The 57,671-nt window shown below is 71.6% G+C and carries 41 protein-coding genes and 4 pseudogenes (2 of these 45 running past the window's edge); 28 read left to right on the top strand and 17 right to left on the bottom strand.

Annotation, left to right across the window (positions count from 1 at the left end):
• Nucleotides 1-95, bottom strand: partial view of a DUF3500 domain-containing protein gene (locus AQJ64_RS37540; protein ID WP_244902713.1) — the 5' end (the start) only. The gene continues 1,147 nt to the left of window position 1, outside the view; 95 of the gene's 1,242 nt are visible here — the first part of the coding sequence; it begins with the start codon at nt 93-95; the stop codon falls past the left edge of the window.
• A 395-nt stretch (nt 96-490) separates the two neighbouring features.
• Here AQJ64_RS37540 and AQJ64_RS37535 point away from each other — a divergent pair, with 395 nt between their 5' ends.
• Nucleotides 491-688 (top strand): hypothetical protein, encoded by a 198-nt coding sequence (locus tag AQJ64_RS37535; protein ID WP_157880992.1) that lies wholly within the window; start codon nt 491-493, stop codon nt 686-688.
• A gap of 24 nt (nt 689-712) precedes the next feature.
• Here the strand turns inward: AQJ64_RS37535 and AQJ64_RS37530 are convergent, their stop codons facing one another.
• The 4 genes and pseudogenes from AQJ64_RS37530 to AQJ64_RS37520 form a co-directional block, all read right to left on the bottom strand.
• Entirely contained in the window at nt 713-2,722 is a 2,010-nt protein-coding gene (locus AQJ64_RS37530) for an RICIN domain-containing protein (protein WP_055635391.1), read from the bottom strand.
• A 17-nt stretch (nt 2,723-2,739) separates the two neighbouring features.
• A pseudogene (locus tag AQJ64_RS37525) lies at nt 2,740-3,144 on the bottom strand (AbfB domain-containing protein); the annotation flags it as partial.
• A 206-nt stretch (nt 3,145-3,350) separates the two neighbouring features.
• A pseudogene (locus AQJ64_RS46990) lies at nt 3,351-3,715 on the bottom strand (jacalin family lectin); the annotation flags it as partial.
• 411 nt (nt 3,716-4,126) lie between these two features.
• Entirely contained in the window at nt 4,127-4,768 is a 642-nt protein-coding gene (locus AQJ64_RS37520; protein ID WP_055635383.1) for a helix-turn-helix domain-containing protein, read from the bottom strand.
• A gap of 194 nt (nt 4,769-4,962) precedes the next feature.
• Between AQJ64_RS37520 and AQJ64_RS37515 the strand changes: the two genes are divergently transcribed.
• The 12 genes from AQJ64_RS37515 to AQJ64_RS37460 all read left to right on the top strand — a co-directional run bounded on the left by AQJ64_RS37515 (nt 4,963) and on the right by AQJ64_RS37460 (nt 16,533).
• The gene (locus tag AQJ64_RS37515; RefSeq protein WP_055635384.1) at nt 4,963-5,484 is read left to right on the top strand and encodes a flavin reductase family protein; all 522 of its coding nucleotides are present in this window, start codon (nt 4,963-4,965) and stop codon (nt 5,482-5,484) included.
• The gene (locus tag AQJ64_RS37510; RefSeq protein ID WP_055635385.1) at nt 5,481-6,365 is read left to right on the top strand and encodes an MBL fold metallo-hydrolase; all 885 of its coding nucleotides are present in this window, start codon (nt 5,481-5,483) and stop codon (nt 6,363-6,365) included. Before AQJ64_RS37515 ends, AQJ64_RS37510 begins: the two co-directional genes overlap by 4 nt.
• A gap of 1 nt (nt 6,366) precedes the next feature.
• A complete protein-coding gene (locus tag AQJ64_RS37505) occupies nt 6,367-7,587 on the top strand; it encodes an amidohydrolase family protein (protein ID WP_055635386.1) in 1,221 nt (406 codons plus the stop codon).
• 110 nt (nt 7,588-7,697) lie between these two features.
• On the top strand, nt 7,698-8,456 hold the full coding sequence (locus AQJ64_RS37500; protein WP_240512711.1) for an ABC transporter ATP-binding protein: 759 nt from the start codon (nt 7,698-7,700) through the stop codon (nt 8,454-8,456).
• Nucleotides 8,453-9,334 (top strand): ABC transporter permease, encoded by an 882-nt coding sequence (locus AQJ64_RS37495; protein WP_240512712.1) that lies wholly within the window; start codon nt 8,453-8,455, stop codon nt 9,332-9,334. Before AQJ64_RS37500 ends, AQJ64_RS37495 begins: the two co-directional genes overlap by 4 nt.
• Nucleotides 9,335-9,382: 48 nt before the next feature.
• Nucleotides 9,383-10,564: a substrate-binding domain-containing protein gene (locus AQJ64_RS37490; protein ID WP_055635387.1), complete on the top strand. Its 1,182-nt coding sequence runs from the start codon at nt 9,383-9,385 to the stop codon at nt 10,562-10,564.
• Nucleotides 10,564-11,940 (top strand): FAD-binding oxidoreductase, encoded by a 1,377-nt coding sequence (locus AQJ64_RS37485; RefSeq protein ID WP_206189757.1) that lies wholly within the window; start codon nt 10,564-10,566, stop codon nt 11,938-11,940. The genes AQJ64_RS37490 and AQJ64_RS37485 overlap by 1 nt, the downstream gene beginning before the upstream one ends.
• Entirely contained in the window at nt 11,937-12,722 is a 786-nt protein-coding gene (locus AQJ64_RS37480) for a creatininase family protein (protein WP_055635388.1), read from the top strand. The genes AQJ64_RS37485 and AQJ64_RS37480 overlap by 4 nt, the downstream gene beginning before the upstream one ends.
• 11 nt (nt 12,723-12,733) lie before the next feature.
• Nucleotides 12,734-13,165, top strand: a complete 432-nt coding sequence (locus tag AQJ64_RS37475; RefSeq protein WP_059203361.1) for a cupin domain-containing protein — start codon at nt 12,734-12,736, stop codon at nt 13,163-13,165.
• Between the two features lie 2 nt (nt 13,166-13,167).
• Nucleotides 13,168-14,712 carry an amidase gene (locus tag AQJ64_RS37470; protein ID WP_063808099.1) on the top strand — a complete coding sequence of 515 codons (1,545 nt, stop codon included), beginning with the start codon at nt 13,168-13,170 and terminating at the stop codon, nt 14,710-14,712.
• Complete coding sequence (locus tag AQJ64_RS37465; protein ID WP_055634208.1) at nt 14,705-15,469, top strand: cysteine hydrolase family protein; 765 nt, start codon at nt 14,705-14,707, stop codon at nt 15,467-15,469. Before AQJ64_RS37470 ends, AQJ64_RS37465 begins: the two co-directional genes overlap by 8 nt.
• The gene (locus AQJ64_RS37460) at nt 15,466-16,533 is read left to right on the top strand and encodes an acetamidase/formamidase family protein (protein WP_055634209.1); all 1,068 of its coding nucleotides are present in this window, start codon (nt 15,466-15,468) and stop codon (nt 16,531-16,533) included. Before AQJ64_RS37465 ends, AQJ64_RS37460 begins: the two co-directional genes overlap by 4 nt.
• A gap of 129 nt (nt 16,534-16,662) precedes the next feature.
• On the opposite strand, the pseudogene AQJ64_RS52120 reads toward AQJ64_RS37460, so the two are convergent.
• The 11 genes and pseudogenes from AQJ64_RS52120 to AQJ64_RS37405 form a co-directional block, all read right to left on the bottom strand.
• Nucleotides 16,663-16,870: pseudogene (locus AQJ64_RS52120) on the bottom strand (IS982 family transposase); the annotation flags it as partial.
• Nucleotides 16,871-17,061: 191 nt separating this feature from the next.
• Nucleotides 17,062-18,285 carry a cytochrome P450 family protein gene (locus tag AQJ64_RS37450; protein WP_055634211.1) on the bottom strand — a complete coding sequence of 408 codons (1,224 nt, stop codon included), beginning with the start codon at nt 18,283-18,285 and terminating at the stop codon, nt 17,062-17,064.
• A 100-nt stretch (nt 18,286-18,385) separates the two neighbouring features.
• On the bottom strand, nt 18,386-19,216 hold the full coding sequence (locus AQJ64_RS37445; RefSeq protein ID WP_055634212.1) for an LLM class F420-dependent oxidoreductase: 831 nt from the start codon (nt 19,214-19,216) through the stop codon (nt 18,386-18,388).
• A gap of 16 nt (nt 19,217-19,232) precedes the next feature.
• Entirely contained in the window at nt 19,233-20,771 is a 1,539-nt protein-coding gene (locus AQJ64_RS37440) for a class I adenylate-forming enzyme family protein (RefSeq protein WP_055634213.1), read from the bottom strand.
• Nucleotides 20,772-20,853: 82 nt separating this feature from the next.
• A complete protein-coding gene (locus AQJ64_RS37435; RefSeq protein ID WP_206189703.1) occupies nt 20,854-28,317 on the bottom strand; it encodes a type I polyketide synthase in 7,464 nt (2,487 codons plus the stop codon).
• A 41-nt stretch (nt 28,318-28,358) separates the two neighbouring features.
• Nucleotides 28,359-36,500, bottom strand: a complete 8,142-nt coding sequence (locus tag AQJ64_RS37430) for a type I polyketide synthase (RefSeq protein ID WP_059203359.1) — start codon at nt 36,498-36,500, stop codon at nt 28,359-28,361.
• A gap of 12 nt (nt 36,501-36,512) precedes the next feature.
• Entirely contained in the window at nt 36,513-38,009 is a 1,497-nt protein-coding gene (locus tag AQJ64_RS37425) for a class I adenylate-forming enzyme family protein (protein WP_055634612.1), read from the bottom strand.
• Nucleotides 38,006-38,554, bottom strand: a complete 549-nt coding sequence (locus tag AQJ64_RS37420; protein WP_055634613.1) for a hypothetical protein — start codon at nt 38,552-38,554, stop codon at nt 38,006-38,008. Before AQJ64_RS37420 ends, AQJ64_RS37425 begins: the two co-directional genes overlap by 4 nt.
• Nucleotides 38,551-39,693 (bottom strand): beta-ketoacyl synthase N-terminal-like domain-containing protein, encoded by a 1,143-nt coding sequence (locus AQJ64_RS37415; protein ID WP_099053980.1) that lies wholly within the window; start codon nt 39,691-39,693, stop codon nt 38,551-38,553. Before AQJ64_RS37415 ends, AQJ64_RS37420 begins: the two co-directional genes overlap by 4 nt.
• Nucleotides 39,690-40,184, bottom strand: a complete 495-nt coding sequence (locus AQJ64_RS37410) for a 3-hydroxyacyl-ACP dehydratase FabZ family protein (RefSeq protein WP_055634615.1) — start codon at nt 40,182-40,184, stop codon at nt 39,690-39,692. Before AQJ64_RS37410 ends, AQJ64_RS37415 begins: the two co-directional genes overlap by 4 nt.
• Entirely contained in the window at nt 40,181-40,453 is a 273-nt protein-coding gene (locus AQJ64_RS37405) for an acyl carrier protein (protein WP_059203358.1), read from the bottom strand. The genes AQJ64_RS37410 and AQJ64_RS37405 overlap by 4 nt, the downstream gene beginning before the upstream one ends.
• A gap of 997 nt (nt 40,454-41,450) precedes the next feature.
• Between AQJ64_RS37405 and AQJ64_RS37400 the strand changes: the two genes are divergently transcribed.
• From AQJ64_RS37400 to AQJ64_RS46970, 14 genes and pseudogenes are all read left to right on the top strand, one after another.
• Nucleotides 41,451-42,311: a LuxR C-terminal-related transcriptional regulator gene (locus AQJ64_RS37400; protein ID WP_055634616.1), complete on the top strand. Its 861-nt coding sequence runs from the start codon at nt 41,451-41,453 to the stop codon at nt 42,309-42,311.
• A 105-nt stretch (nt 42,312-42,416) separates the two neighbouring features.
• Nucleotides 42,417-44,309, top strand: a complete 1,893-nt coding sequence (locus AQJ64_RS37395) for a ThiF family adenylyltransferase (protein WP_055634617.1) — start codon at nt 42,417-42,419, stop codon at nt 44,307-44,309.
• Nucleotides 44,310-44,727: 418 nt separating this feature from the next.
• Nucleotides 44,728-45,207, top strand: coding sequence for an SRPBCC family protein (locus AQJ64_RS37390; RefSeq protein ID WP_055634618.1), 480 nt, complete (start codon nt 44,728-44,730; stop codon nt 45,205-45,207).
• A 55-nt stretch (nt 45,208-45,262) separates the two neighbouring features.
• Nucleotides 45,263-46,522, top strand: a complete 1,260-nt coding sequence (locus AQJ64_RS37385; RefSeq protein ID WP_055634619.1) for an aspartate aminotransferase family protein — start codon at nt 45,263-45,265, stop codon at nt 46,520-46,522.
• 43 nt (nt 46,523-46,565) lie between these two features.
• Nucleotides 46,566-47,612, top strand: a complete 1,047-nt coding sequence (locus AQJ64_RS37380; protein WP_055634620.1) for an SDR family oxidoreductase — start codon at nt 46,566-46,568, stop codon at nt 47,610-47,612.
• 24 nt (nt 47,613-47,636) lie between these two features.
• Nucleotides 47,637-48,092, top strand: a complete 456-nt coding sequence (locus AQJ64_RS37375) for a hypothetical protein (protein WP_055634621.1) — start codon at nt 47,637-47,639, stop codon at nt 48,090-48,092.
• Nucleotides 48,089-49,066 (top strand): bifunctional lysylphosphatidylglycerol flippase/synthetase MprF, encoded by a 978-nt coding sequence (locus AQJ64_RS37370; RefSeq protein ID WP_055634622.1) that lies wholly within the window; start codon nt 48,089-48,091, stop codon nt 49,064-49,066. The genes AQJ64_RS37375 and AQJ64_RS37370 overlap by 4 nt, the downstream gene beginning before the upstream one ends.
• Before the next feature lie 24 nt (nt 49,067-49,090).
• The gene (locus AQJ64_RS37365; RefSeq protein WP_055634623.1) at nt 49,091-50,041 is read left to right on the top strand and encodes a ferritin family protein; all 951 of its coding nucleotides are present in this window, start codon (nt 49,091-49,093) and stop codon (nt 50,039-50,041) included.
• 32 nt (nt 50,042-50,073) lie between these two features.
• Nucleotides 50,074-50,952 (top strand): alpha/beta hydrolase family protein, encoded by an 879-nt coding sequence (locus AQJ64_RS37360; RefSeq protein WP_055634624.1) that lies wholly within the window; start codon nt 50,074-50,076, stop codon nt 50,950-50,952.
• A complete protein-coding gene (locus AQJ64_RS37355; RefSeq protein WP_055634625.1) occupies nt 50,939-52,069 on the top strand; it encodes an acyl-CoA dehydrogenase family protein in 1,131 nt (376 codons plus the stop codon). Before AQJ64_RS37360 ends, AQJ64_RS37355 begins: the two co-directional genes overlap by 14 nt.
• Before the next feature lie 54 nt (nt 52,070-52,123).
• A complete protein-coding gene (locus AQJ64_RS37350; protein ID WP_055634626.1) occupies nt 52,124-52,603 on the top strand; it encodes a type II toxin-antitoxin system RatA family toxin in 480 nt (159 codons plus the stop codon).
• Nucleotides 52,600-54,213: an MFS transporter gene (locus tag AQJ64_RS37345; RefSeq protein ID WP_055634627.1), complete on the top strand. Its 1,614-nt coding sequence runs from the start codon at nt 52,600-52,602 to the stop codon at nt 54,211-54,213. The genes AQJ64_RS37350 and AQJ64_RS37345 overlap by 4 nt, the downstream gene beginning before the upstream one ends.
• Before the next feature lie 143 nt (nt 54,214-54,356).
• The gene (locus AQJ64_RS37340) at nt 54,357-54,884 is read left to right on the top strand and encodes a flavin reductase family protein (RefSeq protein ID WP_055634628.1); all 528 of its coding nucleotides are present in this window, start codon (nt 54,357-54,359) and stop codon (nt 54,882-54,884) included.
• Nucleotides 54,885-55,420: 536 nt separating this feature from the next.
• Nucleotides 55,421-55,630: pseudogene (locus tag AQJ64_RS46970) on the top strand (IS701 family transposase); the annotation flags it as partial.
• Nucleotides 55,631-55,979: 349 nt separating this feature from the next.
• Here the strand turns inward: AQJ64_RS46970 and AQJ64_RS37335 are convergent.
• Nucleotides 55,980-56,600 carry a hypothetical protein gene (locus AQJ64_RS37335; RefSeq protein WP_157880955.1) on the bottom strand — a complete coding sequence of 207 codons (621 nt, stop codon included), beginning with the start codon at nt 56,598-56,600 and terminating at the stop codon, nt 55,980-55,982.
• Nucleotides 56,601-56,984: 384 nt separating this feature from the next.
• On the opposite strand from AQJ64_RS37335, the gene AQJ64_RS37330 reads away from it, so the two are divergent.
• On the top strand, nt 56,985-57,671 hold the 5' portion of the coding sequence (locus AQJ64_RS37330) for a class I SAM-dependent methyltransferase (protein ID WP_055634630.1). It continues 105 nt past the right edge of the window; the window shows 687 of its 792 coding nt (coding positions 1-687); the start codon lies at nt 56,985-56,987; the stop codon falls past the right edge of the window.

The following is a 57,671-nucleotide window of genomic DNA, read 5'->3' as shown; positions in this document are numbered from 1 at the left end:
TGCACACCCGCAGCCGACGTCCGCGCGTCGCCGGTGGTCGTCGCGGCGTTGGCCGCCACGAATCCGCCCCCGACGAGGACCACACCGGCGGCCACGCCGGCTATGCCTCGCCAAGTCCGTCGGTTACGGGCCCGACTTGTTCTCTGCTTGCTCACGAACACTCCCTGAAGACAAGGGTGGGGGACGGTGCGCCGGACCTGAGGGCGGCGGCGTCCAGAACACGCGCGCGCTGGATGAGAGAACTATCAGCAAAATTGTTGACACCTCAACGCGCGAGCCTCCCCGCCTGTCCCAATTGGGCGGCGGGCACCCCGTATACGGGAAATATGCTGTGCCCGTTGACAGGTTGCTCTCATCGCGGCTTCAGCCGCCGAAACGGGCGCGCGTCACGCGAAGGCCGCCGTCCCACCATGTTCTGCACCGTCGGCAGTACTCCGCGTTCCGCCTGCTGAACAGCGCCCGACGCGTGATCGCCTCGACGACGTCCGGAGTGAGGCCTTCGGCGAACGCCGGCGAGGAGACCGCACAGCCCGCCCTGCGCGCCGTCGGCGACCTCACCCTCACCGGCCGCGTCGAGATCACCCGGCGCACCATCGACGAATACGCCGAGGTCCACGCCGACGGCGTCCTCGTTCTCACCACGCCACAGCGCCCGTCGTCGGGCCGGCCGTCGAACCGGTCCCGGTGACGGGCACGGAGGGGGCAGGACGGATCAGTCGAATGCCCACTGCTGGTTGGTCTGGCCGTTGCAGGTCCACAGGATCAGCTTGGTGCCGTTGGCGGTCGCCGATTCCTCGGCGTCGAGGCACAGTCCCGACAGGTCGTTGGTGATCGTGCCGTCGGAGTGGAGGGTCCACTTCTGGTTGGTGCCGTCGTTGCAGTCCCAGATGATGACCTTGGTGCCGTTGGCGGTGCCGTTGCCATCGGCGTCCAGGCACTTGTTGCCGTAGACGACGAGCTCGCCGCGTGAGGTGGGGGAGAACGTCTCGTTCCGCCCGCCGAAGCAGTCCCACAGGATGGCCTGGGAGCCGTCGGCGATGGTGTTCCTCTCCAGGCCGGCGCAGCGGCCGGAGGCGGCGCCGACGAGAGCGACGCCGTTGGTGCCGGGGATGTCCTGGACGCGGATGGCGTCGATGTCGGGCGCGGTGCCGCCTCCGACCGCGGCGAAGCGCACGGTGTTGGTGCCCTTGCCCAGGTGCGCCAGTACGGACACCGTGCGATAGGTCGTGGCCGAGCCGGTCGGCGGGAACGCGACCACGGACGTGTACTGGCCGTTGACCTGGACGGTCGCCGTGCGGGCGGTGCCGCCGCCGTTGGCATAGGTGATGTCCACCAGCTTGGTGCCGGCCGCGCCGGTCGTGACGGCACCGAAGGTGGGTGTGGTGGCCGTGGTCGTGTCCTCGTACGTCGACCCGGACGCCTCGGTGCCGGAGACGGTGAGCAGCACGGCGTCGCCCGCCGGGACGGTGGTGGAGTAACTCGTCGCGTGGGAACCCGCGTTGCCGCCCGTCCACACGTTGCGCACCGACGCGGAGGCGCCGGTCAGACCGAGGTCGGCCCAGCGCACGGTCATGGACGCCGAAGCGGACGAGCGGTTGAGCAGCAACACCGCGCGCTTGCCCGTGCCGGTGAGAACCTTGCCGTACACCTGGAGGTTCCTGGTGTCCTCGGCGACCTTGACGCCCTGGAGTCCGCGCGGGTCCTGGTCGACGGCGATGACCTCGGGGTTGGTGAGGATGTCGCGGGTGGCGGTGCTCATCGTGGCCAGGTCGTTGCCGGCCAGCAGCGGTGCGCCGGATATCGCCCACAGGCCCATGTGGAGCCGGTTCTGGGCGGCGGTCAGGCCGCTCATGCCGACCATCAGCATGTCGGGGTCGTTGTAGGAGCCGGTGTGCTGAGCGGTCGGGTGCAGGCCCCGGTCGAAGTTGGTGAGCATCATGCCGGTGGTCGGGGTCTGGCCCCACAGGATGACATCGGTGCTGGTGCGCCACAGGTCGCCGTACCCGGCGGCCCAGTTCCAGGGCAGTCCGCTGCCCCACTCGCAGAAGGACAGCACGAGCTCCTGGCCGGTCACGGCGGTGGCGGCCTTGTTGGCGGCGGCGATCGCCTTGTAGGTCGTCTCCTGGTCGAGGCCCTCCACCCGGCCGCCGCACCAGTCGATCTTGACGTAGTCGAAACCCCAGCGCTGGAAGGTCTCCAGGTCCTGTTGGTAGTGGCCTTCCATGCCGGTGTTCGGGGCGGCCGGGCGGGTGGTGGGGTAGTAGTAGCCGCAGCCGTTCCGGCCGGCGTCGGTGTAGATGCCGGCCTTGAGGCCCTTGCTGTGGATGTAGTCGGCGACGGCCTGCATCCCGCCCGGCCACAGGTCCGTGTCGACGGCGATGGAGCCGTCGGCGTTGCGGTCGCCCTGCCACCAGCCGTCGTCGAGGTTGACGTACTGATAGCCGGCCGCCGCCATGCCGGAGGAGACGAGAGCGTCCGTCTGCTCCTTGATGACATCGGAGTCGATGCTGCTGGCGAAGCTGTTCCAGGACGCCCAGCCCATGGGCGGCGGGGTGACCCCGATCTGGCTGGTGCTGACGGCGGCCAGCGCGGCGGACAGCGGCGGCGACGCGTGGCCGCTCAGAGCCGTCAGGCCGGCCAGTCCGAGGGCGAGTGCGAGGGCGAGTGCGAGGGCGCGCACGGTGATGCGTCCGGCCCAGCCCGGTGCGGAGTCGCTCGACATGCGGGTGCCTTCCATGGTCAGTACCCGACCCGGAAGGTCGCGTCCTGACGGTCCGTGGTCGTGGAGATCGGGTCGATGCGCAGGACGTGGTTCGAGTGGCGTAGGTAGCGGGTCGGGTTGTTGTAGGACTGGAAGGAGATCCAGCTCGCGTCCGCGAGGCCCGCCGTGCGGGAGAAGGTCGCGTCCGCGGCGAACGTCGAGGTGCCGTCATGCGCGTCTCGTTGGAGCGTGTAGTTGTAGTGCCGCAGGTAGCGGGTGGGGTAGTTGACCGACTGGAAGGAGACCCCGGAGCCGTCGGTGAGCCCGGGGACGAGGGTCCACAGGGAGTCCTTGTACGGCTCGATGGGGTACTCGTCGATGCGGCCCGCGTGGTCGGCGTGGCGGACGTAACGGGCCGGGTGGTTGTAGGACTTGAGCCGGTTCCTGCCGAGCAGAGCGCGACGGGACAGGGAGGGGTTTTCGCTCACTTGGGCTCCAGGGTGGCGTACGGGGGCGCCTGAATGGCCGGGATATCGAACAAGGTTCGGGAAATCGGTCAGAACGTAGAGGCTGATCATGTGCACGTCAATCGCGCTGTCCTGTCTTTGTGTCTCCTGTGCGTCCCGGGGCGGGGCGCAACCGCGCGGTGCGTGTGGTCGTCCTTCTTTCCCTGGCACAGGTACGCCGTCGTCCCGTATTCCCCGCCGCCCGGCGTCAGGGAGGACGCAGTGCCGCCGGTGGGGCGCGGGCCGCCGCGGGCACGCTGTCGACGTCGTTGGAGTAGTCACCGTGCGGGCCGCCGAACTGGTCGCTGAGCTGGAAGGCGGAGTCGCGTGTCCAGCTGAAGCCGGCGGTGAGCGGATCGTGGTCGGAGAGCATCAGCCCGTCGTCGGTGAGGAACCTGGCGTGCTCGTTGTTGTACGACGTGGCGTTGAGCGTGACGAGTTTGCTGGCCCGGTAGAGGATCTTGTCGACGACCTCGCAGGTGTTGGGGACGGTGGTCCCGGTCCGGTCCTACGCCGCCTGGGACTTCGCGGGGCCCCCCGGGGTGATCGACGGTGGGGTGCTCGGGGCGTTCGACGGGACCGGTACGCCGGTGCGGGACGCGCCGGAGGAGGTCCGGCAGCGGCTCGGGGCGATCGACGGCGGGGCCGTGTTCGACATGCCCCTGAGTGAAGTCGGGCTGGGCAGCCGGGCCGAGGGCGCCCAGATCTGGTACCAGCTCGCCGGATGGTACGCCCACCAGGACCCGGGCGGCCGTTCCGTGCTCCAGCCTCGCCTGCCGGCCCCGCTGCGGCCCTCGTCCCCAGTGGGCGACGCGGCCCTGCTCGACCTCCTCGTCGACGCCGCGAACCAAGGCGACGCGGGCCGTCCGCTTCCCTCAGCAGGATGCCCTGCGGTCGGACGCCTGCGACCACGCTTGCGTCAAGGGTGGCGGTCGGCTTCGCCCGTCGCGTTCTGGACGGTGAGGAGCCGTACCCGTGAACCGTCACCGACGGCGCGCCAACGGTGGGGAGTTCCGCCAGGGTAGTAGATGCTGTCTCCCGGTCCGAGTACGTGGAGGCGGGGCCCCTCCGCAGTCTGCAGGTCGATCTCGATCTCACCGGTCACGACGTAGACGAACTCGTCCCCGGGGTGGTCGTAGTACTCGTCGAACCGCTCTCCGACCCCGGTGTACTCCACGGGGTGGGCGGAGTAGGCCGGGGCCCCGAGCATGCGTGCCGTGCCGCCGCGGTTGGCCACGGGCAGGCCCTCACCCGAGCGCACCAGGTGGACGGAGTCGGCCGAGGCGCCGGGATGCGGTACCGCCGCCACGGTCATGAGTGCCTGCTGGGTGGTGCCGAGGGCGCGGGCGATGCGGTGCAGGGACGACATGCTCGGGCGGGTCAGCCCCCGCTCCAGCTGGCTGAGGAACGGGTGGGAGAGCGCGGCGCGCTCGGCCAGCTGGACGAGGGTCAGGCCTCGTTCCTTGCGCAACTTGCGGATCGCGCTGCCGAGTTCGGCGCGCAGCAGCGCGTCCGTGTCCCCGGCGGCGGGGGACGTGCTGGGTGCGGGTTGGGTCGGCATGGCAGGAATCCTAAGGGGCGAGGTCGGCGGGCCGTTGAGGTCCCGAAGGCGGCCGGGGAGAGGTTTTACGCCAGTGAAACACCGAGGCCCTACGCTAAATGTTGATGGCACGAACATTCTAGGTGTCGTCGAGTCCATCGAGTCGCACGGGTCGTACGTGCCTCCTCGTCCCGCCCAGTCCCAAGGGAGCCCCCATGGCCGCGGCCACCTCCGACCGTTTTGTCGCCTGCCCGCCGGACTCCGCCTTCCTCGACGCCATGGCCGCCCTGGCCGGGGGCGTCTGTGTCGTCACCGCCCTGACCTCCGAGGGGCGCCCGGTCGGCTTCACGAGCACTGCGGTGATGAGTCTGAGCCGCGCACCGCAACTGCTGGCCATCGGCGTCGGCCGCGCCGGCCGTTCGCTGCCTGCGCTGCTCGGCGGCCGCAGGTTCGCGCTGAACATCCTGCACTCCGGCGGCGAGCATGTCTCCCGGCGCTTCGCCGACCGCACCGCCGACCGGTTCGCTGACCTGGAGTGGTCGGCCGAGGAGCCCGGCGGGCTGCCGCTGCTGCTGGCGCACAGCTCGTACACGGTGCTGTGCCGCGTCGTACGTGACCTCCCGGCCGGGGACCATCACCTGATCGTCGCGGCCGTCGAGGACGTGGTGACCGGAACCGGCGGACCGACCGCGCTTGTGCACCACGACCGCCGCTACCACGCGCTCGGTGCCGCGTGAGCGGCCCCGACTGGTTCCAGGTCGCCGAGACCGGCCCGGGTGCCTTCGTGATCGGCGAGCCCGGCCACGTCAACAGCTACCTTCTGCTCGGCGACGAGAGGGCCCTGCTCTACGACACGGGAATGGGCATCGCCGACATCGGCGAGCAGGTGCGGCGGCTGACCGGGCTGCCGCTGCTGGTCGTCAACTCGCACCATCACTTCGACCACCGTGGCGCCAACGCCTCCCTGGCCGCGCACGCCGAGGACATCGCCGTACACGCCGACGGAGCCGCCCTGCACACGGATCCGGCCCCGCACGAGTGGCTGGAGGCGTACGTGCACCTCGCGCACGGCCTGCGCAAACGCTACGAGGAGTTCCACGCCCTGGATGCCGGCGGCTTCTTCCTGACGGACTCCCGCGTCGAGGTGCGGCCGGTCCCCGACCTGGCCGACTGGCGCATCGAGGCCGTACGCCCGACCCGCCTGCTGCACGAAGGGGACGTCCTCGGCCTGGGCGGCCGGAGCCTGGAGGTCCTCCACACTCCCGGGCACTCTCCGGACGGCATCTGCCTGTGGGAGCCGGAGACCGGGCTGCTGCTGGCCGGGGACACGCTGATCAGCGGTACCTTCTTCGCCCATGTGCCGGGCGCCGACGTGGCCGCCTTCGCCGACTCGACGCGCCGCCTCGCGGATCTGCCCGTCACCACCGCGCTGCTCGGCCACAATCTGCGGCACAAGGAGTCGGCGGACTTCGTGGGCCGGGTCGCCGAGGCGTTCGCGGCCGTACGGGACGGCCGCACCCTCCCGTACGCCTCCACCGACATGTTCGGCGCCCCCGTAAGCCGTCATGACTTCGACGGCTTCGCGGTGCTCACCGCGCCACACGGAACGGACCACTGACATGCCACCTCTGCTGCTGCGCGGCGCACGGCTGCCCGACGGAGGCGTCCGTGACCTCCTGCTCGACCCGGACAGCGGTCTCGTCGTCCGGGTCGTCCCACCCGGCCTGCTTCCCCCCGGCCCCGATGAACTCGACCTGACCGGGTATCTGCTCCTGCCCGCCCCCGCGGAACCGCACGCCCATCTGGACAAGGCGCTGACCTGGGACCTGGCGGGCGCTCTGCCCGGAGATCTGCCCTCGGCCGTCGCCGCCTGGCGGGCGTACGCCACGCGGGTCACCGAGGAGGACGTGTTCCACCGCGCCGGGCGGGCGGTCGACGAGCTGTGTGCGAATGGTGTGACGGCCGTCAGGACCCACGTGGATCTCCTGACGGACGACGGCAGCTACAGCACCGGTGATCCGCTGCGCGGCCTGCGCGCCCTGCTCCGGCTGCGCGGACAGCTCCGAGGGCGGGTACGGCTCCAGATCGCCGTCCTGCACATCGACGCCCCGGACGAGCTGCTGCACCGGGCGCTCGACCTCGGCGCGGACCTGCTGGGCGGCTGCCCCCACCTGTCCGCCGACCCGGCGGCGTCCGTGGAACGCACCCTGCGCATCGCCGCCGAGCACCATGCCGGAGTCGACCTGCACGCGGACGAGACCCTCGACCCGGGCGCGGGGGACCTGCGCCTGCTCGCCCGTGCCGTGCGAGAGCATGGCTTCGTCCCGGGCGTCACCGCGAGTCACTGCGTCAGCCTGGGCGCGGTGGAGCCGGACGAGGCGGCGCGTACGGCCAAGGAGGTCGCGGCTGCCGGGATCGGCGTGGTCGCCCTCCCGCTGACGAACCTCTACCTCCAGGGCCGCGGCCGTCCGTCGTCCACTCCGCGAGGCCTCACCGCCGTACGTGCGCTGCTGGGCGCGGGCGTGAGGGTCGCGGCCGGTGGCGACAACATCAGGGACCCGTTCAACCCGGTGGGCCGCGCGGATCCGCTGGAGACCGCGTCCCTGCTGGTCACGGCCGGTCATCTCGCCCCGGACGAGGCGCTGCACGCGGTCACGGCGGGCGCCCGCGCCGTCCTCGGCCTGCCTGCGGCGGGACCGCGCGAGGGTGCTGTCGCCGATCTTCTGGCGGTGCGCGCGGTGACCGTGTCGGAGGCTCTCGGTGCGTCCTGTCCCGAGCGGCTCGTCTTCGCCGGCGGGCGGCTGGTCAGCCGTACGTCGGTGGTCCGCGAATTCTACTGAGGCCGGCCCACCGCCGGGTCCCGACGAATGGATACCGCCGGGATATTGGCCGGAAACAATCAATGTTCATGCTATCAACATTCCTGACTGTGGCACTGAAGGGAGCTGATGTGCCGACCATCGCCGAAGAGACGCTCGACGCGACGCTGCGATTCGAGCGCGTCGACAAGCACTTCGCCAACGGGACCACCGCCCTGACCGGCCTCGAACTCTCCATCGCCCCAGGTGAGTTCGTCGCCGTCGTCGGCCCCTCGGGCTGCGGCAAGTCCACCCTGCTCCGCCTCGCCTCCGGCCTGGACACCGCTTCCGGCGGCACGGTCCACGCCCCCGCCGACTCGGTCGGCTACGTGTTCCAGGACCCGACCCTGCTGCCCTGGCGCACCGTCCTCGCCAACGTCGAACTCCCCGCCGAACTCACCGGGGCCCCGAAGGCCGAACGGCGCGAGCGCGCGCTGGACGCCCTTCGGCTGGTCGGCCTGGAGGGCTTCGAGAAGCAGTTGCCGGGGCAGTTGTCCGGAGGCATGCGGATGCGCGTGTCCCTGGCCCGCGCCCTCATGGCGCGGCCGTCACTGTTCCTCCTCGACGAACCGTTCGGTGCCCTCGACGAGCTGACCCGCCTGCGCATGCAGGAGGAACTCCAGCGCATCTACGCCGAGACCGGCTTCGCCGCCCTGTTCATCACCCACTCGGTGACCGAGGCAGTCTTCCTGGCCGGCCGGGTCGTCGTCATGTCGGCACGCCCCGGGCGCATCACCGCCTCCTTCGATGTCCCTTTCCCTCATCCCCGCCCGGCCGAGCTGCGCTACGACCCCGAGTTCGGCCGTATCGCCGGCGAGGTCTCCGCGGCACTGCGTGGAGGGTTCCAGTGAGCGCCGACATCACCGTCACCGCCCGGACCGAAGAGCCCGTACCGGCAACGGGCGTGACGCGGGCCGCGCCGTCGGCCCGCGCACGCCGCCGACGGGTCCGGCCCGCCGCGCTGCTCACCCCGCTCGGCTCGCTCGGCGCGGCCATCGGCGTCTGGTACGCCGCGAGCTATCTGCTGCTCAGCCCCGACCGGCGTTTCCTCGTCCCGCCCCCGCAGCAGGTCCTGACCGTGTCCTTCCTCGACTGGACCCATCTGCAGCCGATGCTCCAGGCTCTGTGGCTCACGGCGCAGGTCGCGCTCGTCGGGCTGCTCATCGCCTCCGTGCTGGGGGTGACGGCGGCGGTGCTGATGAGCAGGGCCCGCTGGCTGGAGCGCTCCCTGTACCCGTACGCGGTCGTCCTGCAGACCGTGCCGATCCTCGCGATCGTGCCGCTGATCGGCCTCTGGTTCGGCTTCGGCTTCACCAGCCGGGTGGTCGTCTGTGTCCTGATCGCCCTCTTCCCGATGATCGCCAACACCTTGTTCGGCATCCAGTCGGTCGACCGCGCCCACCACGACCTGTTCACCCTCCAGCGGGCGAGCCGCTGGGCCCGGCTGCGCAAGCTCGAACTGCCCGCCGCCCTCCCCTCGGTCTTCACCGGTCTGCGCACCTCCTCCGGCCTGTCCGTGATCGGTGCGATCGTCGGTGACATGTTCTTCAAGCAGGGCGAGCCCGGCATCGGGACCCTGCTCGACGTCTACCGCTCCCGGTTGCAGTCCGAGGACCTGTTCGCCGCGATCATCCTCGCCTCGCTCTTCGGCGTCGCGGTCTTTGCCGTCTTCACCCTCGTAGCCCGGCTCGCCGTGGGCTCCTGGCACGCCTCGGCCGACCGGCCGTAGCCGCTCAGCCTTTCCCTCGTCCCCGCCCGTCCCTCAGGGAGTTCCGTCATGCCCTCTTCCGCCAGACGCGCCGCCATCGCGGGCGTTTCCTCCGTAATCGCCCTGGTATCGGTCACCGCCTGTGGCGGTGGCTCCACCGCCTCCACCGCCTCCACCGGATCCGCCGACAAGCTTCAGGCGGCTCCCGCCGCGCAGAACCTGGCCGGCGTCTGCCCCAAGACGGTCGTCGTCCAGGTCGACTGGGAGCCCGAGGCCGAACACGGCCCCCTCTACAACCTCGTAGGCCCCGGCTCCACCGTCGACAGCGACAAGAAGCGGATCACCGGACCGCTGGTCATCGGGGGCAAGGACACCGGCGTCGACATCCAGATCCGGGCCGGCGGCTCCGCCATCGGCTACCAGACCGTCCCCTCGCAGATGTACGTCGACAAGAGCATCACCCTCGGCACGGTCACCACCGACGTGGCGATCTCGGCGTCCGCCAAGCAGCCGGTCACGGCCGTCGCGGCACTGATGAAGAAGAGCCCGCAGGTCCTGATGTGGGACCCCGCCACCCACCCCGACTGGAAGTCGATCGCGGACATCGGAAAGTCGAACGCGAAGGTCGTCTACGTCAACGGCAGCACCTACGCCTCGCTGCTGGTCTCCAAAGGCCTGATCAAGAAGAGCCAGCTGGACGGCAGTTACGACGGCGCGCCCGCCCGCTTCGTGTCCAACCCCGGCATCGCCCAGCAGGGCTTCGCCACCGCCGAGCCGTACATCTACCAGCACGAGGTGTCGGCCTGGAAGAAGCCGATCAAATACCAGCTGCTCGCAGATGTCGGCTACAACGTCTACCCGGAAGCCCTCTCGGTGCGCAGCGGCGAGCTGAAGTCGCTCAGCCCCTGCCTGAAGAAGCTCGTTCCCGTCCTGCAGCAGTCGGCCGCCGACTACGCGGCCAAGCCGTCGGCGACCGTCAAGCTCATCGCCGATCTGGTCCAGCAGTACAACACCGGCTGGGTCTACTCCGAGGGCACCGGCACCTTCGCCGCGAAGCAGATGGTCAAGCTCGGCATCCTCGGCAACGAGGCCGACGGAAGCGTCGGGAGCTTCGACACGAAGCGCGTCGCCTCCGCACTGAAGACCTTCACCCCCCTCGTCGAGCAGAGCGGCGCCAAGGTCAAGGCGGGACTGACCGCGCAGGACCTGGCGACCGACGAGTTCATCGACCCGTCGATCGGACTGAAGTGATGACGACCGGACATCTGACCGCACTCACCGAACTCGTCGACGACGGACGGGCTCCGGGCATGACGGAACGCCGGCCGACGCCCGGGATCGAGGAGTTCTGCGCCGAGGCCACCGAACTCCTCGGCACCGACGGGGTGATCCGCGACCCGGCGGCACGGGAGAAGGCCTCCTGCGACTGGGCGCACATGTCGCCCATCCTGTCCGCGCGCCTTCCCGCCGGACACGCCGAGGCCGTCCTGCGCCCCACCGCGCACGAGCAGATCCCGGGCATCCTCGCCCTGGCCCACCGCCACCGCATCCCCCTCACCCCGCGCGGCAAGGGCACCGGCAACTACGGCCAGGCGATCCCGCTGTACGACGGCGCAGTCCTCGACCTCACCGGCTGCGGCCGGATCCTCGACGCCGGTGACGGCTGGATCCGCGCCGAGGCCGGGGCGAGGATGTCCGACCTCGAAGGCCACGCCCGCACCCTCGGCCAGGAGCTGTGGATGTTCCCGTCCACCTTCGGCACCACGGTCGGCGGCTTCCTCTCCGGCGGAAGCGGCGGCACCGGCTCTCTCGTGCACAAGACCAACAGCGACGGTTTCGTACAGGAGTTGACGGTCGTACCCTGCACGGCGGACGCCGAGCCCTTCACAGTCCAGGACGCGGAGGCACTGCCGTACATCCACGCCTACGGCACCACCGGGATCATCGCCACCGCGACCGTACGGCTCCAGCGGGCCCGCACCTGGACGGGCCTGTTCGCGGCCTTCGCCGACTGGGCGTCCGCCACCGCCGCGCTGTCGGCGCTGGTACGCCTCGAACCGGCACCGCGCCTGGCCTCGCTGGACGAAGCCGGCCTCGTGGGGGTCTACCGGCCCGACCCGGCGCTGGACCCCACGGCCCTGAGTGTGCGCGCGATCATCGAGGAGGAGGCCGTGGAGCAGGCACGGGCGATCGTCCGGTCGCACGGCGGCAGCGTCCTCGACATCCGGCCCGCACCGGACGGCCCCGCGCTGATCAGCTCGATGTCCTTCAACCACCCCACCTACCACCTGATGACGGCCGAGGACGGCTGGTTCCATCTGGAGATCGGCGGCGACGTCCTCCTCGGCGACACCACCGAGATCCGGAAAGTCTTCCCGGACACCCTGCTCCACCTGGAGGGCATGCGCTCCGGCACGGTCGGCATGCTCATGGCTCGCTACCAGGACGAGCAGACCGTCTACGCCGGCACAGCCGCCCTGGAAGCTCTGGGCGTCCGCGTGCACAGCCCGCACAACTGGTACGTCGATCGCCGTCTGGACCTGGTACGGGAGACGGCCCTCACCGCCGACCCGCTGGGCCTGCTCAACCCCGGCAAGATTCCCGCCACTTCGCAGGAGACGCCGTGACCTTCACCCGTTTCATCGACCTCAGCGGCCCGGAGATCGAGCGGTTCGGCGAGGACACCGTCGCCGTGCTGCCGGTCGGCGCGGTCGAGCAGCACGGGCCCCATCTGCCCGTCGCCACCGACTACTACATGGCCGAAGCCGTCGCCGAGGGCGCCGCCCGGCTCGCGGGGGAGAGCTGCGACATCACGCTGCTGCCGGGGCTCGCCTACACCAAGTCCGACGAACACGCCTGGTCCCCGGGCACGCTGTGGCTCAGCGCCCGCACCCTCCTGTCCGTCCTCGACGACCTCGGACGCTCCCTGGCCGCAGGCCCCGTCCGGCGGCTCGCCTTCCTCAACGCGCACGGCGGCAACAGCGCCCTGCTCGGCGTCGCCCTGCGCGAGCTGCGCACCCGCCACGGCCTGCGCACCTTCCTGCTGCACGCCGCCCTCCCCGCCGACCAGGGCGGCGCGTCCCCGGCCGCGGAGTTCGGCATGGGCGTGCACGGCGGACTCAAGGAAACCGCCGCCATGCTCCACCTCCACCCGGACCTGGTGGACATGACACAGGCGCGCCGCAGCGTCCCCGAACACCTCACCGCGTACGAGCACATCGGCTTCGGCAAGCCGGTGTCCTTCGGCTGGACCAGCGACGACTTCGCCACCGGCAACGGCCTCATCGGCGATCCCACGGGAGCCACGCCCGAACTCGGCCGCAAGCTCGTCGACGCGTCCGTCTCCGCGGCCGCCGCCGCGTTGCGCGAATGCGCGCGCTTCCTGCCCGACCGCCCCCCGACTCCCTGAGGGAGCCCGCCATGACCGACGCCCCGCTGCACACCCCGCTGCGCGACATCACCGCCCACCACATCACCGCCGGCGACACCGTCAAGCTCGCCGTGCTCACCGGCCCCCGGGACGGCTCGCCCACCACGGTCGTCTTCGAGGTCTGGGAACCGGGCGGCGCCCAGCCCCTCAACTGGCACCCCGAGTCCGTCGAGACGTTCGTCGTGCTCGCCGGCCACGGCCGCGCCGCCAGCGACGAGCACGAGCGCGACCTCGCCCCCGGCGACGTCCTGGTCCTGCCCGTCGGCTCCAAGCACCGCATCGTGAACGCGTCCGCCACCGAACGCCTCTACACCCTCACCGTGATGGCCCCCGACGAGGGCTTCGCGGATCTCATCGAGCGTGGACCGGTCGCCGCCCTGGACGAGCAGGATCTGGCCGTCCTGCGAGCGGGAACACCGTGAGCATGGATCTCCTCGCCGCCTTCTGGGCCTACGAACAGGCGCTCGCCGCCAACGACTTGACGGGGCTGGACCACTGGTTCCTCGACGCCCCGGACACCCTGCGCGCCGAGGGCGACACCGTCTTGGTGGGCCACACCGCCATCGCCGACTTCCGGCGGGGGAGGGGAGGGGCTCCCGCCCGGGTGGTCGAGCGGGTGCACGTGGTCCGTCCGGCGGTGGGGGTCGGGGTCGTGACCGCCGAGACACGGCGGCAGGACGGTGCGCGCGGGCTCCAGACGCAGGTGTGGCAACGCACCGATGCCGGGTGGCGGATCGCCGCCGCGCACGTGAGCGCCGTAGCCGTGCCCGTAACTGTGCCGGACGACCGCCCCGACCCGGCGGTGTGGCGAGTGGCCGGGCCCCTGGTGGCCTCCACCGGACAGGGCCCGCTGGCGCAGGTCCGCACCGCGGTGAAGGACCTGTTCGCCGTCGCGGAACAGCGGGTGGGCGCGGGCAATCCGGCGTGGCTGGCCGAGGCCCGCACGGAGCCCGAACACGCTGACGCCGTACGGCAGTTGCTCGACGCGGGTGCCGAACTCACCGGTATCGCCCAGACCGACGAGCTGGCCTTCGGTCTCGCCGGGACCAACCGACACTACGGCACACCCGCCAACCCCGCCGCACCCGGCCGGATCACCGGCGGCTCCAGCAGCGGCCCGGCCGCCGCCGTGGCCCGCGGCCGGGCGGACCTGGGGCTGGCCACCGACACCGCCGGCTCGATCCGTGTGCCCGCCTCCTACTGCGGCCTGTACGGCTGGCGGCCCACCCACGGTGCCACCCCCAACGGAGGCCTGCTGGCGTTGGCCCCCTCCTTCGACACCGCCGGACTCCTGGCCCGCGACCCCGTCCTGCTGCGGACGGCGGCCGAGGCGCTGCTGACGCGGGGCGACACCACCGGGCCGATCACCGCATGCATGGTGGACGAGGAACTGGTGTCGCTCGCGGAACCCGAGGTCCGCGCCTCCTTCGAGGCTGCCTGCCGGGCACTGACCCTGCGTACCGCGCTGCCCCTGACGCGTACCCGCACCGGAGCCGCCGAGCACCTCGGAGAGTGGTTCGCCGCCTTCCGCACCGTCCAGGCCGCTGAAGCCTGGGAGCAGCATGGCGCGTGGATCGCTCGGCACCCGGGCGCGCTCGCCCCGGACGTCGCGGCACGCTTCGAGAACGGACGCCGGGTGAGCGCGGCCGAACGGGCGCAGGCGGAACGGGTTCTGTCCGACGGGCGGAAGGCGCTGGACGCCGTACTTCTGCCCGGGACCGCCCTGCTGCTGCCCGCCACGAGTGGCCCCGCCCCGCTCGCCGACGCGCCGCCCGACGAGGTGGAGGCCGTTCGTGCCGCCACCCTCCGCCTGACCTGCCTCGCCTCCCTGGCCGGACTCCCGGCGGCCGTCGCCCCGCTGCTGCGGGTGCGCTCGTTGCCCGTGGGCCTGTGCGCGCTGGGCGCCCGGGGCACCGACCGGGCCCTGCTGGACTTCATCACCGATTCGAGGAAACCCGCGCATGCCTGACGCCCACGGCCTGATCGGGCCCAACTCCCGCAACGCCTGGCGGGCGGACGGCACGGCCGTCGTACTGGCCCGCCCGCACCGCGACCCACACCCGGTCACTGTCGAGGCACTCCCCCAGACGGTGACCGCCGACCTCGCCGCGACCGCGCTGATCGTCGTCGACATGCAGAACGACTTCTGCTCGCCCGACGGCTGGCTCGCCTCCATCGGCGTGGACGTGGCCCCCGCGCGCGCCCCCATCCCCGTCATCGCCGGCCTGCTGCCCCCGCTGCGCGCCGCCGGCGTCCCCGTCATCTGGCTCAACTGGGGAAACCGCCCCGACCGGGCCAACCTCCCGCCCGGCGTTCTGCACGTCTACGACCCTGACGGCACCGGCGGCGGCCTCGGCGCCCAGCTCCCGGCTGGCCGGGTACTGGAACGGGGCAGCCCCTCGGCCGCGATCGTCGCCGAGTTGGAGACCGCGGACGGCGACCTCCACGTCTCCAAGTACCGGATGAGCGGATTCCACGACACCGAGCTGGACAGCGTGCTGCGCAACCTGCGGGTCGACACCGTGCTGTTCGCCGGCGTCAACGCCGACCAGTGTGTCCTGGCCACCCTCATGGACGCCGCGAACCTCGGCTACGACGTCGTCATGGTGGAGGACGCGGTGGCCACCACGTCGCCCGCGTACTGCATGGACGCCACCCTCTACAACGTCCGCCAGTGCTTCGGGTTCACCCTCACCGCCGGGGCCCTGCGGGAGGCCCTGAAGTGAACCTCCTCCAACCCGGGCTCGGCCCCCTGGACGGCGACCACTACCTCCCCGCCGACCCCTCCCGCGTGCACTGGGGCCTGCTGCCCAACGCCACCGCGAAGCCGGCGCTGACCGTGCGCTCGGGCGAGACCGTCACCTTCGACACCATCAGCCACGAGGGCATCCTCGAAGACCAGGGCCGCGACCCGGCAGCCTTCTTCGGGGCGGCCGGCATCGCCGCGAACGGCCTGCTGCACGACGCCGTCGAACTGGCCGCCTCCGCACGCGAACACCTGCCGCAGACGCAGGGCCCGCACGTCGTCACCGGGCCCGTGGCACTGCACGGCGCACGGCCCGGCGACGTACTGGAGGTCGAAGTCCTGACCCTGCTCCGCCGCGCTCCCTACGGGGTGATCAGCAACCGGCACGGCAAGGGCGCCCTCCCCGGCGAATACCCGCAGACACCCCTGGGCGAGCCGACCAGCATCGTCGCGACCGTCGGAGACGACGGCCGGGGCCGGCTCCCGGTCGGTGACGGCCGTCACCTCGGCTTCGCCCTTCGCCCCTTCCTCGGCATCATGGGCGTCGCCCCGGCCACCGAATCCCCCGTCCACTCCGTCCCGCCGGGCCCCCACGGCGGGAACATCGACGTCCGCCACCTCGGCACCGGCGCCCGCCTCTTCCTCCCCGTCCAGGTCCCCGAGGCCCTCTTCTACGTCGGCGACCCCCACTTCTCCCAGGGCGACGGCGAAGTCGCCCTCACCGCCTTCGAGGCCCCACTGCGCGCCACCCTCCGCCTCACGGTCCACACGGACCCGGCCACCCGCGCTCTGGCCGCCCGCCTGCGCGCACCCTTCGCGGAAACGCCGTCCGAGCACATCGTGCTGGGCCTCGACCGCGACCTCGACGAGGCCCTGCGCAACGCCGTACGCGACGCACTCACCCTCCTCACAGACCGGTTCGCCATCCCCGGCCCTGTCGGCCTGGCCTACCTCAGCGCGGCCGCCGACTTCCACGTCTCCCAGGTGGTCGACATCGTCAAGGGCGTCCACGGCCGCATCTCCAAGGCGGACCTGAGGTGCTGAACCGTTGTCGTCCGAGAGCTGACCCCGGGCTGGCCACCAGGGCCGACCAACCCGCCGGGCGGGCGGCGGGGGGAGGCAGGCAGCCGCGAAGCCGGCAGCCGGAGTGGGGGAGACAGCGCACCCGGTGAGCCATGTCGTGGCGGTCGGCGCGAGGATGCGCTGCATGACGCGGGCGATCACGCCGCCCGGTGTGCGACCTCGGCACTGTGCCGTACTTGTCGCCGGTCGGCGTCTGTCCGGGCCGGGCGGCGACGAGGTGCGGTTCGGCGGCGAGCAGATCCAGCAGGGTCTCGCGTTCGTCGGCCTTGGCCCCGGTCAGGGCGAAGGCGATGGCCAGGACACGGTGCGACCGCCTGGCTCGCCGCGCTCCTGCCCCGACTCCGCCCGCAAGCTCGGCAGCAGCGCCTTCGAAGCCGTCCACCGCGCCTTCACCGCTGCCTCTGGATGCCCCCTCACACAGATCACCTGACCGGCCAGGCTCACGCACCGTCACCGATCAGCCGCATTCCTTCTGCCTGGCTACCTCCATCAACTCTCCACATGTGCACGGACGGGCAGGGAACGCACCCCACGATGGAGCATGCTGGGCCGCCGGATCAGCTCTTCCGGGTCGATCGCCAGATCCAGGACAGGGAAGCGCGCGAGGAGCCGCCCGAAGGCGATCTCGCTCTCGGCCCTGGCGAGCGGTGCGCCCACACAGTGGTGGATGCCGTGGCCGAACGCGAGATGGCCGGTTGCGGAGCGGGTGACGTCGAGTACGTCCGGGTCGGGGTAGCGGGCCGAGTCCCGGTTGGCCGCCAGGAGCCCGACGAAGACGAACTCGTCGGCCGGAATGGTCATGTTGCCGACGGGGACCGCGTCGGTGGTGCGCCGGAAGTGACTGATGTTGGCGGAGCCGTCGAAGCGCAGGAACTCCTCGACGGCGCTCGGCAGCAACGACGGATCGGCGCGCAGTTCGGCGAGCTGGTCCGGGTTGCGCAGCAGGGCGAGAGTGCCGTTGCCGATGAGGTTGACCGTGGTGTCGAAGCCGCCGACGAAGAGCACGACGGCGAGGGAGACGACCTCCTCGTGGCTGAGCCGGTCCTCGCCGTCGGCCGCGAGGATCAGCGAACTGAGCAGCTTGTCGTCGGGGGCGGCGCGCTTGGCCTCGACGATCGCGCTCACCAGGGTCAGCAGCGCGTTAGACGCCTGGTTCACCACCTCCCGGTCCGCGTCGGAGGTCAGGATCTCGGATGTCTCGCGGAACTCGGCGCGGTCACCCTCCGGGACACCGAGCAGTTCGGAGATGACCGTGCTGACCAGGGGCGCCGCGTAGTCGGCGACGATGTCGAACTCGGTGCGGTCGGCGAGTGCGTCGAGCAGCTCGTCGGCGATCTCCTCGATCCGGGGGCGCAGCCGGTTCACCTGCCGCATGGTGAACGCCCTGCCGACGAGGCCGCGCAGCCGGGTGTGGTCCGGCGGATCCATGTTGATCATGGACTGCTGGATCGAGTGGGAGTAGTCGCGCTGACGGCTCATGTCGGTCTGGTGGAGCTCGAAGAGGTGCCCGGCATCAGCCATGTTCTTGCTCAGCCGTGGATCGGCGAGCAGGGCCCGTCCCTCTTCGTAGGAGGTGATCAGCCAGACCTTCAGACCGGTGGGCAGAACGGCCCGGTGAACCGCGCCCTCCTTGCGGAGCCGGTCGTAGACGGAGTGGGGATCGCGGACGAAGTCGGCGCCGAGCACCACGGGTTCGGTCGTTGGGGATGACATCGGTTGACCGCCTTTCAAGGGGCATTTCCGGTGGGAGGGCTGTCTGGGGGGCGTCCCGGGCCCGGGAGGGGCCGGGAAGGTCGCGCTCTCCGGGGTTCGGTCAGCGCAGGCGGTCGCCGAGGCGGAGCGCGATCCGGTCGATGGTTCTCGTCATCCGGGCGGTGTCGAGGGGCCGTACCCAGATCAGGACGCGGTCGACTCCGACGGCCTCGTAGGCGTCGACATCGCGGAGTTCGCCGCCGAAGAGGGTGACGGGGAGGGGTTCGTCGCTCCCGGGCTTGCGGGCGGTCTTCTTGAACTCGGCGATCTGGTCGAGGACTCCGGGGCGCGCCATGGGGATCCACTCCTCGCCGTACGCGAGGACGCGCTCGGTGACGCCGGGGCCGTTGCCGGCGACGAGGACCGGCGGGTGGGGGGTCCGGACGGGCTTGGGCCAGGACGTGATGTCCGCGAAGTCGACGAACTCGCCGTGGTAGGAGGCGATGTCCTGGGTCCAGATCTCCCGCATGGCCTCGACGCGCTCCCGCATGACCTGCCAGCGGTCGTCGGGGTTCGTGCCGTGGTTGCGCAACTCCTGCTTGATCCAGCCCGGCCCCACCCCGAAGTTCATCCGGCCGCCGGAGAGCACGTCCACCGAGGCGACCGCCTTGGCTGTGACGATGGGGTCGCGCTCCGGGACCAGCAGGATCGCGGTGCCGATCTGCAGGGTCGAGGTGGCCTGCGCGAGGGCGCCCAGGGCGACGAACGGGTCCATGCCGTTCCTGAACTCCGGCGCGAGGTTCGCGACGTCGTCCTTCTCCGGCGTGACGGCCGGGATGTGGGTGTGGTCGGGCACGAACAGGGACTCGAAGCCCCGGTCCTCCAGGAGGGCGCCGAAGTCACCGGGCGCGATGGCGTCCCGCGTGGGGAACATGACGAAGCCGAACTTCATGACGAGCTGTCCTCCTTCAGCCCGCGTGGGCCGACGTGTCCGAGGAGGCCGCTGTGTGCTCCCGGGACGACGTGTAATCGGCGGCGAGCCGCTGTCGGCCGAGCTTGCCGCTGGGCAGCACCGGCAGCTTCTCGACGACGTTGATCTCTCCGGGATGCTTGTACGCGCCGATACGGCCGGACAGATGCTCCAGCAGGGCCGTCGGCTCGACCTGGCGTCCAGGCTCCGGTTCCACCAGCGCGACCGCGCGTTCGCCGGTGGCGGTGTCGGGTACGCCGAAGACGAGGGCGGCCGCGACATCGGGGTGCGCGGCGATCGCCTGCTCGATCTCCAGCGGTGAGATCGGATAGCCCTCGACCATGATCAGATCCTTCTTGCGGCCCACGAACAGCAGACAGCCGTCCTCCCGTCGCCGGACGATGTCGCCGCTGGCGAGCCACTCCGCACGGTCGAAACGGTCCACTCCGGTCCCGTTCCACGACCCGACGGGCCGGGACGGGGTGCGCAGCAGCAACTCACCCGTCTCCTCGCCCTCCTCGGCGTCGACACGTACCTCCACACCGGGCAGCGGCCAGCCGATGGACGGCACGTCGACGGCGTCGATCCGCGGCTGTTCGATCACGGGCGCGGCGGTCTCCGTCATGCCGTAGACGCCCGTCAGAGAGGCCCCGAAGGTCTCCGCGAAGTCCCGGCTCAGCTCGATCGGGCATGCGTCGCCTCCGGCCACACACCTCGTCCCCGCCAGGCCGGGAGCCGGTTCGGCGGCGGCACGTGCCTCGGCCAGCAGGGCGCGGAAGGTGGTCGGCGCGCCGCCGATCCAGCCGAAGCGGTGGGTGCGCAGCATGCGCAGGATGACGTCCGGGGTGTTCGTCGCCGTCAGGGCCAGGGGACGGCCCCGGCGCAGCGAGGTGAGCAGGACGAGGATGCCCCACGGGTTCATCAGGTTGATCATGTAGTACGTGGCGTCGGCGTGCCCGACGCCCTGGGCCTCCGTCAGGTCGAGGCCGGCTTCCAGGGTGGTCTGGGACAGCACGAGGCTCTTGGGGCGTCCCGTGGTGCCCGAGGTGTAGAAGATGGCGGCGAGTTCGTCCGGGCCGATGTCGTCGGAGGGGGAGGGGGCGTCCGCGAGGAGGCCGCTCCACGGCTCGGTCGTCGTCGTCCCGGCGGAGTCGAGGATCCATGCGCGCTCGACCGTCTCGCGCTTCTCGATCACATGGGCGCACGGTTCGTGGACCTCGGCCTCGCCGAGATAGAACCGGGGTGCGCTGTCCTCGATCAGCTGGTCGACCTCGCCCGCCGACAGCTTGTGGCTCACCGGCACGATCACCGCGCCGACCCGCAGACAGGCGTAGTAGACCGAGACCAGCTCGTACCGGTTGGAGAGGTGCACCGCGACCCGCTCACCCGTGCGCAGGCCGGCCTGCAGCAGCCCAGCGGCGACCTCGTCGGCGAGGCCGAGCACGGTCCCGTACGACACGGCGTCGTCGAGGGTGACCAGCGCGGGCGCGTCCGGTTGCCGGAGCGCGACCTGCTGGAAGTCCGAGAAGATTGACATGAGTTCCTCCGGTGGATTCGCCGAGCGCGACCCCTCGGGACGGGTGCTCGTGTGGTCCGGGTCGAGGTCGTGAGGCGGCCGTTCAGCTGGACGGGGTGGCCCAGTCGGCGAGCAGGTCGGTGAGGGTGCGGGCGGTGTCGGTGACGTACTCGGTGAGCAGGCCGAAGTGGCTGCCCGGCGTGGTGGTGCGGGTCGCGAGCCCCTCCCATAGCCGGGCCCATGCGCCGTCGGGCGCGGAGGGCACCTGCTGGGCCGCTTGGACGAGGTGGACCGGTACGTCGGGGGCGACCGGTGTCCAGTGGTTTCCGAACAGGTCGAGGTACCAGCCCATGGCGGTGAGCCCGGTGTCGTCGCGGGACCAGAACTCACCCTGTGCCTCGGCCCACTCCCGCAGGATGTCGGCCGCCGCCGCGGTGGTGAGGGAACCCGGCGGCAGTGAGTCGATCAGGACGACGGCCTCGGGCCGGATCCCGCGTGCCGCAAGGCGGTGGGCCGTGGCGTGCGCGACGAGCCCTCCGGTGGAGAACCCGACCAGCGTGAACGGTTCACCCCCGGCGCACCCCTCGACGGCGGTGGCCACGGCCTCGGCCACGGCGTCGGCGGAATCGGGCAGCGGCTCGCCCTCCCGGTACCCGGGCAGCTGCACGGCCGCCACGTCGTACCGGGTCTCCAAGGCGACGGCCAGCCGCTGGTAGGTCAGGTTCGCCGCGGCGGGGATGAACGAGTCCACACAGATCAGCGCGGGTCGTCCGGCCCGGCGCAGCCAGGTCGCGGTGGGGGTGTGCTCGGGCAGCGGGGGATGGGAGAACGCGGGCCGCAGACGCGCGGCCGCCGCCAGCACGCCCACTCCCTCGCCGACCCGGCCCTGGCCGACCGCCTGGCGCAACAACGTGCCGAGGGGGCCCTCCTGCCGTTCCCGGCGGTCGGCCTCCGGCGCCGTGGGGGTGGCGGGGGCACCGATGTCGGCCAGCCGTTCGCCCAGGTGGCCCGCGAGAGCGGCGAGGGTGGGGTGGTCGAAGACCGCCGTCGCCGGCAGGCTCAGCCCGGTTGCGGCGGCCAGCCTGTTGCTCATCTCCACGGATGTCACGGAGTCGAAGCCCAGTGACCTGAACCCGGTGTCGGCGGTGAGGGCCCCGGGGTCGGGGTGGCTGAGCACGGCACCGGCGTGATCGGTGACCAGCTCCAGCAGGAACCGCAGCCGTTCGGCCTCCGGCAGCCCCGCGACCCGCCGGGCCATGCCGGGCGCCGCCGTCGGCCGGGACGCCGAGCGCGCGGTCAGGTCCGACAGCAGGGGTACGAGGCCCTGGGCCCGCAGCGTGTCCAGGTCCAGCCGCGCGGGGATCAGCGACGCGAGGTGGCTGTCGGCGCCGGTTCCGACGGCGGCGTCGAACTGGGCCAGCCCCTCCGCGGTGGGGATCGGCGCGAGCCCGGCGCCGAGGACCTGGTGGATGCCGTCCGCGCCGAGCCGCTCACCCATCGCGGAACGTTCCCCCCACATTCCCCAGGCCAGCGCGGTCGCCGGCAGCCCGTTGCCGCGGCGGTGGGCGGCCAGGGCGTCGAGGAAGGTGTTGGCGGCCGCGTAGTTGCCCTGACCGGCGAGACCGAGGACGCCCACCGACGAGGAGTAGAGGACGAACGCGGCGAGGTCCAGATGCCGGGTGAGCCGGTGCAGATGCCATGCGGCGTCGGCCTTGGGCCGCAGCACGACGTCCACCTGATCGGCGGTCAGCTCCCGCACGGGCCCGGGGTCCACGGTCCCGGCGGTGTGCACCACGGCGGCCAGCGGATGCTCGGCGGGGACGGTGTCGAGGAGCGCGGCCAGGGCGTCGGGGTCGGCGGTGTCGCAGGCGGCGACGGTGACCTCGGCACCGAGCGCGGCCAGTTCGGCGCGGAGTTCCACGGCACCGGGGGCGTCCGCGCCCCGGAGGCTCGCGAGCAGCAGATGCCGGGCCCGGTGTTCCGTGACCAGGTGCCGGGCGAGGAGGGCGCCGAGGGTTCCGGTGCCGCCGGTGACGAGGACCGTGCCGTCCGGGTCGAGGGGGCGGGGAACCGTGAGGACGACCTTGCCGGTGTGGGCCGCGTCGCGCATGAGCCGCAGGGCCCGGGGAGCCTGGCGGATGTCCAGGGCGGTGACGGGCAGCGGGGCGAGGGCGCCGTCGCGGAACAGTTCGGCGAGATGGGTGAGGGTGCCGGAGACATGGTCGGGGTCGATGAGGAGTTCGTACGGCCGGCGGCGTTCGTCGGGGTGGTCCGGGACGCCGGGCGCGGTCCTGCCCAGGTCGACGAGGCGACCGCCGGGGGCGAGCAATCGCAGGGAGGCGTCGGTGAGTTCGCCGCTGAGGCTGTGCAGGACGACATCGACGCCACGGCCGTCCGTGGCGGCCCGGAACCTCCGCTCGAAGGCGGTGTCCCGCGAGGAGGCGATGCGGGAGTCGTCGAGGCCGAGGGCGCGCAGCGTGGCGTGCTTGCCGGGATGTGCGGTGGCGTAGACGTCCGCGCCGAGGTGCCGCGCGATCTGGACGGCGGCCATACCGACCCCTCCGGCGGCGGCGTGCACGAGCACCGTGTCGCCGGGGCCGAGACCCGCGACGTCGACCAGGCCCTGCCAGGCGGTGACGAAGGCTCCGGGCACGGTGGCGGCCTCGGCGAACGTCCAGCCTTCCGGGACCCGGACGAGCGTGCGGTGGTCGGTGACCGCGAGGGTGCCCATGGCCCCGCCCGGGACCAGACCCGTCACCCGGTCACCGGGACGAAGGCCGTCCACGCCCGGGCCGGACTCGACGACCACGCCCGAGATCTCCGTGCCGATCCGCCCGGACCCGGGGTACATGCCCAGCGGGATGAGGACGTCCCGGAAGTTGACCCCGGCCGCCCGTACGGCGACGCGGACCTGTCCGGTGGCGAGGGGTGCCTCGAACTCGGGGCAGGGTGCGAGCAGGAGGTCGTCGAGGCTGCCCGTGGGGTGTTCGCGGAGGGTGAGGTGCCAGGCTCGGTGCCCGGCGGGAGGTGCGAGCGTGTCCGCGGGGTCGGTCCTGGCCAGGCGGGGCGTCTTCAACCCGCCTCGTCGCAGGGCGAGTTGGGGCTCACCGAGGGCGAGGGCGGTCGCCACCGCCGCCGGGACGCGCTGCCAGGACTCGTCGTGGCCGTCGACGTCGAGGAGGACGAAGCGGCCCGGGTGCTCGGTCTGCGTCGTACGCAGCAGACCCCACGCCGGTGACTGGGCGAGCCCCGGGACGTCCTCTCCGGCCTCGGTGGCCACCGCGCCATGGGTGAGCACCACCAGAGTGCGCTCGCGGGTCCGCTCGTCGGCCAGCCACTGCTGGACGGATGCGAGCAGGTCCCGGGTGGAGCCATGGACGTCGTACAGGATGCCCGCGGCGGGGCTTCCGCCGGCGGGGCGCTCGGCACACCCCGGGTGGGCGAGGACCGTCACCTCGTCGTCCGGTCCGGCCTTCAGAGCGTCGAGGGCCTCGCCGACGCCCCCGAAGACCCGCGCGTCCATGTCGGCGAGAGCGCGCCACGGCCGGGGCGAGTTCCCCTCGGGGACGATCCAACCAAGGCCCCGCTGCGGCGCATCGGAGGCGGGCACGTACTCGCGCCAGTCCAGGTGGTACGGCTCTGGGCGGCGGCAGCGGCCGGTCGTACCGGTGCCGACCGGCCTGAGCTCCAGCGAGTCCACGGTGGCGACGGGCCGTCCCGTGGCGTCGGCCAGCCGGAGCGAGTGGCGGCTGTGACCGGACGGTGCCGAGGCGTCCGTCGTGGTCGACAGATGGCCGCGTACGGCGGTGACGCCACTGGTGTCGTGCAGGGTCAGGCCGCCGAGGGAGACGAGCATCCTGGGCTGCCGCTCGTCCTCGGCGGTGGGCAGGGTCGCGACGAGGCTCGCCTGGAGGCCCGCGTCGAGCAGGGTCGGGTGGAGGGCGTGCCCGGCACGCGTCTCGGGGGAGTCCGCGGGCAGAGCGGCCTCCACGTACACGCCGTCGGCACGCCGCCATGCCGCCGTGATCCGCTGGAAGGCGGGCCCCAGGGTGACGTCCTGCTCGGCGAGGTGTTCGTGGAGCGCGTCGAGGTCGACGGGCTCCGCGTCGGCCGGCGGCCAGGCCCGCAGGTCGGGCCAGTCGGGGCGGGAGCCGTCGGCGGGGGCGAGGACGCCGGTGGCGTGGCGGGTCCACTCCGCCGCCTCGTCGTCGAGTCGGCCGCCGTCGAGGGGCTCACGGGCGGCGCGGTCGGCGGGGAGACGGAAGTAGAAGTCCGCCGGGCGCCTGCCGTCGGCCGTGGGCGGTCCGACGTGCACCTGGATGTCGACGGAGGCATGGGCGGGCAGGGGCAAGGGCGTGTGCAGGGAGAGTTCGTCGAGGCGGCCGTGTCCGAGCCCGCTCCCGGCGTGCAGAACGATCTCGGCGGTCGTGGCACCGGCGATCGTCGCCGCGCCGCCCACCACATGGTCGCTCAGCCAGGGGTGGGCCTCGGTGGACAGGGTTCCGGTGAACACCCGGTCCCGCTGCCCGGCGACATCGAGCCCCGCCGTGAGGAACGGGTGCGTCAGCGGGGTCAGACCGCCGGCCCTGACCTGCTTCCGGGGCGGCGGTGTGCGCAGCCAGTAACTCCGGCGCTGGAACGGATAGGTGGGCAGCTCCACACGGTCGGCACGGGGAACACGGGGCAGCAGCCGCGGCCAGTCGAGTTCGGCTCCCCGGACGTGGAGTCGCGTCAGAGCCGCGCCGAGGACACGCACCTCGTCACGTCGCTTGCGCAGGGTGGGTGTCCACGCGATGTCGGGCGCCCCGGAACGGGAGTCCTCGGCGGGCCCGGTCCGGCCCTGGCCCAGCGCGGTCAGTACGGCGTCCGGTCCGATCTCCAGGAAGGTCGTGGTGCCCTGGTCCCGCAACCAGGCGACGGCGTCCGCGAAGCGCACGGAGCCCCTCGCGTGGCGGGCCCAGTAGTCGGGAGAGCAGGCCTCGTCCGCGGTCAGGGCGGTGCCGGTGAGGGTGGACACGACGGGGACGGACGGCGGCCGGAGGTCGAGTTCCGCAGCCACACGGACGAGTTCGTCGAGCACGGCGTCGACGTGCGGTGAGTGGAAGGCATGGCTGACACGCAGTCGGCTGACGCGGCGGCCACGGTCGCGCCAGTGCTCGGCGACGCGGGTGACGGTGTCACGGTCGCCGGAGATCACGGTCGAGGACGGCGCGTTGACCGCGGCCACGGAGACCTGCCGCTCATGACCGGCCAGCGTGGCCAGGACCTCCAACTCACCGGCTCCGATCGCGATCATCGCCCCCGTGCCGGGCAGCGACCGCATGAGCCGCCCGCGCGCGGACACGAGTCGGGCCGCGTCCGCCAGGGACATGACCCCGGCGACATGAGCGGCGGCGATCTCACCGATGGAGTGACCGGCCACGAAGTCGGGGCGGGGCCCGAGATGTTCGACCGTCCGGTACAGCGCGACCTCGAGAGCGAACAGGGCAGCCTGGGTGAAGTCCGTACGGTCGAGCAGGGTGGACTCCTCGACGCTCTCCGCCTCGGTGAACATCACCTCCCGCAGGGGGCGCGGCAGCTGTGGGTCGAGGTGGGCGCAGGCACGGTCGAGCGCTTCGGCGAACACCGGGGAGTGTGCGTACAGTTCGCGACCCATGCCGGCCCACTGGGAGCCCTGGCCGGAGAACAGGAACGCGGTCCGGCCGGTCACCGCGCGCACGCCTCGGGTGAGGCCCGCCGCCGGCCGGTCGCCCGCCAGGGCGTCGAGCCCGGCGAGCAGGGCGGCACGGTCCGGGGCGGTGACGACCGCCCGGTGGTCGAGGTGCGCCCGGGTGGTGGCCAGAGCGTGGCCCACGGCGTCGAGATCGGCGTCCGGGGTCTCCGAGGCGAGCCGGGAGAGCTGCGCGGCCTGGGCACGCAGCCCGCCCGGCGAGGCGGCGGACAGCGGCCACACGATCCCGGGCAGGGCCATCGGGGGAGCCGCGGACCGAACCGGTTCTTCCGGCGCCTCGGCCGAAACCGGCTCGCGCCGCCCCTCGCCCCGAGCGGCGGGAACCGACCCACTGTGCGCCCTGCCCGGAGCCGCCACCGCAGCAGCCCCGCCCGGCGCCGTCGACTGATTCCGTGCCCGGCCCGAAGTCGCCTCCGGGGCCGGCGCCCCCCGGACGTTCTCCCGCCCGGTGGCCTCCTCCAGCACGAGGTGGGCGTTCGTGCCGGAGATGCCGAACGAGGACACGCCGGCGCGCCGGGGTCGCCCGGAGTCCGGCCAGGGGCGGTGGCTGGTCAGCAGCCGTACCGCTCCCCTGGACCAGTCGACCTTGGCGGACGGGACGTCGGCGTGGAGCGTCCTCGGCAGCTCGCCGTGGAGCAGGGCCATCACCGTCTTGATGACGCCGGCCACACCGGCCGCCGCCTGGGTGTGGCCGATGTTGGACTTCAGCGAGCCCAGCCACAGGGGCCGGTCGGCGGGCCGGTCCTTGCCGTACGTGTTGATGAGGGCGTTCGCCTCGATGGGGTCGCCGAGCGCGGTGCCGGTGCCGTGCGCCTCCACCGCGTCGACGTCGGACGGGGTCACGCCCGCGTCGGCGAGAGCCTGGCGGATCACCTGTTCCTGGGCGGGGCCGTTCGGCGCGGTCAGGCCGTTGCTGGCGCCGTCCTGGTTGATCGCGCTGCCCCGGATCACGGCGAGCACCGGGTGGCCGTTCGCCCGGGCGTCGGACAGCCGCTCCAGGAGCAGCAACCCCACGCCTTCGGCGAACCCGGTGCCGTCGGCGCCGTCGCCGAACGCCTTGCAGCGCCCGTCCACGGCGAGTCCCCGCTGTCTGCCGAACTCGACGAACACCTCCGGGGTGGCCATGACCGTCGCCCCGCCGGCGAGGGCGAGCGTGCACTCGCCGGAGCGCAGGGACCGTACGGCGAGGTGCAGGGCGGTCAGGGACGAGGAGCAGGCGGTGTCCACGGTGACGGCCGGCCCGTTCAGGCCCAGCGTGTAGGCGATGCGGCCGGACGCGATGCTGGTCAGACCGCCCTGGAGGCGGTATCCCGCGACGCTCGGGGCCGGCTGGTCGATCGGGGGCAGATAGGACTGGGCCGCGGTGCCGACGAAGACGCCGGTCCGGCTGCCGCGCAGTGCCGCCGGGACGATACCGGCGCGTTCGACCGTCTCCCACGCCGTCTCCAGCAGCAGGCGCTGCTGCGGGTCCATCGCCAGCGCCTCACGGTCGGAGATCCCGAAGAACCCGGCGTCGAAACCGGCCGCGTCCTCGACGAACCCGCCCTGCCAGGCGCGGCCGTCGTCCGGATCGGTCATCCCGTCGAGGTCCCAGCCCCGGTCGGCGGGGAAGTCCCCGACCGAGTCCGTCCCGGTGGCCACCAGCCGCCACAGCTCCTCGGGCGACCGGACACCGCCGGGCAGCCGACACGCCATGGCGACCACCGCGACGGGCTCCCGCGCTGCGGAGACCAGCTGAAGGTTCCTTCGCTTCAGCTGTTCGTTCGCCAACAGGCTGCGGCGCAGCGCCTCGGCAAGGTCGGGTTGGGGCACGGTCGACTCCGTCGTGTCGTTCACCGAGGGCTTGGTACGGGTGGGTCCGTTCTGCGGCCGGGGCGTCATTCGGCGTCCTCCGCGGAGAGCGCCATCGCGACGAGTTCGTCGAGGCTCGCAGCCCTGATGTCCTCGATGCCGGCGTGGTCGTCGTCGCCGGGGGCGGTCTCGATCCCCGCGATCTGGAGGAGGGTGTCGAGCAGCCCGAGTTCGCGCAGGCGCGCGAGCGGGATGGCGGCGATGGCCTTCTGGATCCGGGTGTCCTCCGGCGCCTGAGCCCCGTCGTCGCCGGATCCGGGGAAGAGTTCTCCGTCGAGGTGGCCGGCCAGCGAGACCGGGGTCGGATGGTCGTAGGTGAGGGTGGCGGGCAGTTGGAGCCCGGTGGCGGTGGTCAGCCGGTTGCGGAGCTCCAGTGCCGTCAGCGAGTCGAAGCCGGACTCCCTGAACGGCTGGTCGGGGGCGAGGGGTGTGGTCGCGTCGAGACCGAGGACGGCGGCGGCGTGCGTGCCGATGAGGGACTGCAGCCGGCGCAGCCTGAGGTCGGGTCCGAGATCGGCGAGGTCGGCCCGCAGATCGGGGGCCGGTGCGGACACGCTGGCCGCCCGGCGGGTGCCGGCCGCGGCGGTCAGTCGCTCCAGCAGGGGGTGCAGTGTGCCGTGAGTGCTGTTGATGCGCAGCGTCTGCTGGTTGAGGGGGGTGGCGGTGACCGCCGCGTACGGCAGTTCCAGGGCGGCGTCGAGCAGGGCGTGGCCGTACTCGGCGGTGATGGGCGCGAGGCCGGTCCGCGCGATGCGGGTGTTGTCGGCGTCGGTGAGGGCGCCGGTGAGCCCGGTCACCGGCTGCCACCAGCCCCAGGCGACCGAGGTGGCGGCCAGGCCCTGGCGGCGGCGGTGACGGGCGAGGGCGTCGAGGAAGGTGTTGGCGGCCGCGTAGTTGCCCTGGCCGGGGTTGCCGAGGGTGCCGGCGGTCGACGAGTACAGGACGAAGGCGGCCAGGTCGAGATGGCGGGTCCGCTCGTGCAGATGCCAGGCGGCGTCGACCTTCGGGGCGAACACCCGGTGCAGGTCGTCGGAGGTCAGGTTGGGCACGGTGGCGTCCGCGAGGACGCCCGCGGTGTGGAACACCCCGGTGAGCGGATGTTCGGACGGTATCGACTCGAGGAGGCCGCGCAGCGCGTCCGGGTCGGCGGCGTCGCAGGCGGCGATCCTGACCTGTGCGCCGAGTCCGGTCAGTTCGGCGCTGAGCCGGTCGGCTCCGGCCGCGTCCGGTCCGCCCCTGCTGGCCAGCAGCAGGTGGCGGGCGCCGTGCGCGGTGACGAGGTGCCGGGCGAGCAGTCCGCCGAGAGTGCCGGTGCCGCCGGTGATCAGGACGGTGCCGTCGGGGTCCAGGGGGCGGGGCAGGGTGAGCACGATCTTGCCGGTGTGGCGGGCGTCCCGCATCAGCCGGAAGGCGTCGGCGGCCTGCCCGATCCCGTAGGCCGTGACCGGCAGTGGCGTCAGCACTCCGCTGTCGAACAGGCGGCGCAGCTCGGCGAGGATCTCCTCGGTGCGTTCGGGGCTCGCGCTGTCCCGCCGGTCGAAGGCCCGGTAGGCGAGGTGCGGGTGGGTGGCGGCCAGCTGCCCGGAGTCCCGGATGTCGGTCTTGCCCAGCTCGATGAACCGGCCCCCGGCGGCCACGAGGTCCAGTGACGCGTCGGTGAACGGGCCCGCCAGGGCGTTGAGCACGACGTCCACGCCGCGCCCGCCGGTGACCTCCCGGAAGCGTTCGGCGAAGTCGAGCGTGCGGGAGTTGGCGATGTGCTCCTCGGGATAGCCGAGGCCGCGCAGGGTGTCCCACTTGTCGGGGTGGGCGGTGGCGAGGGGCACCGCGCCCAGATGGCGGGCGAGTTGGGTGGCTGCCTGACCGACGCCACCGGCGGCGGCGTGGATCAGGACCCTCTCGCCGGGCCGGATTCCGGCGAGGTCCACGAGGGCGTGGTAGGCGGTGACGAAGGCCACGGGCACACTGGCGGCCTCGGCGAAGGACCAGTCGTCCGCGATCCGGGTCACCATGCGGCGGTCGGCCACGACGACGGGGCCGAAGGCCTTCTCCGTGAGGACGGCGACCCGGTCCCCCACGGCGAGGTCCACGCCCGGCCCGGCCTCGGTGACGACACCGGCGGCCTCGGCCCCGGAGTCGTGCTGGACGGCGATGAGACCGAGGGCGGCGGCGGTGTCGTAGAAGTTGACCCCGGCGGCCCGTACGTCGACCCGGACCTGGCCGGGCCGCAGCGGGGCGTCGGCCTCGGGGGCCGGCAGCAGGGCGAGGTCGTCGAGCCCTCCGCCGCCGGTGGTGTCCAGCCGCCACAGGGGTGTGTCGGCCGGAGGGGTGAGCAGCTCGGCCGGGGCGGTCCGCGCCAGATGGGGGACGTACGCCCGACCGCCCCGGACGGCCGACTGCGGGTGACCGGCGGCCAGTACGGCCAGGAGCGCGGCCGAGGTGTCGGGGTGGCGGTCGGTGTCGATCAGGACGATCCGGCCGGGGTTCTCGTTCTGGGCGCTGTGCAGCAGGCCCCACGCCGGGCCGTGGACCAGGCTCGGCAGGTCGTGGGGGCCGGTGGCGACGGCGCCCCGGGTGACGACCGCCAGCACGGTCCGGGTGAGCTTGTCGTGGGCGAGCCAGGTCTGGAGGAGGTCCAGGATCTCCTGGCACCGGGCGCGCACGGCGTCGGGCAGGTCCTTCATGTCGGCCGGGTCAGGTGCGGGGAGCGCCCAGACGACGGTCCCGGGCGGCGTGACCCCCGCGTCGACGGCCGCGGTCAGCTCGGACAGATCGGCGTAGCGGGGCACGTCGCCGAAGGCGGCGGCCGGTTCGGGGCCCGGGGCGAGCAGCGCCCACGTACCGGTGTCGCCGAGGCCGACCGGGTCGGTGGGCGAAGCGGTCCAGTCGAGGCGCAGCAGATCGTGCTCGGGACCGGTGCGCACCAGGCGGCGCAGATGGTCACCGGCCGTGGCCCGCAGGGTGAGCGCCTCGACGGTCAGAACGGGGGCGCCCGTGTCGTCGGTGGCGGCCACGGCGACGGTGTCGGGCTTGACGAGGCGCAGATGAACGCGCAGCCGTGTGGTGGCGGTCCCGGTGTGGGTGATGCCGCCGAAGGTGAAGGGCAGCCTCGGCCCGGTCCGCCCGTCGGCCGGGTCGGCTGCGGTGTCGGGCACGGCGATCGGGTGCAGCGCGGCGTCGAGCAGCGCCGGGTGCAGGACGTGGCCGGTGGCCGCGAGGCCCTCGGGCAGGTGGACCTCGGCGTAGAGGTGCTCGCCCTGGCGCCAGGCGGTACGCAGGCCGCCGAAGGCCGGGCCGTAGTCGTAGCCGGCCGCGGCGAGACCGGCGCGCAGGGCGGCCAGGTCGATCGGGTCGGCGTCGGCGGGCGGCCAGGGGAAGGGGCCGGTCCCGGGGGGCGGCCCGGACGGTTCCTCGCTCAGCCGGGCGGTGGCGTGCAGGGTCCAGGAGGGCGGGGCGGGGTCGTCCGTGCCGTGGGTGCGGGCGTGCAGGGTCAGCGGCCGGTGGCCGTGCTCGTCGGTCGGCCCGATCCGCAGCTGCAGGTCCAGGGCGTCCTGCTCGGTCAGCACCATCGGGGCGTGGAGGGTCAGTTCGGCGATGTGGGGGCTGCCCGCCAGACGGGCCGCGTGCAGGGCCATGTCGACGTAGCCGGTGCCGGGGACGAGGACGACTCCGGTGGCCGCGTGGTCGGCGAGCCAGGGCTGGGTGTCCAGGCCGACCCGGCCGGTCAGCAGCAGTCCCTCGCCGTCGGGGAGGTCGATCACCGCTCCGAGCAGCGGGTGCTCGGAGGTGCGCTGCCCCGCCGTCGCCACGTCCGGGGTCGGCGCGGCGGTGAGCCAGTGGCGGCGGCGCTCGAAGGGATACGTGGGCAGGTCGACATGACCGGCCGTCGGGTGCCCGGCGTTGTGGTCCAGGGCGTGGCCGTGGGCGTGCAGACGTGCCCTGGCGGCGGCGAGGGTGCCGGTCTCGGGCTTGGCACGGTGCAGGGTGCCGGTGACGAGCGCGGTGGTGTCGAGGGTCTCCTCGATCGGCGGCACGAGGACCGGGTGCGGGCTGCACTCCAGGAAGGTGCGGTGGCCCTGCCCGGCCAGCGACCGGAGGGTGTCGGTGAGGCGGACGGTGTTGCGGAGGTTGGCGTACCAGTACGCCGTGTCCAGCGAGCCGCCGTCGAGCGGGCCGTCCTGGAGGTGGCCGTCGACCGTGCTGTGGAAGGCGACGGTGGTGGGCCGGGGAGTGATGTCGGCGAGCCGTTCGAGGAGGCCGTCGCGGAGGGGGTCGATGTGCCGGGAGTGGCTGGCGTAGTCGACGTCGATGCGCCGGGCCCGTATGCCCTCGGCCTCGCAGTGGCGCAGCAGGTCGGTCACGGCGTCGGTGTCGCCGGCGACGACGGTGGAGGCGGGGCTGTTCACGGCGGCGACGCCGATCCGGCCGTCGTACGCGGCGAGGAGTTCCCCGGCCCGGTCGGCGGGCAGACCGACGGTGGCCATGGCGCCGGTGCCGGACAGCTCCACCAGGGCCTGGGCGCGCAGGGCGACCAGCCGGGCCGCGTCGGGCAGGGCGAGGGCACCGGCGATGTGGGCGGCCGCGATCTCGCCCTGGGAGTGCCCCACGACGGCGTCCGGGACGACACCGAAGGACTGCCACAGGCGGGCCAGCGAGGTCATCACCGCGAACAGCGCGGGCTGGACGACGTCGACCCGGTCGAGGGCGGGTGCGCCCGGCACGCCGCGCATCACGTCCACGACCGACCACCGTGTGTACGGCCGCAGCGCCTTGTCGGCGCGGTCGAGGGCCTCACGGTAGACCGGGTACGCGTCGTACAGCTCCATGCCCATGCGGGGCCACTGCGAGCCCTGGCCCGGGAAGACGAACACGACCTTCCCGGGGCCCGAGGCGGGCACCGCGCCCTGGACCAGGCCGGGGTGGTCCCGCTGGTCGCCCAACGCGCCCAGCGCGTCCAGGAGTTCGTCGCGGGAGCGCCCCCAGGCGACGGCCCGGTGGGCGAACCGGCTGCGGGTGGTGGCCAGCGCGTGCGCCACGTCCACGGGGTCGAGGTCGGGCCGGCCGACGAGATGGCGGCGCAGCCGGGCGGCCTGGGCGCGCAGCGCCGTCCCGGTCTTCGCCGACACGGTCCACATCACCTCGGTGGACGGGTCGGCGCGGCGCTCGGAAGCGAGGTTCGCGGGGGCGGGTGCCTGTTCCAGGATCAGATGGCTGTTGGTGCCCGAGACACCGAAGGAGGACACGGCGGCGCGCCGGGGGCGGTTGTCGGCCTCCGGCCAGTCCTGCTGTTCGGTGAGCAGCCGGACGGCGCCGGAGGACCAGTTGATGTGCGGGGAGGGCGCGTCGATGTGGATGCTGCGGGGCAGTTGCCCGTGCCGGAGGGCCATCACCAGCTTGATCAGGCCCGCCACGCCAGCGGCGGCCTGCGTGTGGCCGATGTTGGACTTCACCGACCCCAGCAGCACCGGTCGTTCCTCGGGCCGCTCGCGTCCGTAGGTGGCCAGCAGGGCGTGGGCCTCGATGGGGTCGCCGAGGCGGGTTCCGGTGCCGTGGGCCTCGATCACGTCGATGTCCTGCGGTGTCAGCCCGGCGTTGGCCAGAGCGTGCCGGATGACCCGCTGCTGTGCGGAACCGCTGGGCGCGGACAGGCCGTTGGAGGCGCCGTCCTGGTTGACCGCGCTGCCCCGGATCACCGCCAGGACAGGGTGGCCGTTGGCCCTGGCGTCCGACAGGCGTTCCAGCACCACCATGCCGACGCCTTCGGCGAGGCCGATGCCGTCGGCGGACGCGGAGAAGGCCTTGCAGCGGCCGTCGGGGGAGAGGACCCGCTGCCGGGAGAACTCGACGAGCACACCGGGGCCGGACATCACGGTCGCCCCGCCGGCCAGCGCCAGTTCGCAGTCGTGTTCGCGCAGTGCCTGGCAGGCTTGGTGGATCGCCACGAGGGAGGAGGAGCAGGCGGTGTCGAGGGTGATCGCCGGCCCTTCGAGTCCCAGGGTGTACGCGACCCGGCCCGAGGCGACACAGAGCGCCGTCCCCATGAAGGCATGGCCGGCCACGTCGTCGGAGGCCTGGTGGAGGCGGGGGCCGTACTCCTGGGAGATCACCCCGGCGAAGACCCCGGTGCTCGTGCCGCGCAGGGTGTCGGGGTCGATGCCGGCGTGCTCGATCGCCTCCCACGACACCTCGAGCAGCAGCCGCTGCTGCGGTTCCATCGCGGTCGCCTCACGAGGCGAGAGCCCGAAGAAGCCCGCGTCGAAGTCCGCGGCGTCGTACAGGAAGCCGCCGTTGCGGGAGGAGATCTTCCCCAGTTCTCCGGGGGTGGGGTCGTACAGGCCGTCCGTGTCCCAGCCCCGGTCGGCGGGGTGCTCACCGATCACGTCACGCCCGGCCGCCACCAGGTCCCACAGGGATTCCGGGTCGGTCACCCCGCCCGGGTAGCGGCACCCGATGCCGACGATCGCGATCGGCTCGTCCGACGGGCCGCGGCGGGTGCGCGCGTCGGCCCTCCCGGCCGCCGGGTCCTCGACCGCGAGGCCGAGTTCGTGCCGCAGGTGCTCGGCGAGCGCCGCCGGTGTGGGGTGGTCGAAGACGAGGGTGGATGGCAGGTCGAGGCCGGTGGCCGCCGCGAGGGCGGCGATCAGCTCGACCACGCCGAGCGAGGTGAAACCGATCTCCAGGAAGGTCTGGGTGCCCGCCGCGAAGCCGTGCCCCAGTACTCTGCCGGTCTCCGTGGCGATCAGGCCGACGAGTGTCTCGCGCTGTCCGTCCGGCGAGGCGTCCCGGAGCGCGGTGGCGTCGAGCAGGCCGGCGGGCTCGGTGCCCGGAGTCTGCCGCTGCCGGTCCGCGTCCGCGTCCGCCTGCGCCGGCTCCGCATCCGTGTGGGTCACCGTCACCCGAGGCCGGCTGACGAGCCGTTCGTACGCCGTCTCCCAGCTGACCGGCACCCCGTTGACGAACGCGTGGGTGAGCGCCTGCAGGAAGCTTTCCCGGTCGCTCTTGCGGTGGTCCAGTGTGGGGATGACCGCGCCGGTGACGCCCGCTGCCCGGAGGGTCTCGCCGATGACCGTGGTGAGCGTGGGATGGGCGCTCACCTCGATGAAGAGCCGGTGGCCGTCGTCGATGAGCGCGCGTACGGCCTGCTCGAACAGGACGGTGCCGCGCATCGACCGGTACCAGTAGTCGCCGGTCAGGCCCGTGTCGTCGAGCCGCGTACCCGTGGCGGTGGAGTAGAACGAGACGCGCGACGGGCCGGACGGCGCGTGCGGCGCCTCCTCGGCCATCAGCTCCCGCAACCCGTCCACCTGGGGCGAGTGGCCGGCGACATCGATGCCGGGCACCTTCCAGGCCCAGATCCCCTGCTCGGTGAGCTCCGCGAGGAGCTCCTCCACGGCGTCGGTGTCCCCGCTGACGGTCACGTTCCGGGCGCTGTTGACGGCCGCGACACCGAGCCGGCCGCTCCACCGGCCGATCAGCGGGCCGATCCTGTCGACGGGCGCGGCGATCGACGCCATGGCGCCCCGGCCCTCGATACGGGTCAGGGCCGTGCCGTACAGCACGAGCAGCCGGGCGGCGTCCTTGGTGTCCAGCGCTCCGCAGGCGTGGGCGGCGGCGATCTCGCCGACGGAGTGTCCGACGACCGCCGCCTCCGTCAGCCCGTGGGCGCGCCAGGAGTCCGCGAGGGCCGAGGACAGGGCGAACTGGACCGGCTGGATGGTGCCGAGCCGGGTGAGTTCCTCTCCGGCGGTGAGCGCGGCGGCCGGGTCCCAGCCGTCCAGACGGGCGGACAGCGCCCTTCCGTAGGTCTCGACACGGTCCCTGAACCCGGGTGAGGAGGCGAGCAGTTCCGTCGCCATGCCGGGTTGGACGGCGCCCTGGCCGGGGAAGACGAGGACCGGTCGCCGGGCCGTGCCGGCGGTTCCGGTGAGGACGCCCCGCATGGGGCGGCCCTGGGCCAGAGCGGTGAGTCCGCGCAGGAGTCCGTCCCGGTCCGTCGCGAGGACCGCCCCGCGGTGGTCGGCGTGGGCCGTCGTCAGCAGACGGTGTCCCAGATCCGGCAGCGCCTCGTCCGGTGTCGCCTCGACCTTCTCCCGGAGCCGGTCGGCCTCGGCCGCGAGCGCTTGAGGGGAATCCCCCGAGACAACCAGGGGTGGGTTCTGCAGTTCCATGGTCAGCCTTCGCTACTTGGCAACGGACTTGCGCCAGCCCAGGTGGGCGGCCGGGTGGACCAGCACACGGGCCGGCTGCTCGCTGCGGAGCAGGACCTTCGCGAGCCGCCGCCGGATCTCCTGGTCGTCGACGGAGTCGTCCGCGCAGTAGACGTCGAGGGTGAAGACGACATCACCCGCGTCGTTCTCGTGGGTCCACGCCTGTGCTCCCTGTACGCCGGGGAGCGTCTCGGCTATCTCGCAGACCGAACGCAGCGAGACCTTCTCCCCGCGGCTGATGACATAGCTCGGGCGCCGGCCGCGGAAGAAGAGATAGCCGTCGTCGTCCATCTCGAAGAGATCGCCGGTGCCGATCGCGGTCCTCACGGGGCCCGACGAGCCGATCGTGGTCCCGGTGTCCCCGGTGTCCCCGGTGTCCCCGGTGTCCCCGGTGTCCCCGGTCGCCGGCCCGCCGCTGTCCGGCCGTGCGCTCGTCTGCCTCCGCCCGACTCTGCGGAGCATCGCCGTGTCGGTTTCGACGATCAGCTCGCCGACCCGGTCCCCCGGGCTCTCCGCGTGCAGGCGGACCCCCACACCGGGAAGCGGGAGTCCCACCGAGGTGTGGCGCCGGGGCGGCTCCAGGTGGGCGGCCAGCGTGGACACGCGGGGGCCCGCCTCGGTGAGGCCGTAGGTGAGGTAGAGCTCCAGGCCGGGGTTGTGCGCCAGCAGGTCCGCCACGGACGAGGCACCGAACGCGTCACCGCCGACGGTGAGCCGACGCAGGGGCGCGGGAAGCGGGCGGCCCGCCCGGCGCCAGGTCTCGACCAGCGCCGGCGTCAGCGAGGACACCGTGACCCCGTACTCCTCGATGGTCCGCCGGTAGCTCGCCGGGGTGAACGGCGGGCCCGCGATCACCGCTCTGCCCCCGGAGACGAGGGTCCCGAGCAGCTGGGCGACGAACGCGTAGGAGTAGTGCATGGGGAGGTTGATCAGGACGGTGTCGTCGGTGGTCTGGCCGATCGCCCCCGCGTGGCGGGCCGCGTTGCGGAACAGGGAGTCGACGTGGTGCAGACAGCCGCTGAACACACCGGAGGTGCCGGAGGTGAGGAGGATGATCTCGCCGGGGCGGTGGGGGCGGGTGTCCGCACCGGACAGTGTCGCGAACTGGGCGATCCCGCCGATGGAGTGCGCGGCCTCGCCGTTCAGCAACTCGGCCGGGATGCGCGGCGCGACGATGGCGTCCGCTCCGAGGGCCCTGGCCATCCGTTCGATCCTGGACGGCGGAGCCGACGGTGGCAGGAGCGCCGGAACCGCGCCGTGGGCCAGCAGCGCGAGCACCACGGCGGTGAACGCCCCGCCGTTCGGCATCGCCACCATGACGGTCCGTCCGGGCTCGACGCCGAGCGTGCGCAGTTCGTCCACCACGGTGTCGAGGGTCGGGAGCCGCGCCTCGGGCCGGTCGGCCTGGACGAGGTGGTCGAGGAAGTGCTGTACGGCGCTCGCCTCGACGAGGGTGCCTACGGTCTTCACTTCAGTCCTGCCGTCGTGTCCGAGGTGAGGATCGTGCTGGTGACGCGGTGACCCGATGCGTCCGCCCGATGGGCCGTCACGATCACATGGGTTGCGGTGCCCTGGCGCAGCCAGGCACGGGCCACGGCCATCGCGGGTGGCAGGCCCTTCTCCGGGGCCATCGACAGGGTCATGGTGGGCCCGCTGAATCCGAGGAGCTGGGAGGGGAGGCTGCAGATCGAGGCCGGATTCGCCCCCGAGAAGCGCAGCGGCGAGATACGGGCCGTCGGAATCGCCTCGGCCAGTTGGCGCATGGTGTGCATGGTGCACTGATCGCTCACCGCGATGTGCCCCACGGCCTCCTTCACCGACGCGTCCGCCGAGGTGAGATCCCCGCCGTGCGCGCCGAGCGCCTGCTCCACCGCGTCGAGCACGAGCCAGGAGAGGGGGTCCGCGTAGAGGGACGCCTTCCGCTTCGGCGGGGCGGCGGACAGGTCGGGTGCGGTGGCGACACCTTCGCCGACGACTTTCATGCCGTACGTGTGCGGGGCGGCGGGTGCGTTCATGGCGTCGCGCTCCCCGGCCCCTGCAGGACGAGGCAGGTGTTGAAGCCGCCGAAGCCGAGCGTCACGCTGATTCCGTACCCCTGGTCGATCTTCATGGGCTGCTGAGCAGGCATCGGCAGACCGAGCTGGGGGATCGGCTCCCGGAGGCCGTGGACAGGGGGTGCCATCGAGGTGGCGAGGGCCTGGAGCACGGCGACCGCCTCGATGGCTCCTGTCGCGCCGAGGGTGTGCCCGAACGCCCCCTTGGTCGCGAACACGACCGGTGGACGGGGCACTTCGGCGAACAGACGGGCGTAGGCCCGGGCTTCCACGTCATCGTTCACCGGTGTCCCGGAGCCGTGTGCGTTGACGACGGAGACGTCCGCCGGGGTGATGTGGGCTGTGCGCAGGGCGCGTTCGACGGCGAGGACGACGTTCGAGCCGGACGGGTCGGGGGCGACGGCGCTGGCAGCGTCGTTCGACGAGGCCGCACCGGCGAGAACTCCGCGCGGGCGGATGCCTCGGGCACGCGCCCGCGCCGCGGGTTCGAGGACCAGGAAGGCCGCGCCCTCACCGAGAACCGTGCCGTTGTGCCGTGCGTCGAAGGCGCGCAGCCCGTCGGGGGCCATGGTGCCCAGACGTGAATGCCCCAGCCGCTTGCCGAGGGTGAGCACATCCGCCCCACCGCACACACACAACTCCGCAGCGCCTTCCTGAAGAAGGGCGAGACCGGTCAGGATCGCGTCCGACCCCGCGGAGCAGGCGGTGGTGACCGTCACGGGTTCCGCCGGCACTCCGGCGTCTCGCACGGCCGCTGCCGACCACTCGGAGAGGGAAGCGGTTTCCGCCAGGTCGAGATGAGCGCCGTAACTGGTTCCGAGGACCGGCAGGAGCGCCGGGTCGTCCGGCTCGATGCCCGCGTCCGCCAACGCCGCGGACAGCGTGGAGCGGGTAAGTTCGTGCTGGCGGTGCGATGCGGGGAAGTCCAGCGGAACGCCGGGCACGACGGCCGCCCGAGTGTTACGCAGAGGCAACGGGGAGGGGACGTCGGAGATTCCGCAGGCATCGTCGAGAAGTAATTCCCAAACCGGGTCCAGCGCCGATCCCAGAGCTGTGGTCCATGCCATTCCCGTGACCCAGATCCGGGAATCGGGGTTCACCACAGTTGCTCGCCCAGATCTGTGACCTTGGTACGCACCAGGCTGCCCCGGGTCATGGCGACCGGCCTGCCCGAGACCTCCGCCCGGCAGGCGAAGGTGAGGAAGTTTCCGCGAAGGCTCTCGCAGGTCGTGTTGAAGACGATTTGATCGCCGGGAACGACGACATGGGTGAACCTGGCTTTGACCGACCCGATCAGGGTGATTTCGTCGTCGGCCAGCGGTGAGGTGGACAGCTGGGCCAGAATGATTGCCGACTGGGCGATCGCCTGCATCATATGGCTGGCCGGGAAGATGGCGCGCTCGGGGAAGTGGCCGGAAATGGCGTCCGTCTGACCGGAGACGGCCATGAGGCTCTTCACGTATTCACCGGGCTCGTAATCCAGAATTCGGTCGAGGTACACCATCGGGTGGCGGTGCCGCAGCCAGCTCTTGAGTTCCGTGAATCCCATGGTCCTCGGCTGGCGCTCCGTGGCGTCGATCGTCTCGGTCATCGGCTGCCGGCTCCGTCCTGGATCGACTCGCCGAGGCGTGTCACCAGCCGCGTCAGGGCCCGCACCGAGGAGAAGTTCTCCGGTACGAAGTCCTCGTCCGAGATCCTTATGCCGAAGGCATATTCACACTGGGCGCGGAGTTCGGTGAATCCGAGCGAGTCGAGGCCGAGGACGTCCCGAAGGCCGTCGTCGAGACCGATCTCGGTTTGCGGAACGCTCACGAACAGGTCGTCGACCAGAATTCTCTTGATGGTTGCCTCAATGCTCACGAGCAGCCTCCAGGGTTGCCGACCGGGGCGGGCAGGGAAACGGCGTGGCCGACGCCCGCACTCCACCGGAAGAAAGCCCGGCCCCGGTCGCTCATGACGGCATGAATGAAGGCGCGCACAAGGGATCGGAAAACGGACGTCTCCGGTGAGAACGATGCGACCTTACAAGGTTCAAGTAGTGATCGGCGACTACGGAAACCCTTAGTACCCGTCAGTAAAATAGCCCAAATCGGACCGCCGCTCCGCGGAGCAGCGGGTGGTTTTCGGGGTCGTAAAAGCATGCGGATTTGCTACTGGTGGGTTTACAAATGCCGCCGGGCGCCGTCTGCCGGCACGCCTCCGGCCCGTTCGCTCATGGCTTCCGCGCACGTCCCTGGCATGCCGACGGCAAGTCGGGACGCCGCGTGGCACGCACAGCGCAGGGCATACCAATCGGCACGTGTCGCTGTACACAGTGACACCCTTGACCAAGTACCACTCCAACAAGGCAAACTGATCCAGCGTCACCCGTCGGGCGGCATTACGGCCCCGCTCGACGCTGTTCCCGGCCGCCCTGCGACGGCCCTCCGGGCAGGAGAGACACAGTCATTTCACCCCCACACACCAGCGCCGGCATGGTTCCGTCCGCCCTGTCCGAAAGCGTTTGTCGCCGGAGCCCCCGCAGCCCGGGTGCCGACGCCCCGGACGCCGACGGGCCCACGGCTGAGCACCGCGCTACTGCGCGACGGCCCCTCGGTACCCCCGGAGACCTCGTATGACTGCACCACCCCGGGCGGTCAGTCGGCTTTCCCCGACCCCCGTCCGACGGACGCGAACGCAGAGCACGGAACGACGTTCGGTCGGGCCGACAGCCCCGGCGTACCAACCGGTTCCCCCACACGGCCTCAGTTCCCCACACGACGGAAGAGACGAGGACGCCCCGTGCCGGGCGGTCCACCGGCGCCGGCCGAACGCGGCGCACCCGGGTCCCTTCCGGCCCCCCGAAAGAGGTACTGCCTTGTCCACCCTGCCCAAGGTCACGACCCTGGACCTGGACCCGGAGCTCCCCACGGCGAAACCCCGGGCCCTGCCGACACCCGACATCCCCTCGGCCGTCGCCGCGACACTGGGGATCGTCCATCTCGACGCCGAACTCCGGGTCGTGGAGGCCAACGACGCGTTCTGCGAGCAGCTCCGGCTCATACCCGCCGAGGTGCGGGGAGTGCCGCTGTCGCGGTTCTTCCACCCGACGGCCGGGGCGAGCCTCCAAGAACACTTCTCCCAGCTCGTCGCGGGGCGGCACGGTGACTTCAGTGTCCCCGTGACGCTCGTGGACGGGAACCTCAGGGACGTGGACTGCCTGGTCACGGGCATCGCGCTCAACAGCGTCCTGCATGTCTACTGCACCGAGTGCGTCGCGGTCGCACTCATCGTCCCGGACACCGTCCACAGCCCCCCGCTCACGCTGGCGGCGGCGCCCGCGGCGCTCGCCGAGGTGCCCGGCCGCGTTCTGGAAGGCGTGGCCGCCGGGCTCTCCACCCAGCAGCTGGCCTCACGGCTCGGCCTCAGCAGCCATGGCGTCGAATACCACATCAGCGCGATGCTGAAGAAGCTGAAGGCACCCAACCGCTCCGCTCTCGTCGCCCGCGCCTACGCGCTGGACATCCTTGTCCCGCACTGCTGGCCGCCCCGGGTCAAGCCCCAGTACATGGCGCGGTTCCAGGCCGGCACGTCCGCCTATGCGACAGCGGCCCCCGCGTCGGCGAACCGCACCCGGGTGTCGGCCCCCCGCCAGTCCGACGACCTCACCGAGGCGGGACGGCCCGCACCAGATCTCGCCGACGACGGCGACAGCCACTCGGAACAGGAACGCGCATGAGCCGGACACACCCCCGACCCACCTCCCACCACCGAGGCGCGAGGCCGCACGCCGCCGCCGTCGCGGAGTGGGCCCGAGGCGAGCGCCGAGCGAACGGAGCCGGTCATGGACACTGACACCCACCGGGCGGACATCGACACGGTGGCGGCCGGGGCCGAGGCCGTGAGCCGCAACGCCGACATCATCAGCGAACGGGAGCAGGCGGCGATACGCGCCGCGACTGTGCTGATCGCGGGGTGCGGCGGCGGTGGCGGGGTGGTCGAGCCACTGACCCGGCTCGGCGTACTGCGCTTCCGGCTCGCCGATCCCGACCGCTTCGACGTCTCCAACCTGAACCGGCAGGCCTGCGTACAGGCCGACGTGGGCCGCTCCAAGCCCGAGGCGATCGCCGACCGCGTGCGCGCCCTCAACCCCTCGGCCGACGTGACCGTCTACCCCCAGGGGCTGACTCTGGAAAACCTCGACGAGGCGCTCGACGGCGCCCACGTCGTCTTCGACGGAATCGACCCGACGATGTCGGCCTGGGTCAAGTACCAGCTGCATGAGCGGGCGGCCCGGCGCGGCATCCCCGTCCTGGCGGGCATGGACTTCGGCGGGAAGCCGACCCTGTACGTCTTCGACTACCGGCGCAATCCGGTGCCGTTCTACGGCAGGGCGAGCGCCGAGGCCCACCGCGAGAACCGCCTCTGGGAATCGATGCGGTGGACCGGTAGAACCCATGTCCCCAGCGACTTCCTGCCCATCCAGGCCGACCGGTTCGCCAACGGGGGCACCTGGCCGCAGATCGGCTACTGCGTCCTCGGCCTCGCCACACTGGCCACCAGGACGGTCGTGGACCTGCTGATGAACCGCAGGACACGGCACGTCGTCACGATGGACGTGCACGCCGCGGTCATGTCCCGCCCGGCCGCCCTGATGCACCGGGCGCGGATGCCGGTGGAGCTCGTCAGAACCCGTCGGGCGATACGCGCCGCGGCCCGGCGACCTCCGCGCCCGGAGGCGGCCGCGCCGCAGCCCCTGCGCCCGCTGCCCGAGCGGCTTGCCACGGTGCTCGGCGGCGCCCGGCTGGCCCCTTCCGCCTACAACGCACAGCCTTGGCGGTTCGAGCTCCTCGACGAACGCACCGTCCGGCTGGCACCCGACCCGGAGCGCTGGCCCGCCGCCGACCGGGACCCGCTGGGCTGGGCGGAGAGTCTCGGCTGCGCGCTGGGTTCCATGACCTACCTGGCCCACGGCGAGTGGGAAGCCCGGCCGGCCGACCAGGGCGAGGCGCACGAATCCATCGGCCGGTTCCACTGCGACCGCCTCCGCGACGATGTCCTCCCCCGGCAGGGAGCGCTCGGCCTGCGCGCCACCCATCGGGAGGACCTGCTGCGCACCCCTGTCGACCAGGCCACGGCGAAGCGGATCGAGCTGCTGTGCGCCCAGCGGAACCTCACCCTGGACACGGTCAGCGGGCCCACCGCCCTCGCCCGGCTCGCCCGGACGGAGCTCGACTCGGCCATGGCCGCCGATCCGGCGCGGGACGCCGAACTCCGGGCCTGGCTGCGCGAACGCGCGCGGAGCGAGAAGGGCCGCCGTTCCTTCGGAGACCCGAGCGACCTGCTCGACCGCTCGGGTGCGACCGGGGCTCTCGCCCGAGCCCTGACGAGCGAGGCGGTACCGCGCGCGCTGGCCCGCCCGCTGGGCTCGGCGGCGGCGAGCGGACGGGCACGGAGGCTGCGCAACTGCGGAGCCGTGCTCGTCCTGCGCGGTCCGCGCCGGACTGTCGCCGACCGTGTGGAAGCGGGAGCCACGCTGATGCACATCTGGCTCACCCTGACCGAGGCCGGATACGCGGCCCATCCGCTGCGGGGCGAGTTCGGCCGCCCCGCCGGACTCGGCCCCGACGGGGACAACGAGATTCTGGCGGTCCTGCGCACGGGACGGGCCACGACCACACCACTCCACCGGGTCACGCGCTGTCCGGTGGAGGCCTCCGTGCGGTGGGCCGAATAGCCACGCAAGCACGCAGCACCTGCCACAGGGCCGGGTGCGGGTCCTGTGCTCATCGAACCACTCCTGGTGGTACCGGCACGCCTGCGCAGGCGCTTTCAGGTCATTGTCGGCCGCACTTGGCCGATTAATTTCGCACCCGTGCCTGCATGACTTCCCCAAAAGGGTTTAAGGGTTCTCCTAGGCCCGCATATTGCTTCTTGACTGTTCAAGCAGCCTTGCTACGGTTAAGATCGTGATCTCGACCGCAGAGACCGCTCGTACCTCGCAATCCGGGTCAACAATTCACGCGTCGCAGTCGACTCTCCCCGCCTGGCCGGCCTCACGCTTGCGGCGTTTGATGGGCATCTCTCGGTGATAAAGCTGGTTGAATCCTGAAGCAATACCGGAACGGCATCTTCCGTATGCGTTTGGAGAATTGATGAATCACCCAGCGAGAGTCGAGGAGAGTATTCTCGTCACGGCTTCCGCGGAGTCCGCCTACCGTGCGGTGAGCAACGTCCGACGCATGGGTGAGTGGAGTCCCGAGTGTGTGGGTGTCTGGTCCCGGAGCCAACGGTTCGAGCCGGGAACGCGGTTCATCGGATGGAATCGCAAGCGCGTGTGGTTCTGGTTCACCTCGTGCACCGTCGTACGCGCCGAGCACGCACGCGACTTCGCCTTCACGGTGAGTACGTTCGGGATGCCGGTCGCGCTGTGGGGATACCGCTTCGAAGAGCAGGACTCCGGCTGCCTGGTGACGGAGTATTGGGAGGACCTGCGAACCGGTCGCAGCGCCCCGGCGGCCAAGCTCCTCGGCCTGGTCTTCACGGGCACCCCGCCCAAGCGCCGCACCGCGGTCAACCAGGAGGGCATGCGCGCCACGCTGGCCAGGTTCAAAGCGGTGATGGAACGAGCATGAGGCTTTGTCAGTGTGTCGCGAAAAACGATCCACCTTCCTGGAGACAAGTGCCAGAATGAATACATCCGTGATAGCCGACGGCATTTCCACCGACGATGCGATCGCCCTGCACCGTGCGCACCTGAGCAAAGGGCGCAGTCAACTGGCCGCTATGTTCGGCAGCCTTGTCGAGCAGTCCGCGTCCGGCGCCCGGGTCACCACCACCGATGGCCAGGAATTCCTCAATTGCGGCGGCTACGGAGTCTTCTTCACCGGAGCCGGGCACCCGCACATCGTTGCGGCGGTACAACAGCAGGCGGAAAGGCAGGCCCTTTCCACCCGTCTTTTCCTCGACCCCGTCGTCGGACTCGCCGCCCAGGCGCTGACTTCCGTCGCACCGGCCGGGCTCGAACGGGTCCACTTCTCCGGATCCGGTACCGAGGCCACGGAGACGGCCATCAAACTGGCCAGGGCCCACGGGAAGCGCCGGCTGATCTCGATGGAGAACGGCTATCACGGCAAGACCGTCGGAGCCCTGTCACTGACGGCGAAGTCGTTCTACCAGGATCCGTTCCGGCCGCTGCTGCCCGACGTGCACCACGTTCCCTTCGGTGACACCGCGGCGCTGGCCGCAGCCCTCGCAAGCGGCGACGGGGACTCCTGCGTCGTGCTCGAACCGGTACAGAGCGAGGCCGGTGTGATCATGCCGCCGCCCGGCTACCTCAAGGAAGTGGCGGCCCTGTGCCGCAAGCACAGCGCCTTCCTGGTGGTCGACGAGGTGATGACCGGACTGGGACGGCTGGGCGCCTGGTGGGGCTGCGATCTCGCCGAGGTGCGGCCGGACGTCCTGCTGATCGGGAAGGCCCTGTCCGGGGGCGTGGTTCCGGTGGCCGCAGCACTGGCCACCCCGGAGGCGTTCGCGCCCTTCGACGCCGATCCCTTCCTGCACACGTCCACCTACTCCGGGGCGCCGATCGCGATGGCCGCGGCACGCGCCACCATCGAGGTGATCCGCGACGAGCAACTGGTCGACCGGGCCGCCGAGACGGGCGCTCGGCTGCTGGAAGGCCTGCGCGCCATAGCTGCCGACCGGGCCCCGCAACTGGTCCGCGAGGTGCGCGGCGCCGGCCTGCTCATCGGCATCGAACTCGTCGACGCCAGCCAGGCCGGGGAACTGCTGCTGGAGCTGGTCGACCGTCACGTGGTGGTCAACCACTCGCTCAACGCGCACCCGGTCGTGCGCATCACCCCGCCCGCCGTCATCGCCCCCGACGAGGAGACCCAGCTGCTGGAAGCGGTGGACGGGGCGCTGGCGGCCATGGCGAAGAAGTTCTGAGACCGTTCACCCAGCCAACCCGACGCCTTGGAAAGACCACGACATGGCAACGTCGCACAAGACCGTCCTGCTCACCGGCGGCTCCGGAGTGCTCGGCACCGCGCTCATACCGCAGTTGCGGCACCACCGCGTGATCGCCCTGGCCCATCGAAAACTGCCCTCCGGCTGCGACCGGGTGGTGCACGCAGACGTCTCGCAGCCCCTGCTGGGCCTGGACGGCGCGACCTACCGCGAGCTCTGCGCCGAGGTGGACGTCGTGATCCACGCCGCGGGCATGGTGAAGTTCAGCAGCACCGCGGAGGAGATGGAAACCCTCAACGTGCAGGGCGCCCGCGGAATGGCGCAGTTCGCCGTCGACGCCGACGCGCCGCTCATCCACGTCAGCACGGCCTACGTCGCTCGCGCGGAGGAGATCAGGGCGGCAGGCGGAGACCAGAGCGGCCGGGCCGGCAGCAGTCCCTCGCTGTACGTGACCTCCAAGGTCGCCGGCGAGAAGATCGTCCGGGACAGCGGCGCCCAGGCCGTGATCGTACGCCCGTCGATCATCATCGGCGACTCCGTCACCGGCGAGATCTCCGAAACGCAGGGACTGCACACCTTCGCCCACAACGTCCTGCGCAACCGGCTGCCCTTCGTGCCCAGCGACCCCACGGGCTACGTCGACTTCGTCCCCCAGGACCTGGTGGCCCGGGCCGTCGTGACGCTGCTGGACCAGGACGTGCGGGACGGAGAGTACTGGATCAGCAGCGGGGCCCACGCCCTGACCTCCGCCCGCCTGACCGAAGTGATCATCGAAGAGGCGGCCGCCCAGGGCATCACGGTCAACCCTCTGCGCGTCCTCTCCCCCGACATCGTGGAACGCCTGGTGCGCCCCGCCTTCTTCGACGTGGTACCCGACTGGGCCAAGACGCGGCTCGACCGGCTGCTGGACATGACCGCCGTGCTCTTCCACGAGCACCCGATCCCCAGTTCGCTGACCGAGATCCCCGGCTGCGAGTCCGCGGCGGACGCCAAGGCCAGCGAGAACGCATGGCGGGCCTCCATCCGCCACATGATCCAGAACCGGTACAAGGTCTACGCCGCGGCCTGACCGCTCAGGTGTGGGAAGGAAACCATGAGCGCGGAGCAAGCCTTCGGGCACCCGCAGAACTACCGCACCACGCGGGCCGAATACCTCGGCGTCTTCGCCGTGGCCGCCGTCGCCTTTGTGTGGCACTTGGACGAGGTGCGCTGGGGACCGGCGATCCTGCTGTTCGCCTACATCGACATCATCGGCTACATCCCGGGCCTGATCGCGTACACCCTGTCCAGGGACGGGCGGATCCACCCGGTGTTCCACATCCTGTACAACATCATGCACACCTGGCTGTCCGCCGGCACGGTGATCCTGCTGTGGGCCTGGCTGGTGGGCCCGGAGTGGGCCCTGCTGGTCATCCCCCTGCACCTGTTCGGCGACCGCGGCCTGCTGGGCAACTACGCCAAGCCGATCGCCGAGCCGTTCGAGCACTTCGAGACCGGCCGCCAGAAGGCCTTCCACGCCGCACAGCAGGCGCAGGTGCAGCCCGTATGACGGCCGCGCAGCCGGGCGCGCTCGAGAGCATCACCACGTACGCCGACCACCCCAGCGGGTTCCTCGCCTACAACGACGGCGTGGAGCACTTCACCTCCGTGTCCGTGCCGGGTGTCATCTCCTATCGGCGGCGCGGCTCGACGGTGTTCGTCTTCGGCGGGCCGTTCGCGCCCACCGAGCACCGCGGCGCGCTCCTGGCGGAGTTCCAGGAGAAGGTGGTCGGCGGCCGGCAGCGGCTGGTGGCGGTCCAGGTCCGGGCTGCGGACCTGGACGTGTTCGCCGGACGCGACTGGACGGTCAATCAGCTGGGCAGCTCGTACAGCGTGGACCTGACACGCTTCTCGCTGAAGGGCAAGGCTCTGGCCAAGATCCGGCAGAACATGGCCCGGGCGAGACGGGAGAAGGTGTCGGTCCGCGAGGTGCCGGCCGCCGACCCGCCGCCCGAACTGGACGAGATCGACCGCCGATGGCTGCGCGACAAGGGCTGGCACGTCAAGCGGATGACCTTCCTGGTGGGCGAACGCACCGGCCGGGGCACCCCGCACCGGCGGCTGTTCGTGGCCGAGCGGGACGGGGCCGTGATCGGCTACGTCTCCTACTCGCCCGCGTACGGCAGCCGACCCGGCTGGCTGTACGACCTGACCCGGCGGACCCCGCAGGCATCGGTCGGCACGATCGAGCTGATCAATTTCGCCGCCCTGCAGACGTTCACCGAGGAAGGAGCCGAGTGGCTCCACCTGGGACTGACCCCGTTCGCCGGGCTGGGCGACGAGCCCGCCAACGCCAGCCCGGCACTCAGCCGCATGGTGCGGCTGATCGCCGAGCGGGGCACATTCGTCTACCCGGCCCGGTCCCAGCAGGCGTTCAAGCTCAAATGGGCGCCGCAGGTGATCGAACCCGAGTACGTGGCCTTCGGAGGCGGACCCCGGCCGTCTTCCCTCTGGCAACTCTTCCGCATCACCAACGCAATCTGATACGACGACCTTGAGGACCACGAGATGACGACGAACCTCGCACCCGAGGCGGACTGGGACCTGGCTCCCAACGTGCTGGAAGGGGCCCGGGAACTCAGGCTCAGCCCCGAGCAGTGCGACCTGGACTACTGGATCACCAACGTCGCCCAGGGCACGCTCACCGGGCTGGTCAACGGCCACCGCCCGGATGCCGTGACGCCCGACTACATGCTCAAGCCCGGCCCGCTGCGTGACGCGCTCCTCTTCGAGTTCTCCTTCCGCTCCATCGCCGAGGACAAGGCCGCCCGCGCCATCACCTCCCTGGTGCAGAACGCTCCCGACGTGAAGTCCATGGAGTTCTACGCCACTCAGCTCATCGACGAGGCACGGCATGCCCAGGCGTTCCGCGCGCACATGGTGGAGGTCGGTGTCCCCGAGGCGGAACTAGACGAGGTCATCGAGGAGTACGCGGGCGAGCACCAGCGCAACGTCCTGGACCCGCTCGAGGAGTTCGGCCTGACGGTGATGAACGGGCCGCACGCCTTCGTCTCCGGAGTCGCGGTGCTGACCATCCTGGTCGAGGGGGTACTGGCGCCCACCGGTGAACTCAGCGAGCACAAGTGGAAGATCGTCGACCCGGCGGCGGCGAGCGTGGAGCGCGGAGCGGGCATCGACGAGATCCGGCATCTGACCGTCGGCAGCGAGATCGTCAAGCGGCACCTGGAGCGTGACCCGTCGCTCAAGGAGCACCTGACGGACGTGGTCCGGCGTGGCAACGAGCTGTGGACCAAGCTGCCGGTGCTCGCGGTGCTGCAACGCCGCGAGCAGCTGTTCCAGGAGGGCATCCAGCAGATCGCCGACGTCATCGGCGACCACGAGATCTGGGCGGGTCGCCGGCTGCTGGACACCACTCCGGACGAACGGATCGCCACCGCCCTGCAGTGGTCCGCCGAGACCCAGATCACCCGCCTGGCGTACATGGGAATGGGCGAGTGAGAGATCGGTCCGAACGTCCGGCAGCGGACCCCGTGGCTGACCGGCTGACGGTGTCGCTGCCGGACGGAGCCGAGCTGGCAGTGCTGCACTGGCCGGGCCCGGTGGGCGCCCCGCTGGTGGTCGTGTGGCCCGCGATCGGTGTACGGGCGCGGTTCTACCGACGTTTCGCCGCCGCGCTGGCGGAGCACGGCCTGGGCGTGGCGGTGGCCGATCTGCGCGGGTACGGCGACAGCCGGCCCCGACCGGACTCCTCGGCCCGGTACGGCTACCACGAACTCGCCACCGTGGACTACCCCGCCGTGTTCGGCGCCCTTCGCGAGAGGGCGCCGGGCAGCGCGGTGTTCCTGCTGGGGCACAGCATCGGTGGGCAGATCGGCCTGATGTACGCGGCCAGGAACGCGTCCGAGCTGGACGGCGTACTGCTGGTCGCGGCGGGCACGCCGTACTTCCGCACCTATCCGGGGCTGACCGGGCTGATCCCGCTCCTGGGCACCAACGCCGTCGCGGGGGTCGCCCGGCTGCGCGGCTACTGGCCCGGCGACGTCCTGCGCTTCGCGGGCCGTCAGTCCCGGGTCCTGGTCGGCGACTGGGCCCGGATGGCCCGTACCGGCCGCTACCGCCCGGCCGGCGCCGACGTCGACTACGAACAGCTGATCGCGGGCCTTCGCCTGCCGGTCCTGGCGGTGTCGGTCGGTAACGACCTGCTGGCCCCGCCCGGCGCGGTGGACGCCCTGTGCGGGCTGCTGCCGGGCGCCGAGGTGTCCCGCTGGCACCACCCCGAACAACTCAGTCACACCGCCTGGGCCAACCGGCCCGAGCCGATCGCCAGGGAGATCGGCCGATGGATCGACAGCACGCTCGCGGGCAAGCCCTGGCCCGGACCCGCAGGAGACAGCGATGCGGTTTCTTGAGCCAGAGCGCGAGACCCTGGAGACGTTCCTGCCCGGACTGGACGACCGGCTTGCCGCTCTTCCGCTGAAGGAACGGGAACGGCCGCAGGGTCCCGCACTGACCCTGTTCAAGGAAGCGGGCGGCCCCGGCCTCGTGGTGCCATCGGAGCACCGGGGCCTGGGGGCGAGCGCCGTGCAGGCCGTCCGGCTGCAGCGGGCCGTGGCCTCGCGCAGCCCGTCCCTGGCGGTGGCCACGACCATGCACCACTTCTCGGTCGCGGGCCTCATCCAGGCGTACGAGGCCACCAAGGGCCTCGAGTGGATGCTGCTCGAGGCCGTCGCCGATCAGAAGCTGCTGATGGCCTCCGGGTTCGCCGAGGGCCGGTCGGGGCAGTCGATCCTCGCGTCCTCCATCACGGCCACGCAGGACGGCGACGACATCGTCCTCAACGGTGCCAAGAAGCCCTGCAGTCTGTCCGCGTCGATGGATCTGCTGACCGCGTCCGTGACGCTCGACACCGGCAACGGCCCGCAGTTGGCCGTGGCGCTGGTCTCCGCGTCCACCCCCGGTATCTCCGTGCACCCGTTCTGGGGCACCGCCGCTCTGGCCGGCGCCGAGAGCGACGAGGTACGGCTGGAGGACGTCCGGGTGCCCGCCGACATGGTGGTCCGCACCGAGCTGGGCGAGGACGGCAGTCTGGACACCATCCAGAACGTCGGCTTCATCTGGTTCGAGCTGATGATGGCGGCCTCGTATCTGGGCATGGCCAGCGCGCTGGCGGAACGGGTGCTGGCCCGGGACCGGGCGGACGTCGCCGAGCGGGCCCGGATCCTGGTGGAGCTGGAGGCCGCGATGGGCGCCATCGTCGGTGTCGCGGCGGCACTGGACGGCGACGGCCCCGTGGGGCAGGCGGAGCTCCTGCAGTCGCTGGTGGTCCGGTTCTCCGTGCAGGACACGATCGACCGGGTGGTGCCGCGCTGTCTGGAGTCGCTCGGCGGCATGTCATACGTCTCCAGTGATGAGACGTCATATCTGGCCGCGTGCGCGGCCGCCCTGAAGTTCCACCCGCCCTCGCGCGCCTGGTCCAGCCAGGCGCTGTGCACGGCCTTCGCCGGCGGACCGCTGGTCCTGGGCTGACCCGGCCGCCGTCGGCCGGCCCCATGATGTTCAACTCTCTGGAAGGAACCCGCAATGCCCTGCTTCATACGTGTCGAGGGACTGCTCAGCGACCGGGACGCGGACGAGGTCTTCGACCGCGTGAGTGACTTCGAGCGGTACGCCCACCACACCGACGCCGTACGCGAGGTCACGGTGACCGCCGACGACGCCGGCACCGTCGATTCCGCCTGGGCGGTGAACTTCCGCGGCGGCGTCCTGCACTGGACCGAACGGGACGTGGTGGACCGCGTCGCCCGGAACATCACCTTCGAACAGCTCACCGGAGACTTCGCCCGGTTCGTCGGGACCTGGGACGTCCGGGAGGTCGGCGACGACGTGGTGGTGCTGTTCTCCTGCGAGTTCGACATGGGCATCCCCAGCCTGGAGCCGATCATCAACCCGGTCGCCATGCGTGCCCTCATCGACAGCATCGCGCTCATCCTGCGCGGTCTGCTGGGAGAGGACATCGAGCTCACCAGCAGCCACCGAGACGCTGCGGTCGTCGGCTCGTGACGGCCCTCCAGGCGCCGCAAGGGCGCGGCCCGCGCTCGTTGCGCCTGGCCTTCATCTGCGCCGGTGTCGTCATGGTCTACCTCGACAGCACGGTCGTGGGGGTGGCTCTCCCCGACATGCAGGAGAAGATGGACATCGGCGTCTCGGACCTGCAGTGGGTGTTCGACATCTACGTCCTCACCTTCGCCTGCTTCCTGCTCACGGCCGGCACTCTCGGCGACGCCCTGGGGCGCGGCCGGGTCTTTCTGGTCGGTCTGACCGGCTTCACCACGGCGTCGGTGGCCTGCGCGCTGGCCACCGGCATCGAGGCGCTGCTGGTGGCGAGGGCCGTGCAGGGCGTCTTCGGCGCCGTCATGATCACCGTGTCGCTGGCCCTGATCCGTCAGCTCTACACCGAGGAACGTGCCCGGGCCGCGGCGGTGGCGACGTGGGCCGGGGTGGGCGGCGTCGCCCTGGCCGCTGGTCCGATCGTCGGCGGGCTGCTGGTGGACGCGTACTCCTGGCAGAGCATCTTCTGGATCAACCTGCCGATCGGCCTCCTGGCGCTGGGGGCCTTGGCCTCGTTGCTGCCGCTGGGCCCGGCCGGGCCGGAGCCCGTGACGGCGTCCGCCGGGCGCAAGGCCGACTGGATCGGTCAGCTGCTGTTCGTCACCGGCATCGGGGCCATGGCCTACGCCCTGATCGAGGCCGGCCAGCGGGGCTGGGGATCGCCACTGGTCATCGGGCTCCTCGCCGGCTCGGTGCCGGTGCTCGGCGCATGCCTGCGCTGGGAGAGCCGGACCTCGCACCCCATGCTGCCGCTGGCCCTGCTGCGCCACCGCGTCGTGCTGATGACCTGCTCGGTGAACTTCTTCGGCTTCTTCGGCCTGTACGGGGTCATCTTCCTGCTCACCTTGTTCCTGCAACAGGTGAACGGGCTCACTCCCGTGCAGACCGGTCTGCGGCTGCTGGCGCTGACCGCCTCCATCACGGTGGCGTCGCTGCTGGCGCCGGCCGTGGCCGCCCGGCTGGGCACCCGGTTCGCCGTCGTGGTCGGTTCCCTGGTGGCGGTCGGCGGGTTCGTGGGCCTGGTGGGCATGGAGGCCGACAGCGGTTTCGGAACGTACTGGTGGCCCCTGGTCCTGATCGGGACCGGTGTGTCCGTGGTCGGGGCACCGGCCACGGTGGCGCTGCTGTCGGCGGTGCCGCCGCACCAGGCGGGCGTCGCCTCGGGAATGTCCCAGACCTGCCGTCAGGTCGGGGCCGTCTTCGGTGTGGCCCTCTCCGGCAGTGTGGTCCAGCAGCGGCTGAACTCAGGTCTGCCGGACGTGCTGGCCAAGGTCCCGCTGCCGGACGCCGCCCGGAAGGAGCTGGCCGACGCCATCGAACACGGGCAGGTGGGCGGTGCCGACGCCCTGCCGGCCGGCCTCCGGGAGAACGTGCTGCGCTCGGTGGGCGACCTGATGGCGGACGGGCTGCACACGGCGGTCCTGGTAGCGGCGGCGGGCGCGGCCCTGGGCGCCGTCGCGGCGGCCGTACTGCTGCGGCGACAGGGCAGCAGGACGACGGCGACACCCGGCGACGAGCCGGAACCTGCGGCAGTCGAACTCCGCCCGGAAGCATCTTCCTAGAGCCTGTGAGCCTCTCCGGCTCGAAGCACGGCCCCATGGGGCCGAGGTCGGCTGCACGGCGGACGTTGCCGTCGACGGTCGGTGCATGCGATCAAGAAGCCCGGCGGCCGGCGGCCGCTGCGATCCCCGAGGAGTGCACGGCGATGACCAGGCCTGTCGAGGCGACCGTCGAGTCGGCCCAGGCGGATGACTTCCGCTCGCTGATGTCAGGTTTTCCCACCGGTGTCGTGGTGGTCACCACGTTCGACCTCGAAGGAAGGCCACGAGGCATGACCTGCTCCTCACTGTGCAGTGTGGCCCTGGACCCCCCGACGCTGCTGGTCTGCATGAGGCAGGGGAGCGCCACGCTCCGGGCGCTGGAACAGCGTGGGTCCTTCGCCGTCAACCTGCTGCACGGTGGCGGGAGGCCGGTGGCGGAGCTGTTCGCCTCGGGCTCACCGGACCGGTTCGACCGGGTGCTCTGGCAGGCCGGGCTCGCGGCGGCCGGTCCGCATCTGCCGGACGCCGCCCGGACGGTGGCGGACTGCGAGGTGACGGGGACGAAGGCGGTGGGCGACCACACCGTGGTGTTCGGCGAAGTCCTGGAGGTGACCACGCACCAGGCCGCCGCCGCACCGCTGATGTACGGCTTGCGGCGGTACTCCACGTGGCCACAGGGTATCCCGGACTGATCCGACTCCCCGAGGTAGGACAGAGCCGCCCGAGCCGCAGGCCCGGACCCCATGTGCTGTCTGCGCGTGCCCGACACCGGGACAGCGTGCCGGGCGCAGGGCACCGATCGGCGCCGCGTCGGCCGTTTCGCCGGCTGCGTCGACCGCAGCCGCCGCTTCCGTGGCGACCTGGAGGTCGGCCCCGTGGGCGCGGCCGTCGCCGGTTCGTACCGCGCCGGCCGTGCGGAGCCGTCGCGGGTCAGCCTGTCCTACCTTCCGAGCGTGGGTCTGCTGGTCGTCCGTAAGATCGGCGGGTCCAGGGGGTCCGGGGATGGCTGTGAGCTGGTCGCCGTTGGATGGCTCAAAGGACTTGGCCGCCCAGAGCCCCGCGACGACTCGACCGCGGCCGGCGTCCGCGGCGCCGGCCGCAACGATCTCGCACACACCGCGAATCCTCCGACGTCCAGGGCGCGACGACACCCCACGGCCTGCCCCGCCACTCTCGCCGCTGACGCGCCGCGTCACGGCGGTACCCGGAGCCAGGCCCGCACGGGACGCTCCGTTGGCGCATCGAGCACGACTACCGCGAGCTCAAGCACGGCCTGGGTCTGGACCACTTCGAGGGGCGCTCCTGGCCGGGCCGGCACCACCACGTCACCCTCGTGACCGCCGCCCACGCCTTCCTCACCGAACAGCGTCTGGCCCCAAAAGTGCCCGGTCCGGTCTCACCCTCTACCAAGTCCTCGACGCCCTCCAGGACGTCCTGAGGTGCTGGACCGGCATCTGCACCACCTGCCACCACCCCCTGCCCAGCGGGTCGCACTCAAGACCAAGATCGAGACAGACCTAACGGGGTCCTATGAGCCACAATCGTCGAGACATGGTGGCCAGAGATCCTTGCGTTCCTGCACACTGGGATCACCAACGCTGGCTCCGAAGGCACCAACCGGGTCATCAGAGGACCTGAAGAGCCTCCGCGCGCACTACGACCCGCCCCGGGACCTCGACTCGCTCACCAGGCATGGAAGAGGAAACGCCAGCGGTGGTACCCCCCGGCCGGAGCCGACGCTCTCTGAGTGACCCGGTGGCACGGCCCGGGGGGCGTCGGCAAGGGCCTCAGGATGTGGGCGCGTCCAGCTGCGACTCCAGCCGCACCTCGGTCACACTCACGCCCTCCGGAGCGCCGAACGCCTCAACCATCACGCCGTTGTTGATGTCGGTAACCTCCAGAGCCAAGTGCTCGGCCCCCACTCGCAGGTCGAGCCTTGCCACAGGCTCGCCCCAGAAGTCCTGCATGCGGTGGATCCGCGCCGCCGGGTAGTTCAGGCTCGTCAGCTTGTTCCGCATCTCCTCATACGTGATCGTGTCCGTCCCCGAAAACGCCCTGCTGATGCGCAGTTGGTGCCTCTGGGCGGCGCACTCCTCCGTCGAGGTCAGCGGCACCGCGTCGACCAGGACGGGCAGGGTGGAGTCGGGGGTCGGCTCCACTGCCATGGTGTCGGCCACGGAGGTCGATGCCACGTCATCGACGCCGCTGGAGATGTCCGGGGCACAGCTCTGCGAGATGAGGTCCGCCATCTCGAGGAACCGCGCCTCCGCGTCGTCGTCGCTCGCCGCGACGGTGCTGACCATAGAGGTCTGATCGGCGGTGGCGTTCTGCGCGCCGAAGCCGGCCAGGACGACGACGCCGCCGAGCGCGGCCGTCCGCAAGGATTTCAGGAGGAAGATCGATCGCATGTCCGTACCATGCAGGCTGCTGACCACCGCCCACATGAGTACCCGTACCTAATCCACCAAACATCAGCTCACCAGCGACCCTCAGTCCACCAGATCCGCCGCCGTCAGCAGCCGCGTCAGGCCCGTCCGCGAACGTACGTGCAACTTCCGGTAGATGCACGTCACTCACGAACCGCCCTCTCAAGACCATCGCCCGCGACGCCTACGGCTTCCGCAACCCAGGCAACCAGCGCTTACGCACCCGCTGCGCGACCACCCGTCGAGCCCCGTGGACACCTCGATGCCCGCTAATTTCGTTGAGCCCGCACCCTGCAGTCGTGTTGGCTAGCGGCACCGAACTGTCAGTACCGCAGGTGTCCGCTTGGCTGTAGCAGGGAGTTAAACGTGCAGGACATTGTTGTCGACCCTGTTGCCCACAATCGGGCAGCCTGGGACAAGTGTGTCCAAGAGGGCAACGAGTGGTCGAGGCCGGTGAGTGCCGAGGATGTCGCACGCGCCCGCATGGGCGACTGGTCGATTGTTCTCATCGGGCGTGAGCCAGTCGACCGCTCCTGGCTGCCGACGGACCTGACCGGCAAGGACGTGTTGTGCCTGGCCTCCGGCGGTGGCCAGCAGGGTCCGATCCTCGCCGCCGCAGGGGCGCGGGTCACCGTATTCGACAACTCACCCCGCCAGCTCGGCCAGGACCAGATGGTGGCGGCGCGCGACGGACTCGAGCTGCGCACCGTCCTAGGCGACATGCGCGACCTCAGTGCCTTCGGCGACGCGACATTCGACGTCGTGTTCCATCCGGTCTCTAACCTCTTCGTACCAGACTTGGCACCGGTGTGGCGTGAGTGCTACCGCGTCCTGCGACCGGGCGGAACTCTGCTCGTGGGCTTCCTGAACCCTGATGTGTACTTGTTCGACCATGAAGCGCTCGACGAGCGCGGCGAGCTGATCGTCGTGCACAAGCTGCCCTACAGCGATGTCACGCAGTACTCCGCCGAGGAACGCGCCACGAAGTTCGGCGCGGATGCCCCTCTTGAATACAGCCACACCCTCACCGACCAGATCGGCGGGCAACTCGCT

The organism is Streptomyces griseoruber (assembly GCF_001514205.1).
Taxonomy (GTDB): Bacteria; Actinomycetota; Actinomycetes; order Streptomycetales; family Streptomycetaceae; genus Streptomyces; species Streptomyces griseoruber.
Note: the sequence above shows the minus strand (reverse complement) of the source record. Positions and strands in the feature narration are given on the sequence as shown.

Coding starts and splice junctions, on each gene's coding strand:
- AQJ64_RS37375 (WP_055634621.1), top strand. CDS start 47,637: ATGAGCGCGGAGCAAGCCTTCGGGCACCCGCAGAACTACCGCACCACG.
- AQJ64_RS37530 (WP_055635391.1), bottom strand. CDS start 2,722: ATGTCGAGCGACTCCGCACCGGGCTGGGCCGGACGCATCACCGTGCGC.
- AQJ64_RS37340 (WP_055634628.1), top strand. CDS start 54,357: ATGACCAGGCCTGTCGAGGCGACCGTCGAGTCGGCCCAGGCGGATGAC.
- AQJ64_RS37335 (WP_157880955.1), bottom strand. CDS start 56,600: ATGCGATCGATCTTCCTCCTGAAATCCTTGCGGACGGCCGCGCTCGGC.
- AQJ64_RS37485 (WP_206189757.1), top strand. CDS start 10,564: ATGACGACCGGACATCTGACCGCACTCACCGAACTCGTCGACGACGGA.
- AQJ64_RS37355 (WP_055634625.1), top strand. CDS start 50,939: ATGCGGTTTCTTGAGCCAGAGCGCGAGACCCTGGAGACGTTCCTGCCC.
- AQJ64_RS37395 (WP_055634617.1), top strand. CDS start 42,417: ATGGACACTGACACCCACCGGGCGGACATCGACACGGTGGCGGCCGGG.
- AQJ64_RS37490 (WP_055635387.1), top strand. CDS start 9,383: ATGCCCTCTTCCGCCAGACGCGCCGCCATCGCGGGCGTTTCCTCCGTA.
- AQJ64_RS37410 (WP_055634615.1), bottom strand. CDS start 40,184: ATGACCGAGACGATCGACGCCACGGAGCGCCAGCCGAGGACCATGGGA.
- AQJ64_RS37430 (WP_059203359.1), bottom strand. CDS start 36,500: ATGGAACTGCAGAACCCACCCCTGGTTGTCTCGGGGGATTCCCCTCAA.
- AQJ64_RS37450 (WP_055634211.1), bottom strand. CDS start 18,285: ATGTCATCCCCAACGACCGAACCCGTGGTGCTCGGCGCCGACTTCGTC.
- AQJ64_RS37445 (WP_055634212.1), bottom strand. CDS start 19,216: ATGAAGTTCGGCTTCGTCATGTTCCCCACGCGGGACGCCATCGCGCCC.
- AQJ64_RS37385 (WP_055634619.1), top strand. CDS start 45,263: ATGAATACATCCGTGATAGCCGACGGCATTTCCACCGACGATGCGATC.
- AQJ64_RS37390 (WP_055634618.1), top strand. CDS start 44,728: ATGAATCACCCAGCGAGAGTCGAGGAGAGTATTCTCGTCACGGCTTCC.
- AQJ64_RS37470 (WP_063808099.1), top strand. CDS start 13,168: ATGGATCTCCTCGCCGCCTTCTGGGCCTACGAACAGGCGCTCGCCGCC.
- AQJ64_RS37475 (WP_059203361.1), top strand. CDS start 12,734: ATGACCGACGCCCCGCTGCACACCCCGCTGCGCGACATCACCGCCCAC.
- AQJ64_RS37350 (WP_055634626.1), top strand. CDS start 52,124: ATGCCCTGCTTCATACGTGTCGAGGGACTGCTCAGCGACCGGGACGCG.
- AQJ64_RS37520 (WP_055635383.1), bottom strand. CDS start 4,768: ATGCCGACCCAACCCGCACCCAGCACGTCCCCCGCCGCCGGGGACACG.
- AQJ64_RS37505 (WP_055635386.1), top strand. CDS start 6,367: ATGCCACCTCTGCTGCTGCGCGGCGCACGGCTGCCCGACGGAGGCGTC.
- AQJ64_RS37515 (WP_055635384.1), top strand. CDS start 4,963: ATGGCCGCGGCCACCTCCGACCGTTTTGTCGCCTGCCCGCCGGACTCC.
- AQJ64_RS37370 (WP_055634622.1), top strand. CDS start 48,089: ATGACGGCCGCGCAGCCGGGCGCGCTCGAGAGCATCACCACGTACGCC.
- AQJ64_RS37365 (WP_055634623.1), top strand. CDS start 49,091: ATGACGACGAACCTCGCACCCGAGGCGGACTGGGACCTGGCTCCCAAC.
- AQJ64_RS37440 (WP_055634213.1), bottom strand. CDS start 20,771: ATGTCAATCTTCTCGGACTTCCAGCAGGTCGCGCTCCGGCAACCGGAC.
- AQJ64_RS37465 (WP_055634208.1), top strand. CDS start 14,705: ATGCCTGACGCCCACGGCCTGATCGGGCCCAACTCCCGCAACGCCTGG.
- AQJ64_RS37420 (WP_055634613.1), bottom strand. CDS start 38,554: ATGAACGCACCCGCCGCCCCGCACACGTACGGCATGAAAGTCGTCGGC.
- AQJ64_RS37380 (WP_055634620.1), top strand. CDS start 46,566: ATGGCAACGTCGCACAAGACCGTCCTGCTCACCGGCGGCTCCGGAGTG.